Annotated in this window: 50 protein-coding genes (1 of these 50 cut by a window edge); 21 read left to right on the plus strand and 29 right to left on the minus strand. The window is 69.2% G+C overall.

Annotated elements, in window-relative coordinates; all coding sequences use genetic code 11:
* Positions 1 to 92: 92 nt before the first annotated feature.
* On the minus strand, positions 93 to 2,594 hold the full coding sequence (hrpB, locus tag RG19_RS15380; protein ID WP_058836039.1) for an ATP-dependent helicase HrpB: 2,502 nt from the start codon (positions 2,592 to 2,594) through the stop codon (positions 93 to 95).
* 36 nt (positions 2,595 to 2,630) lie between these two features.
* Entirely contained in the window at positions 2,631 to 3,080 is a 450-nt protein-coding gene (locus RG19_RS17725; protein ID WP_157515295.1) for a hypothetical protein, read from the minus strand.
* A gap of 71 nt (positions 3,081 to 3,151) precedes the next feature.
* On the opposite strand from RG19_RS17725, the gene RG19_RS15385 reads away from it, so the two are divergent.
* A complete protein-coding gene (locus tag RG19_RS15385) occupies positions 3,152 to 3,964 on the plus strand; it encodes a TatD family hydrolase (protein ID WP_058836040.1) in 813 nt (270 codons plus the stop codon).
* A 48-nt stretch (positions 3,965 to 4,012) separates the two neighbouring features.
* Here RG19_RS15385 and RG19_RS15390 read toward each other — a convergent pair whose 3' ends face one another.
* The 4 genes from RG19_RS15390 to RG19_RS15405 form a co-directional block, all read right to left on the minus strand.
* On the minus strand, positions 4,013 to 4,351 hold the full coding sequence (locus RG19_RS15390; RefSeq protein WP_058836041.1) for a hypothetical protein: 339 nt from the start codon (positions 4,349 to 4,351) through the stop codon (positions 4,013 to 4,015).
* A 142-nt stretch (positions 4,352 to 4,493) separates the two neighbouring features.
* A complete protein-coding gene (locus RG19_RS15395; RefSeq protein ID WP_157515296.1) occupies positions 4,494 to 4,967 on the minus strand; it encodes a hypothetical protein in 474 nt (157 codons plus the stop codon).
* A gap of 209 nt (positions 4,968 to 5,176) precedes the next feature.
* On the minus strand, positions 5,177 to 5,986 hold the full coding sequence (locus RG19_RS15400; protein ID WP_058836043.1) for an ABC transporter permease: 810 nt from the start codon (positions 5,984 to 5,986) through the stop codon (positions 5,177 to 5,179).
* Entirely contained in the window at positions 5,983 to 6,939 is a 957-nt protein-coding gene (locus RG19_RS15405) for an ABC transporter ATP-binding protein (RefSeq protein WP_058836044.1), read from the minus strand. The genes RG19_RS15400 and RG19_RS15405 overlap by 4 nt, the downstream gene beginning before the upstream one ends.
* Before the next feature lie 127 nt (positions 6,940 to 7,066).
* Here RG19_RS15405 and RG19_RS15410 point away from each other — a divergent pair, with 127 nt between their 5' ends.
* The 4 genes from RG19_RS15410 to RG19_RS15425 all read left to right on the plus strand — a co-directional run bounded on the left by RG19_RS15410 (position 7,067) and on the right by RG19_RS15425 (position 11,760).
* A complete protein-coding gene (locus RG19_RS15410; RefSeq protein ID WP_082672716.1) occupies positions 7,067 to 7,882 on the plus strand; it encodes an FAD-binding oxidoreductase in 816 nt (271 codons plus the stop codon).
* 397 nt (positions 7,883 to 8,279) lie between these two features.
* Positions 8,280 to 9,773 (plus strand): alpha/beta hydrolase, encoded by a 1,494-nt coding sequence (locus RG19_RS15415; protein ID WP_058836046.1) that lies wholly within the window; start codon positions 8,280 to 8,282, stop codon positions 9,771 to 9,773.
* Positions 9,774 to 9,835: 62 nt separating this feature from the next.
* The gene (locus RG19_RS15420) at positions 9,836 to 10,582 is read left to right on the plus strand and encodes an ABC transporter ATP-binding protein (protein ID WP_058836047.1); all 747 of its coding nucleotides are present in this window, start codon (positions 9,836 to 9,838) and stop codon (positions 10,580 to 10,582) included.
* The gene (locus RG19_RS15425; RefSeq protein ID WP_058836048.1) at positions 10,579 to 11,760 is read left to right on the plus strand and encodes an ABC transporter permease; all 1,182 of its coding nucleotides are present in this window, start codon (positions 10,579 to 10,581) and stop codon (positions 11,758 to 11,760) included. The genes RG19_RS15420 and RG19_RS15425 overlap by 4 nt, the downstream gene beginning before the upstream one ends.
* A gap of 103 nt (positions 11,761 to 11,863) precedes the next feature.
* On the opposite strand, the gene RG19_RS15430 is transcribed toward RG19_RS15425, so the two are convergent.
* The 13 genes from RG19_RS15430 to rpmH all read right to left on the minus strand — a co-directional run bounded on the left by RG19_RS15430 (position 11,864) and on the right by rpmH (position 29,535).
* Entirely contained in the window at positions 11,864 to 12,898 is a 1,035-nt protein-coding gene (locus tag RG19_RS15430; RefSeq protein WP_082672855.1) for an energy transducer TonB, read from the minus strand.
* Positions 12,899 to 13,060: 162 nt separating this feature from the next.
* Entirely contained in the window at positions 13,061 to 14,413 is a 1,353-nt protein-coding gene (gene mnmE, locus RG19_RS15435; RefSeq protein ID WP_058836050.1) for a tRNA uridine-5-carboxymethylaminomethyl(34) synthesis GTPase MnmE, read from the minus strand.
* A 137-nt stretch (positions 14,414 to 14,550) separates the two neighbouring features.
* The gene (locus RG19_RS15440; RefSeq protein ID WP_058836669.1) at positions 14,551 to 15,393 is read right to left on the minus strand and encodes an OmpA family protein; all 843 of its coding nucleotides are present in this window, start codon (positions 15,391 to 15,393) and stop codon (positions 14,551 to 14,553) included.
* Positions 15,394 to 15,446: 53 nt separating this feature from the next.
* The gene (locus tag RG19_RS15445; protein WP_058836051.1) at positions 15,447 to 15,641 is read right to left on the minus strand and encodes a hypothetical protein; all 195 of its coding nucleotides are present in this window, start codon (positions 15,639 to 15,641) and stop codon (positions 15,447 to 15,449) included.
* Positions 15,642 to 15,700: 59 nt separating this feature from the next.
* Positions 15,701 to 21,544 carry a YadA-like family protein gene (locus RG19_RS15450; protein WP_058836052.1) on the minus strand — a complete coding sequence of 1,948 codons (5,844 nt, stop codon included), beginning with the start codon at positions 21,542 to 21,544 and terminating at the stop codon, positions 15,701 to 15,703.
* A gap of 479 nt (positions 21,545 to 22,023) precedes the next feature.
* Positions 22,024 to 22,944: a LysR family transcriptional regulator gene (locus RG19_RS15455; RefSeq protein WP_082672717.1), complete on the minus strand. Its 921-nt coding sequence runs from the start codon at positions 22,942 to 22,944 to the stop codon at positions 22,024 to 22,026.
* Positions 22,945 to 22,977: 33 nt separating this feature from the next.
* The gene (locus tag RG19_RS15460; RefSeq protein ID WP_157515297.1) at positions 22,978 to 24,048 is read right to left on the minus strand and encodes a sensor histidine kinase; all 1,071 of its coding nucleotides are present in this window, start codon (positions 24,046 to 24,048) and stop codon (positions 22,978 to 22,980) included.
* Entirely contained in the window at positions 24,045 to 24,557 is a 513-nt protein-coding gene (locus tag RG19_RS15465; RefSeq protein WP_058836055.1) for a Rab family GTPase, read from the minus strand. The genes RG19_RS15460 and RG19_RS15465 overlap by 4 nt, the downstream gene beginning before the upstream one ends.
* A gap of 4 nt (positions 24,558 to 24,561) precedes the next feature.
* Entirely contained in the window at positions 24,562 to 26,244 is a 1,683-nt protein-coding gene (locus RG19_RS15470; RefSeq protein ID WP_058836056.1) for an OmpA family protein, read from the minus strand.
* 8 nt (positions 26,245 to 26,252) lie between these two features.
* On the minus strand, positions 26,253 to 26,831 hold the full coding sequence (locus RG19_RS15475) for a hypothetical protein (protein WP_157515298.1): 579 nt from the start codon (positions 26,829 to 26,831) through the stop codon (positions 26,253 to 26,255).
* A 335-nt stretch (positions 26,832 to 27,166) separates the two neighbouring features.
* Complete coding sequence (gene yidC / locus RG19_RS15480; protein ID WP_058836058.1) at positions 27,167 to 28,894, minus strand: membrane protein insertase YidC; 1,728 nt, start codon at positions 28,892 to 28,894, stop codon at positions 27,167 to 27,169.
* Positions 28,895 to 28,907: 13 nt separating this feature from the next.
* A complete protein-coding gene (gene rnpA, locus RG19_RS15485; protein ID WP_058836670.1) occupies positions 28,908 to 29,336 on the minus strand; it encodes a ribonuclease P protein component in 429 nt (142 codons plus the stop codon).
* Positions 29,337 to 29,394: 58 nt separating this feature from the next.
* A complete protein-coding gene (gene rpmH / locus RG19_RS15490; RefSeq protein ID WP_058836059.1) occupies positions 29,395 to 29,535 on the minus strand; it encodes a 50S ribosomal protein L34 in 141 nt (46 codons plus the stop codon).
* A gap of 223 nt (positions 29,536 to 29,758) precedes the next feature.
* Here rpmH and dnaA point away from each other — a divergent pair, with 223 nt between their 5' ends.
* From dnaA to RG19_RS15540, 10 genes are all read left to right on the plus strand, one after another.
* The gene (gene dnaA / locus RG19_RS15495) at positions 29,759 to 31,093 is read left to right on the plus strand and encodes a chromosomal replication initiator protein DnaA (protein ID WP_058836060.1); all 1,335 of its coding nucleotides are present in this window, start codon (positions 29,759 to 29,761) and stop codon (positions 31,091 to 31,093) included.
* Positions 31,094 to 31,354: 261 nt separating this feature from the next.
* Positions 31,355 to 32,455: a DNA polymerase III subunit beta gene (dnaN, locus tag RG19_RS15500; RefSeq protein WP_058836671.1), complete on the plus strand. Its 1,101-nt coding sequence runs from the start codon at positions 31,355 to 31,357 to the stop codon at positions 32,453 to 32,455.
* A gap of 809 nt (positions 32,456 to 33,264) precedes the next feature.
* Positions 33,265 to 34,404 carry a DNA replication/repair protein RecF gene (gene recF, locus RG19_RS15505; protein ID WP_058836061.1) on the plus strand — a complete coding sequence of 380 codons (1,140 nt, stop codon included), beginning with the start codon at positions 33,265 to 33,267 and terminating at the stop codon, positions 34,402 to 34,404.
* Positions 34,405 to 34,492: 88 nt separating this feature from the next.
* Entirely contained in the window at positions 34,493 to 36,943 is a 2,451-nt protein-coding gene (gyrB, locus tag RG19_RS15510) for a DNA topoisomerase (ATP-hydrolyzing) subunit B (protein WP_058836062.1), read from the plus strand.
* Positions 36,944 to 37,027: 84 nt separating this feature from the next.
* Positions 37,028 to 37,834: a M48 family metallopeptidase gene (locus RG19_RS15515; RefSeq protein ID WP_058836063.1), complete on the plus strand. Its 807-nt coding sequence runs from the start codon at positions 37,028 to 37,030 to the stop codon at positions 37,832 to 37,834.
* An 81-nt stretch (positions 37,835 to 37,915) separates the two neighbouring features.
* Positions 37,916 to 39,136, plus strand: coding sequence for a tetratricopeptide repeat protein (locus tag RG19_RS15520; RefSeq protein WP_058836064.1), 1,221 nt, complete (start codon positions 37,916 to 37,918; stop codon positions 39,134 to 39,136).
* A 157-nt stretch (positions 39,137 to 39,293) separates the two neighbouring features.
* Entirely contained in the window at positions 39,294 to 39,962 is a 669-nt protein-coding gene (locus RG19_RS15525; protein WP_058836065.1) for an energy transducer TonB, read from the plus strand.
* An 82-nt stretch (positions 39,963 to 40,044) separates the two neighbouring features.
* Positions 40,045 to 40,809, plus strand: a complete 765-nt coding sequence (locus RG19_RS15530) for a MotA/TolQ/ExbB proton channel family protein (RefSeq protein WP_058836066.1) — start codon at positions 40,045 to 40,047, stop codon at positions 40,807 to 40,809.
* A 29-nt stretch (positions 40,810 to 40,838) separates the two neighbouring features.
* Positions 40,839 to 41,258 (plus strand): ExbD/TolR family protein, encoded by a 420-nt coding sequence (locus tag RG19_RS15535; RefSeq protein WP_058836067.1) that lies wholly within the window; start codon positions 40,839 to 40,841, stop codon positions 41,256 to 41,258.
* A gap of 15 nt (positions 41,259 to 41,273) precedes the next feature.
* A complete protein-coding gene (locus tag RG19_RS15540; RefSeq protein ID WP_058836068.1) occupies positions 41,274 to 41,687 on the plus strand; it encodes an ExbD/TolR family protein in 414 nt (137 codons plus the stop codon).
* Positions 41,688 to 42,007: 320 nt separating this feature from the next.
* Here the strand turns inward: RG19_RS15540 and RG19_RS15545 are convergent, their stop codons facing one another.
* From RG19_RS15545 to cls, 3 genes are all read right to left on the minus strand, one after another.
* Positions 42,008 to 42,778, minus strand: a complete 771-nt coding sequence (locus RG19_RS15545; RefSeq protein ID WP_058836069.1) for a pyridoxine 5'-phosphate synthase — start codon at positions 42,776 to 42,778, stop codon at positions 42,008 to 42,010.
* Between the two features lie 53 nt (positions 42,779 to 42,831).
* Complete coding sequence (locus RG19_RS15550; RefSeq protein ID WP_058836070.1) at positions 42,832 to 43,116, minus strand: hypothetical protein; 285 nt, start codon at positions 43,114 to 43,116, stop codon at positions 42,832 to 42,834.
* Between the two features lie 116 nt (positions 43,117 to 43,232).
* Entirely contained in the window at positions 43,233 to 44,681 is a 1,449-nt protein-coding gene (gene cls / locus RG19_RS15555) for a cardiolipin synthase (RefSeq protein WP_058836071.1), read from the minus strand.
* A 203-nt stretch (positions 44,682 to 44,884) separates the two neighbouring features.
* On the opposite strand from cls, the gene RG19_RS15560 reads away from it, so the two are divergent.
* The 3 genes from RG19_RS15560 to RG19_RS15570 all read left to right on the plus strand — a co-directional run bounded on the left by RG19_RS15560 (position 44,885) and on the right by RG19_RS15570 (position 47,346).
* Positions 44,885 to 46,000, plus strand: a complete 1,116-nt coding sequence (locus RG19_RS15560; protein WP_058836072.1) for a PA0069 family radical SAM protein — start codon at positions 44,885 to 44,887, stop codon at positions 45,998 to 46,000.
* A gap of 108 nt (positions 46,001 to 46,108) precedes the next feature.
* On the plus strand, positions 46,109 to 46,912 hold the full coding sequence (locus RG19_RS15565) for a sensor histidine kinase (RefSeq protein ID WP_157515300.1): 804 nt from the start codon (positions 46,109 to 46,111) through the stop codon (positions 46,910 to 46,912).
* Positions 46,909 to 47,346 (plus strand): response regulator, encoded by a 438-nt coding sequence (locus RG19_RS15570; RefSeq protein ID WP_058836074.1) that lies wholly within the window; start codon positions 46,909 to 46,911, stop codon positions 47,344 to 47,346. The genes RG19_RS15565 and RG19_RS15570 overlap by 4 nt, the downstream gene beginning before the upstream one ends.
* 124 nt (positions 47,347 to 47,470) lie before the next feature.
* Here RG19_RS15570 and RG19_RS15575 read toward each other — a convergent pair whose 3' ends face one another.
* From RG19_RS15575 to phhA, 7 genes are all read right to left on the minus strand, one after another.
* The gene (locus RG19_RS15575) at positions 47,471 to 48,196 is read right to left on the minus strand and encodes a 2OG-Fe(II) oxygenase (RefSeq protein ID WP_058836075.1); all 726 of its coding nucleotides are present in this window, start codon (positions 48,194 to 48,196) and stop codon (positions 47,471 to 47,473) included.
* A gap of 87 nt (positions 48,197 to 48,283) precedes the next feature.
* Entirely contained in the window at positions 48,284 to 49,327 is a 1,044-nt protein-coding gene (locus RG19_RS15580) for a class 1 fructose-bisphosphatase (RefSeq protein ID WP_058836076.1), read from the minus strand.
* Between the two features lie 119 nt (positions 49,328 to 49,446).
* Complete coding sequence (locus tag RG19_RS15585; RefSeq protein WP_058836077.1) at positions 49,447 to 50,076, minus strand: response regulator transcription factor; 630 nt, start codon at positions 50,074 to 50,076, stop codon at positions 49,447 to 49,449.
* Positions 50,073 to 51,185, minus strand: coding sequence for a sensor histidine kinase (locus RG19_RS15590; RefSeq protein WP_058836672.1), 1,113 nt, complete (start codon positions 51,183 to 51,185; stop codon positions 50,073 to 50,075). Before RG19_RS15590 ends, RG19_RS15585 begins: the two co-directional genes overlap by 4 nt.
* Positions 51,186 to 51,688: 503 nt before the next feature.
* Complete coding sequence (locus tag RG19_RS15595) at positions 51,689 to 52,891, minus strand: amino acid aminotransferase (protein WP_058836078.1); 1,203 nt, start codon at positions 52,889 to 52,891, stop codon at positions 51,689 to 51,691.
* Positions 52,892 to 53,080: 189 nt separating this feature from the next.
* Positions 53,081 to 55,237 carry a TonB-dependent receptor family protein gene (locus RG19_RS15600; protein WP_058836079.1) on the minus strand — a complete coding sequence of 719 codons (2,157 nt, stop codon included), beginning with the start codon at positions 55,235 to 55,237 and terminating at the stop codon, positions 53,081 to 53,083.
* Positions 55,238 to 55,323: 86 nt separating this feature from the next.
* On the minus strand, positions 55,324 to 56,223 hold the full coding sequence (gene phhA, locus RG19_RS15605) for a phenylalanine 4-monooxygenase (protein ID WP_058836080.1): 900 nt from the start codon (positions 56,221 to 56,223) through the stop codon (positions 55,324 to 55,326).
* Between the two features lie 129 nt (positions 56,224 to 56,352).
* Between phhA and RG19_RS15610 the strand changes: the two genes are divergently transcribed.
* The 3 genes from RG19_RS15610 to RG19_RS15620 all read left to right on the plus strand — a co-directional run.
* Positions 56,353 to 56,841 carry an Lrp/AsnC family transcriptional regulator gene (locus RG19_RS15610; RefSeq protein ID WP_058836081.1) on the plus strand — a complete coding sequence of 163 codons (489 nt, stop codon included), beginning with the start codon at positions 56,353 to 56,355 and terminating at the stop codon, positions 56,839 to 56,841.
* Positions 56,842 to 56,918: 77 nt separating this feature from the next.
* A complete protein-coding gene (locus RG19_RS15615; RefSeq protein WP_058836082.1) occupies positions 56,919 to 57,110 on the plus strand; it encodes a YqaE/Pmp3 family membrane protein in 192 nt (63 codons plus the stop codon).
* A gap of 1 nt (position 57,111) precedes the next feature.
* Positions 57,112 to 57,671: the 5' portion of a class I SAM-dependent methyltransferase gene (locus tag RG19_RS15620; protein ID WP_058836083.1), read on the plus strand. The gene runs 220 nt beyond the window's last position; 560 of the gene's 780 nt are visible here — the first part of the coding sequence; it begins with the start codon at positions 57,112 to 57,114; its stop codon lies beyond the right edge, outside the window.

Consider the following 57,671-nt stretch of genomic DNA (forward strand, 5'->3'; position numbering starts at 1 on the left):
ACGGGGGCATGCACGGCGTCCTGCCGCCGGAGCCCGGTATCCGTGCGGACCGCACAGGCCTGCCCACGTCGCATCACGCGCGCCGCCGCGCCTCACGTTCCCCGTGGCTTCGCCCGATGGGTGGCCGTGGCGTTCCATGGATCGTCCGGCCACGGGTGCCGCGGGTACCGGCCTTTCATTTCCTTGCGCACCTCCGGGTAGGTCCGCTCCCAGAACCCGCGCAGATCGCCGGTCACCTGCAGCGGCCGGCCGGCCGGCGAGAGCAGGTGCAGGGTCAGCAGCACCCGACCGTCGGCGATGCGCGGGGTGTCGGCCAGGCCGAACAGCTCCTGCAGCTTCACCGCCAGGACCGGCGGCTCCGGCGCGCCGTCCGCATCGAACGCGTAGTCGATCCGACGCTCCAGTCCCGACGGCACCTGGATCCGGGTCGGCGCCAGCCGGTCGATGCGCTGCCGCAGCGCCCAGTCCACCGGCGTCCTGAGTGCCTCGCCCAGGGCGTCCTCGGCCAGCGCATCCAGGCGGGTCTTGCCGACGAACGCGGGCAGCAACCAGTCGTCGAGCCTGGCGAGCAGGGCCGCATCGCCCAGGTCGGGCAGGCCGAGTTCCGGCATCCAGGTGCGCAGGCAGATCGCACGGGCGCGCCACTGCCGCAGGCCCTCGGTCCACGGCAACGCCTCCAGCCCGATCCCGCGCACCGCGTCGGTCAGCGCGTGCGCGGCCTGGGCCGGGTCGACGCGTCCCGCCGGACGGCTGTCGAGCACGATCCGGTCGAACCGCGATTCCCGCCGGGCGACCAGCGCACGCTTGCCTTCGTCCCAGACCGCACCCTCGTGCTCGACGAAACGCCCGGCGAATGCACGTCGCAGGTGGGCCTCGTCCACCGGCGCGCCACGCAGCAGCATGGCGTCGCCCCGGGGCTGGTGCCGCAGTTCGACGGCGACCAGCCACGGTTCGCCGCGCAGGGTGCTGTCGTCGAACAGGCGCACCGTCCGGCCGTTGGCCAGTTGGTAGCGCAGCGGATCGACGGGATGGCGGGCGCCGATCCGGTCGGGCCAGGCATGGGCGAGCAGATCGCCGAGCGCATGCGCCTCGATCGCCTCCGGTGGCATCACCTGCGCACCGATCCGGCGCCGCCACTGCCGGGACGCGGCGTCGATCGCGGCCAGGGCACCGCGCCCGGCATCGGCGGGTGTCCGGCCGGACCGGGACGCCGCCAGCGCGCGCCAGCGCTCCGCGAGGGCATCGGAACGGCTGCGCAGCGGATCGCGCGCATCCACCAGCGCGGCCAGATCGGCGGCGAGCGCCCGCTCGGCATCGCCATCGGCGGCCAGCAGCATCGCGGCCACGCGCGGATGTGCGCCGAGCGCGAGCATCCGGCGTCCGGCGGCGGTGATCGTACCGGCCTCGGTCAGCGCCCCGAGCCGCACCAGCAATTCGCGGGCGGCGGCCATCGCGCCGGGCGGCGGGGGATCGGGAAACCGCACGACATCGCTGCCCCAGGCCGCCAGCTCCAGGGCCAGGCCGGCCAGTTCGACCTGGGCGATTTCCGCCCGCCGCTGCGGCTCCAGCCGGTGCGATTCGGACCACAGCCGGTACGCCCAGCCTTCGGCCACACGACCGGCGCGACCGGCCCGCTGGTCGGCCGAGGCCTGGGCAATCGTCACCGTCTCCAGCCGCGAGAAGCCGCTGTTGGGATCGTAGCGGGGCTCGCGCGCCAGGCCGGCATCGATCACCACGCGCACCCCGGGCAAGGTCACCGAGGACTCGGCGACGTTGGTCGCCAGCACCACACGCCGGGTGCCGTCGGCGGCCGGCCGCAGCACCCGTGTCTGTTGTTCCACCGGCAGCTCGCCGTGCAGCGCCAGCAGTTCGGCGTCGATCCCCGCCGCATCGAGCGCCGCCTGCGTCCGCGCGATCTCGCGCCGACCCGGCAGGAACACCAACACGTCGCCGGGATGCGCGGCCAGCGCCTGGGTGACCGCGCGTCGCACCTGTGCTTCCAGCGCCTCGTCGCGCCGCGGCGGCAGATGCGCCACGGCGACGGGGAAGCTTCGCCCCGCGCTCGACAAGCGCGGCGCATCGAGCCACTGCGCCAGCCGTTCGCCGTCGAGCGTGGCCGACATCACCACGACGCGCAGGTCCTCGCGCAACTGCGCCTGCACGTCGAGCGCCAGCGCGAGGCCGAGGTCGCCGGCCAGGTGGCGCTCGTGGAACTCGTCGAACAGCAATGCGCCGACGCCTTCCAGCATCGGGTCGTCCTGCAGCATGCGGGTCAGGATGCCTTCGGTGACGACCTCGATGCGGGTGCGCGCGGATACCCGGCGCTCGAAGCGGATGCGATAGCCGACGGTCTCGCCGACGTCCTCGCCCAGAGCCGTCGCCATGAACGTCGCCGCGCTGCGCGCGGCGACCCGACGCGGTTCGAGCATCACGATCCGCCCGCCGTCCAGCCAGTCCGCGTCCAGCAGTGCGAGCGGCACGCGCGTGGTCTTGCCGGCGCCCGGCGGCGCCTCCAGCACCAGCCGCGGATGCGTGGCGAGGCTGGCCTGGATGTCGGGCAACAGCGCATCGATGGGGAATGACGACTCGGTCATCGCGTCATTGTAGAAAATGCCGGATGCATCGCATCGCTATCGCGTGCGTCGGTGCGCGCCCCCACGACAGTCCCGCAACGCACCTTCCACATCAGGCATCGACCGGTACAGATGCAAGCGGGCAAATGCGCTGCCGTGATCACCGAGGTCGCAGGTACCCGCCCTGTTCTCAGAGGGACAATCAGCAACGGGATGTTCGCCCTGCGGACAGTTCATGCTGGCGACATCGATATCGAGGGCCCGGCGGTCTTTCTCCAGATCCGTGTTTTCGGCATCGGCCACCAGATACGCTTCGGTGCAACGTCCCTGCGAAGGCGCGTGACAGGCGAACACGAGCACGGCGCGTTCCGGCCGTTCCGTGGCAGTCCCCACATCGTGTCCTGCCAATGTCGGCGTGCAGGCCAGGCAGACGAAGAACGCGGCAGCGGAGGAAATGCGAGCCAAGGCGAAAGCCTTCTTCAGAACGAGGCCTATCGGAGTATGCATCAGATTTCCACGAGGCAGCCGCGGTCGACGCCCTTACAATGCGTACTGTCCCTTGCGATCCCATACGACAGATGCAGCTCGTCGACATCGGCGCCAACCTGACCCACGACAGTTTCGACCGCGATCGCGACGCGGTGCTCGCCCGCGCACGCGACGCCGGGGTGTCGCAACTGGTGATCACCGGCGCCAGCCGCGAGCACTCGCCCAAGGCGCTCGCCCTGGCGCAGGCGCATCCGGGCCTGCTGTACGCGACGGCGGGCGTGCACCCGCATCATGCGGTCGAGTACACCGAGGAATGCGATGCCGAAATGCGCGCGCTGCATGCGCACCCGGAGGTGGTGGCGGTGGGCGAATGCGGGCTCGACTACTTCCGCGATTTCTCCCCGCGTCCGGCCCAGCACAAGGCGTTCGAGCGCCAGCTGCAGCTCGCTGCCGACCTGGCCACGGCGGGTACCCCGAAGCCGCTGTTCCTGCACCAGCGCGATGCGCACGACGACTTCATGGCGATCATGCGCGGCTTCGAGGGCCGGATCGGCCCTGCGGTGGTGCATTGCTTCACCGGCACCCGGGCGGAACTGTTCGATTACCTCGACCGCGACTGGTACGTCGGCATCACCGGCTGGCTGTGCGACGAGCGCCGCGGCAAGCACCTGCGCGAGCTGGTGCCGCACATCCCGGCCGAGCGCCTGATGGTCGAGACCGACGCACCCTATCTGCTGCCGCGCTCGCTGACGCCGATGCCGAAGGACCGCCGCAACGAGCCGGCGTTCCTGCCGCACATCGTCGCCGAGCTCGCGCGCGATCGCGGCGAACCTGTCGACACGACAGCGGCCGCCACCACGCATGCGGCGCGCGCGTTCTTCGGATTGCCCTCACCGGCCTGACGCCCCGCCTCGCACCTGCTTTCGCGTGGCGGCGGCGGTGACCCTCGGTCAACGCGCCGGCATCTGCTCCAGCTGCCGGCAAGCATCGGCACGGTCCTGCGCGGACAGGGCTGCGAGCTTCGCACGAGCGTCCATGTACGCCGCCTCGAACACCTGCTCGAACCGCGCTTCGGACAAGCCCATCTGTACCGCGAGGCCGCGCTGCTGCGTCTTCGACTCGGCGAGCTGGGCCTCGGTGTAGTCGCTGTCGCAGGTCTCGGCGGCCGCCTGCATGGCGCCGCCGGCCTGTACCAGCTGTTGCGCGGCAGGATTGGCGACCGCTCCGAACGCGGTGGCGCCGACCAGCAGCAGGCAGGTGATCAGCAGTCGTCGGGTCCGGGTCGTCATGGGTCTCTCCTGGTGACATCGAGAACACGCAGCGGCATCGGCGCGGCATTGCGCCTGCCGGATGCCGGCGGTCGGGTCGCACGGGCCGGACCGCCTAGCCGGACGCGCGCGCGTCCGTCTGTTCGAATCGTCTGCGGACGCGTCAGCCCGCCTGCGTTTCCATCTGCTCGGCCATCTGCCTGAGGGCTTCCATTTCCTCGCAGCCGCGGGCGAGATCGTCGGCCGACATCGCCGCCACGTCGCGCCGGGCCTCGGCGTAGGCGTCCCGGTAGGTGACCTGGAAGGCATCCGGATCGATGCCCTGCGCTTCGAATTCGCGACGCTGTTGCGCGTTGAACTCGATCGGCTCGCCTTCGATGCCTTCGCAGCGCTCCATCAGCGCCTGCATGCCCGCGCCCATGCGCGCGCCCATCAGGGCCGGATCGTCGACCTCGGGACCGGCCCCGGTGCCGGCGGGCGCGTCGGCTGCCCGGTCGGCCGCATCTTCGGCGTCCGTGGTCTGCGGTGCAGGCGCGTCGGTATCGGTGTTGCCGCCGCAGGCGGCCAAGGCGATGGCGAACAACGGGGCGAGCCAGACGGCCGGATGGCGCAGCGCGCGGGACGGAACACGAGACATGGACATCTCCAGAAAGGACAAAAGGGAACGACGGCGCTTGCGGCCATACAAGGCGACCCGCTTGCGGACCGCGCTCACGGACGTGCCGGCATCGCCCGGCACGTGCGGAGGCGACGACCGCCGGCCTGGGCGCGGATGTCGCGCCTCATGATCGCCCGCTCCGGAGCCCGCATCGCACAGGACCGTAGCACAGGGCCTGCGACGCGTGTTCAGCTGCGCAGGCCGATGCCCCGCCGCAACAAGGTCAGCGCCACTGCCGACAGGGTCACCACGAACCCGAGCATCAACGCGTAGGCGATCCACAGCGGCACGTCCGAATCGCCGAGCAGGCCGTAGCGGAACGCGTTGACCATGTAGAAGATCGGATTGCCGTAGGTCATCGCCTGCGCCCACCCCGGCAGCAGGGTGACCGAATAGAACACGCCGCCCAGATAGGTCAGCGGGGTCAGGATGAAGGTCGGCACGATCGCGACGTCGTCGAACTTCTTCGCGTACACGGCGTTGATGAAGCCGGCCAGCGAGAAGATCGTCGCGCCCAGCAGCACCGTGGTGAAGGTCACCAGCGGATGCGGGATGCGCACGTGGGTGAACAGCATCGCGATGCCGAGCACGATCACGCCCACGGCCATGCCGCGCGCCACGGCGCCGGCGACGTAGCCCCACAGCACCACCCAGTTCGGCATCGGGCTGACCAGCAGCTCTTCCACGTGGCGGCCGAACTTGGCGCCGAAGAAGCTCGACGAGATGTTGCCGTAACTGTTCTGGATGACGCTCATCATCACCAGGCCGGGGACGATGAAATCCATGTAGGACACGCCGCCCATCTCGCCGATGCGCGAGCCGATCAGACCGCCGAAGATCAGGAAATACAGCGTCATCGTGATCGCCGGCGGCACCAGGGTCTGGCCCCAGATGCGCAGGATGCGGGTGACCTCGCGGCGCACGATGGTGCCCAGCGCGACCCAGTGCGCGCGCCACGGCGACGGCGAAGACGACGGCTCCGGAGACACGGCGCTCATGCGGTGCGCTCGGCGTGGTGGGCGGTCAGGCGCACGAAGAGTTCCTCCAGCCGGTTGCTCTGGGTGCGCATCGAGCGCACCCGGATGCCGGCGGTGTCGAGCTGCGCGAACACGCGGTTGAGATCCATCGAACGCGGCATTTCCAGGTCCAGGGTGTGATCGTCGCGGGCGAGCAGTTTCACGCCCTCCAGGGCCGGCAGCGCGGCCGGCAGCGCGCCGTCGATGTCGAGCACGAAACCTTCGACGTCGAGCTGGGCCAGCAGGGTGCGGATCGCGCCCTGCTCGACGATGCGGCCGTGGTCGATGATCGCCATGTTGCGGCACAGCGCCTCGGCTTCCTCGAGGTAATGCGTGGTCAGGATGATGGTGGTGCCGGCGGCGTTGATCTCGCGCAGCGCCTGCCACATACCGCGGCGGATCTCGATGTCGACGCCCGCGGTGGGTTCGTCGAGGATCAGCAGCTTCGGCCGGGTCATCATCGCCCGGGCGATCATCAACCGCCGCTTCATCCCGCCCGACAACGTGCGCGACATCACCTGCGCCTTGTTCCACAGATGCGCGGCGCGCAGTTCCTCCTCCGCGCGCGCCTGGGCCTCGCCCCGCGGAACCCCGTAGAAGCCCGCGTAGTTGACCAGAATGTCGAAGGGCTTTTCGAACAGGTTGAAATTGATTTCCTGCGGCACCAGCCCGATCAGGCGCATCGCCTCGCCACGGCGGGCGGTCAGGTCGGTGCCGAACACCTCGACCGTGCCCGAGGTCTTGTTGACCAGCGAGGACACGATGCCGATCAGGGTGCTCTTGCCCGCCCCGTTGGGGCCGAGCAGCGCGTAGAAATCGCCAGGGGCGACCTCGAGCGACACGCCCTTGAGCGCCTCGACGCCGCCGGCGTAGGTCTTGCGCAGATCGCGCAGGGAAAGTGCGGAGGCGGGCGCCGCCGCGTCGGATGGCTGCATGTGAACGTCCCGGCCGCAGGCCGCGCGGCGATCCCGCTAGTATAGGCGGCTGCCCGGGGATGGCCGTGCGATGCAGTGTTGCGCGCCGGCCCGATGTGCCGGGCCACGTCCGGCCCCACATCGGCCGATGTCTCTTCTACCCCGCGGTGACGCCACCGCGCACGACGACGGTTCCGCCTTGGCCATCCAGCATTTTCCCCTCACCCTCACCGGCCGCCGCATGCTGGCGCCGAGCGTGGCCCATCTCACGTTCGAGCACGGCGACGGCCAGCCGGTCGCGTTCCTGCCCGGGCAGTTCGTGCAGATCCACTTCCAGTACGCCGACGGCACCGCCACCAAACGCAGTTATTCGCTGGCGACCATCCATGCACCCGATGCGCCGCCCGGCACCGCGGTCGAGGTCGCGGTGAGCTACGTGCCCGGCGGCGCGGCGACCGCGCTGTTCGAAGGCCTGGCGATCGGCGACCGGGTGGACGCCAGCGGCCCGTTCGGGCGCTTCTGCCTGATGCCGCAGGACAGCAACCGCCGTTACCTGCTGATCGGCACCGGTACCGGTGTCACACCCTACCGCGCGATGCTGCCGCTGCTGGAACGGCAGATCGCCGAGCGCGGGATCGAGGTGGTGCTGCTGTTCGGTGCGCGCACGCCGGATGAACTGCTCTACGGCGACGAGTTCCGCGCGTTCGCGGAAGCGCATCCCGCGTTCCGCTTCGTGCCCTGCTTCTCGCGCGAGCTGCCCGCACCCGGCTCCGCGCACGACCACCCGGATGTCCGCCACGGCTATGTGCAGCAGTTCCTGGCGGAGTTCGCACCGCAGGCCGAGGGCGACATCGCCTATCTGTGCGGCAATCCCAACATGGTCGATGCCTGCTTCGAGGCGCTGAAGGACCACGGTCTGCCGGTACCGCAGATCCGCCGCGAGAAGTACGTCAGCTCCAAGTAGGCCGGCGCGCCGCCGGGCGCGGCTGATCGCCGCGCGGCGCGCGCATCGCGAGGGCGGTGCCATGTTCCAGGATCGCCTGGACCGGCTCGACGCACGGCTGGCGGAAGGACTTCAGCCGGGCGCGACGCCTCCAACGGATCGAATCTGAGCGAAAAGCGTTGTCGCAACGTGCGAACGCGCGCCTCATCATGCGGTACCGTCCCCGCAGGGGCACGCCGGTCTGTCGGACAGCCGCGCGAGGCGGTCACAGACGGCTCACGGCGCGCGTCTGGATGTGTCGGACCAGGGGGTGCGGGCGATCGGGAGGCCGCGACGACGCCGGCTCGCGGCCGGTCTTCCGGAGCGCCCGATTTTTCGACGCCGCCATCGAATCGATTTTTCTGTACGAGGACCCGTGATGAACACCAGATCGCTGTGGGTGGCCCTGTGCACCGCCGCCCTGCTGGCCGGCTGCGGCGGCGAGCGCGAACCGAATGCCGGAGCGCGGTTCGGCGCCCTTGCGCTGGCGCCGTGTTCCGCCGGCGAGGGCGCCATGCGGGTGGAAGCGATGTGCGGTCGGCTCGACGTGCCCGAGGATCGCGACGCACCCGACGCGCGGACCCTCGCGCTCAACATCGCCGTGCTGCCGGCGCGCAACCAGGCCGGGCTGGAGCCGGTGTTCTTCCTCGCCGGCGGCCCGGGCCAGGCCGCCACCGCGTATGCGGGACACATCGACGCCGCACTGCGCGAGGTGCGGCGTTCGCGTGACATCGTGCTGGTGGATCAGCGCGGCACCGGCGATTCCAATCCGCTGGACTGTGTGGATGCCGACGGCGCGCCGCTGCCGTCCGACCCCGAACAGATGCAGGACGTCGCCGCGATCGAAGCCTATGCCGCCGCTTGCCTGGCCGGCCTTCGGGATCGCGCGGATCCGCGCCACTACACCACCGCCGCCGCCGTGGCCGATCTCGACGCGGTCCGCGCCGCACTCGGCGTCGACACCGTGAACCTGATCGGCGCCTCGTACGGCACCCGGGTCGCGCAGCAGTACGCGATGCGGCATCCCGACCGCACGCGCACCGTGGTGCTCGACGGCGTCGCCCCGAACGACCTGATCGTCGGCGCGGAGTTCGCCCGGACCTTCGAGGACGCGCTCGGCCTGCAGGCCGCCCAGTGCGCGCGCAGCGCGCCGTGTGCGGCGCGCTTTCCGGTCGATGCGCCGACCCGGCTGCGCGAGGTCATGACGCGACTCGACAGCGACCCGGTGGAGGTCGAGTACCGCGATGCCAGCAGCGGCGCGAGCGCGCGCGGCACGGTGACCGCCGATACGGTCACCAGCCTGGCGTTCCTGTTCTCCTACGCGCCGGAAACCGCATCGCTGCTGCCGCTGATGCTCGACGAGGCCGGCCAGGGTCGCTACGGCGCGTTGATGGCACTGACCCAGATGACCAGTCAGCAGGTGGCGGGCGGCATGACCCGCGGCATGCAGTGGTCGGTGCTGTGTACGGAAGACGCGCCCCGCTACCGGCCCGACCAGGCCGAGGCGGACACCACCATCCTCACCGGAGAAGTCGCGCGCATGTTCTTCGCCGCCTGCGCGGTGTGGCCGCGCGGCGACGCCGACGCGAATGCGACCGATGCGTTCGCCGGCACCCAGCCGGTGCTGCTGCTGTCGGGCGAACTCGATCCGGTGACTCCGCCGGCCTACGGCGAGCGCGTGGCCGAGCAACTGCCCAACGGCCGACATCTGGTACTGCGTGGCCAGGGCCACGGCACCCTGCCGGTGGGCTGCATGCCGAAACTGCTGGCGCGCTTCGTCGAAACCGCCGACGTCGACGCGCTGGACACCGGCTGCCTGGACGCGCTGCGCGAGGTCCCGCCGTTCACCAGTTTCAACGGCTGGGACCCCTGACCGGTGCGCCGGCATTCGATCTCCCGCCACGCGCGCCCTCTTTCCGCGACCGGACTCACCCCATGATCATCGCCAGACAACTGCACAAGGCGTTCAAGACCCGCACCGGCACCGTGCAGGCGGTCGACGGCGTCGATTTCGTCGCCGAGGACGGCCGCATCACCGGCCTGCTCGGACCCAACGGCGCCGGCAAGACCACCACGCTGCGCATGCTCTACACGCTGATGCGCCCGGACCGCGGCGAGATCGAGGTCGACGGCATCCAGGCCGCGGAGGATCCCGCCGGTGTGCGCCGCATCCTCGGCGTGTTGCCCGACGCACGCGGCGTCTACAAGCGCCTGACCGCCCGCGAGAACATCGCCTACTTCGGCGAACTGCACGGCCTGTCGCGCGCGCAGATCGGCGAACGCACCGCACAGCTGTCGGCGGCGCTGGACATGGACGACATCCTCGACCGCCGTACCGAAGGCTTCAGCCAGGGTCAACGCACCAAGACCGCGATCGCGCGCGCGCTGGTGCACGATCCCCGCAACGTGATCCTGGACGAGCCCACCAACGGGCTCGACGTGATGACCACCCGCGCGATGCGCGAGTTCCTGTTCCGTCTGCGCGACGAGGGTCGCTGCGTGGTGTTCTCCAGCCACATCATGCAGGAGGTGGCCGCGCTGTGCGATCGCATCGTGATCGTCGCCCAGGGCCGCGTGGTCGCCGACGGAACGCCCGACGAACTGCGCGCGCGCTTCGGCGAGGACAACCTGGAAGATGCCTTCGTCCGTGCGATCGGCTCCGAGGAGGGACTGCTGGCATGAAGACCCTGTCGTCCGTGTTCGCGGTGATGCGCAAGGAACTGCGCGACATCTCGCGCGACCGCCGCACGCTGGCCATCGCGCTGCTGCTGGGGCCGCTGCTGTATCCGATGTTCATGTTCGGCATGTCGGCGCTGGCCGAGCAGCGGGTGCGCACCGAGATGGACCGCACCCTGGAGATTCCGGTCATCGGCGCCGAACGTGCACCCAGCCTGATGGCGTTCCTGGCCAGCCACGGCATCGAAGCGGTGGCGCCGCCCGACGATCTGGAGGCGGAGATCGCCGCCCAGCGCATCGACGTCGCGCTGGAGATCGCGCCCGATTTCGACCGCGCCTGGCGCGCCGGTCATGCGGCCGGCGTGGATATCGTCAGCGACAGCACCCGGCGCAATGCCGAGGTGCCGACGATGCGGCTGCGCACCGCGCTCGATGCCTACGGGCAGCAGGTCGGCGCGCTGCGCCTGGTCGCGCGCGGAATCGATCCCGGCGTGGTGCGCCCACTCGGGGTGGGCACGCGCGATCTCGCCAGCGAGGAGGCCAAGCGCAGCCTGGTCCTGTCGTTCGTGCTGCCGTATCTGCTGATCCTGTCGGCATTTCTGGGCGGCGTGTATCTGATCATCGACGCCACCGCCGGCGAGCGCGAGCGGCAGTCGCTGGAACCGTTGCTGGCCACGCCGGCCTCGCGTGGCGCCATCGTCAGCGGCAAGATGGCCGCGGCCTGCGTGCTGGGACTGGTCTCGCTGCTGCTGATCCTGCTCGCGTTCAAGGCCAGCGCGCAGCTTGCCGGCGACACCGCACGCATGCTCGACGTGCGCTGGGCGGCCATCGGCAAGCTGTTGCTGATCCTGCTGCCGATGCTGGTCATCGGCACCGGCCTGTTCACCGTGCTCGCCGCTGCCGCCAAGAGCGTCAAGGAAGCGCAGAGCCACATGACCTGGCTGATGCTGCTGCCGATGGTGCCGACGTTCGTGCTGATGGTGAATCCAGTCAAGACCGAGCTGTGGCAGTTCGCGGTGCCGTTCCTGGCCCAGAACCAGTTGATCCTGAAGGTCATCCGCGCCGAGATCATCGCCCCCGACATCTGGGCGGTCTATCTGCTCGCATCGCTGGCGCTGGCCGCGCTGCTGTGGGGGGTGGCGGTGCGACGGTACGGCCAGGAGCGCCTGGCGATCTCGGGCTGACCGTCAGTCACGCCGCGCCACGCGCGGTGTTGGCCTCGCCGAGAACGGAAAAGGCCCGGCATCCGCCGGGCCTTTTCTTCGCCTCCGCACCGCTCCCGGGTCATCACCCGCCGGGCGTGAACCCGATGGTCCGGCGCGTGGTGATCGGCGCGTCGACCGGCTCGAACCGCCAGCGCCTGACCGCGAGAATCGCCTCGCGATCGAACACCCGGGGCGGATCGGCTCGTACCACGCGGACGTTGTCCACCGATCCGTCCAGGGCGACGGTGAACTCCACCATGACCTCGCCGGACTGGCCGCTGCGCAACGCGTCCTGCGGGTAACGCGGCGCAGGCGTGCTGATCGGGCGCAGGTCAGCGGCACTGGGGGCGACGAAGGCCGGTGTCGACGGCTGCGCCGCGCGGGCCGCCGCCTCGCGTTGTTCCGCCGCCTGCCGATCGGCCGCCTGACGTTCCGCGGCGGCGCGCGCCTCGCTCTCGCGCGCCGCCTGCGCCTGGGCATCGCGCTCGGCCTGGGCCTGTTGCGCGGCCAGATCGCGCGCGGCCTGCTCCTGTTGCTCCTGCTGCTGGCGCGCGCGATCGGCCTCGAGCTGGCGGCGGCGTTCGGCCTCCTGTTCCGCGCTCAGGGCCTGCTGCTCCACGCGCGTCTCGCTGGCCTGCTGCGCGGTCTCGATGCTCGTGGCCAGACGACCGACCGCCGGGTGGTTCGGATCGGTGCGCTGGATCAGCGCCTGCAGGCGACGCGCCTCCTCGAAGTCGTCGCGATCGCGTGCCTGCTCGGTGGCGATGACCGTCATCGGCAACAGGTCGGTCAGCGCACTCGATGCGCCCGCATCACCGGGCACCTTCTCGCGCAACGCGAGGTAATACTCCAGTGCGTTGTCGCCGGGCGGCGCGTACAGCCGGCTTTCCTGGTACGCCCGCGATGCCGCGGCGCGCAGTTCGTCGGCACTCAGCGTCGCCACCGCGTCCGATGCCGGCGCGTCCGTCGTCGCGGGTGCCCCCGCATCCTGTCCGGCCGGCGACTGCGCATCGCCTGCCGGTGTCGGATCGTTCGAACACGCCGCCAACGCGCAGGCCATCCCCATGGCCCACAGCGCCCGACCCCATCTCATGTTCCCCTTGGACATCGCCACCATCGTCATCCCCCTGAAGTGCGAGCGCACCGCCGCGTAAGTCCGCGTCAGCGGGCGCGATTTGTCAACCGTCGCGACACGGGGCTCGCCAATCTGAATGCGCGCCTCGCCGTCCACGGGCACGGATTGTGATGCGGATCGAGACGCAACGCCAACGCCGGCGCGTCACTTGCCGATGCAGAAGGTGGAGAAGATGCGCCCGAGCAGATCGTCCGGGGTGATCCGCCCGGTGATCTCGCCCAGCGCGTCGTGGGCGTGACGCAAGGCTTCGGCGGCCAGCTCGAGGCGCTCGTGCGCGAGTTCGGCGGTCGCCTGCTCGAGGGCACGCCGCGCCTCGTCGAGCGCGTCGACATGCCGCGCGCGCGCAGTGAACGCACTCTCCCCGGATGCCGGTGCGGCGCCGAGCACGGTCTCGAGATGCGCACGCAGCGCAGCGAGTCCCGCGCCCGTGCGCGCGGAGACGCGCAACGGTTCGCGCACATCGGTCGAACGGTCGTCCTCGACGCCGGACGCCAGCAGATCGCACTTGTTGTGCAGCACCAGCCGTTGCGGCACCGCGGCCACCGCATCCGCCACTGCGGCGAGACCGTGTTCGGGATCGCGGGCGTCCACCACCACCAGCGCGAGATCGGCCCGGGTCAGCTCGTCTCGGGCCCGGCGCATGCCTTCGCGCTCGATGGTGTCGCCGCTCGCGCGCAGGCCTGCGGTGTCGACCAGGGTGATCTCGATGCCGCCGACCACGACCGCTTCGCGCAACAGGTCGCGGGTGGTGCCGGCCACATCGGTGACGATGGCGCGCTCCTCGCCGGCGAGCGCATTGAGCAGCGAGCTCTTGCCCGCGTTCGGCGGCCCCGCGATCACCACGTGCCAGCCGTCGCGCAGCTTCCGGCCGCGCGCCGCCGCCGCCAGCAGTGTCTCCAAGGCATCGCGGGCCGCGGCGAGATCGGCGGTCAGCCGGGCGCCACCCAGGGTTTCGATGGGTTCGTCGGCGAAATCGATCGCGGCTTCGACCTGGACGCGGATCGCGAGCAACGCGGCCGCCAACGCCTCGACCCGGGTCGAGAACACGCCGTCGAGCGATCGCCGGGCCGCCCGCGCAGCACGCAGATCCGCCGCGGCGATCAGATCGGCAACCGCCTCGGCCTGGGTCAGATCGAGGCGGCCGTTCAGAAAGGCACGCTCGGAAAATTCGCCGGGCCGCGCACGGCGCGCACCCAGCGCCACGACGCGATCGACCAGCGCGCGCAGCACCGGCGGACTGCCGTGGGCCTGCAACTCGACGACGTCTTCGCCGGTATAGCTGGCCGGCGCACGGAACCAGAGCGCCAGCCCGTCGTCGACGGTGTCGCCGGCCGTATCGGCGAAACGCACATGGTGGGCATGGCGAGGCCGCAGTTCACGTCCGCACACCGCCTCGGCGATGCGGCGGGCGCGCGGCCCGGACAGTCTCACCACGCCGATGCCGCCTGCCCCGGATGCGGTGGCGATGGCGGCGATGGTGTCGTCTTCGGAATGCATCGGCCGAAGTGTCGCAGAAGTGCCGGCGGCGGCCCACTCCCCGGCCCTGCCCGACACGAACGCATTCGACCCGCGCAGCGTCGCGGCGGGCGGGGCCACGCCGCCGCGCAGACCCGCACCCGGCCGGACGTGCGTCCTCAGCCGGTTTCTTCGCCCGTCACCAGGATCTCGACGCGACGGTCGGGCTTCAGACATTCGATCAGCGCCGCACGCGCCATGCCGTCGGCGCAGTCGCGGGTGACGGGCTGGGACTTGCCGCGCCCTTCGGAGGCGATGCTCGCCGCAGGTACGCCGTGCTCCACGAGCACGGTACGGACCGTGGCCGCCCGGCGCTCCGAGAGCCGCTGATTGGCCTGCTCGCCGCCGATCCTGTCGGTATGTCCGACCACCCGCACGTTCGCACGGCGCGCGGCCGCCAGGCGAGCGCCCAGTGCCGCCAGCTCGGCTTCGCCGTGCGGGAGGATGTCGCCACGACCGTAACGGGCGAAGGCGAACAGCGTATCGGTCTGCACATCGAAACGGGACGCGCCCGGCGCCATCGCGGCGGCCGCGGGCGGGGTGCGGGCGGCGACCAGATCCGCGCACGACGCCGGTGCCCAGTGGAAGCTCTGGCCTCGCTGTTCGTCGTCGAAGATCACCTTGTACTGGCAGGTGGTCGTGCCGGTGTCGGTCCGGACATGGAACAGGTAATCCCACTCCCGCACGCCGAACAGGCCTTCGCGAAAATGCGGGCGTCCCAGCGCCTGGTAGAGCTGATCCTTGGTGACGCCCGGACCGATCGCCCGCAGGTCTTCGAGGTTCGGAAACGTGCCGCCCTTCAGCACGATCCGGTCGGGATCCGGGAACACGACCGCCCCGGCGCGGCCCTCCGGCGTGATGTCCTTGCTGACATGGCGCGTGCCGCAGGCGGTCAAGAGCAGGGCACTGACGATGCACAGACCGTAGGCGGTCCGGCGGGCGATGGCGGTAGCGGTGTTCATGGTCGGTGGTTCCTTGAATTGGTGGTGGCCGTGGAAAACCATGCGGATTCCATTCAATCGGCGTCGTGCTCCGGATTCGGCAGCAGCAGGTGACGCAGGGTGCGTTCGAGCGATGATTTCGCCAGGATGTGCAGGACCCGCATCTCGGCCCGGCTGTCCGCCTCGATCGTCAGCGTGATGTCGCCGTAGATCGTGGCCACCGTGCGTTGGGTGCGGAGGGTGCCGTCCCCCGTCGGGATCTCTTCCATGGATCTGCTCCGTCGCGAATCGGACGCGGAGCGCCCGCAGGCGCTCCGCGTCCAGCCGGTCACCACTGGATCCCCGCGCCCACCGAGAAGCCCCAGTCGCGTGCGGTGTTGCCGCTGGCCTGCGCGCGGTAGACGTAGCGGCCGTTGTCGGTGATGCCCGACAGGCCCACGGCCATGCCGTACTCGCTCTGGTAGCCGCCGACGCCCACTGCCAGCATGCTCTTGCCCGGCAGGTAGGCCTGCGGCAGGCCGGCCATCGCCATCGCCGAAGCGGTCGCCCCGCGGTAACCGCGCTCCATCGTCCACATGTCTTCCTGGATCTGCCCGATACGCGAGTCGGTGTACAGGTTCGATTGGGTGATGGCGTGGTCGACACCGGCGTTGAGCTGGTTGACGTTGACCGCATCGGTGCCGGCCCGGCCCGGCGCCACACCGCTGATGGTGCGACCGCCGACGTTGACCTCGCCGGTGGAGCTGCTGTTGCCGACGTACGCACCTTCGTAGCTGGCCTGTGCGCCCACCGTGGTGGCCGAGCCCTGTCCCAGTGCCACGCTGTTGGCATGGCTCGCGGTGGCGCCCTGTCCGATCGCGGTGCTGTTGTCGCCGCTGGCCACCGCCTGGTTGCCGATCGCCGTGCTGTTGTCGCCGCTGGCCCGTGCGCCATTGCCGCCGGCCGATGCGTTGCTGCCGGTCGGCGTCGGTGCGACGTAGGTTTCGCCCTGCTTGACCTGGAACGCGCCGGAGGCGCCGTTCTCGATATCGGTGACCCGGCCGTCGAACTCGTCGATGGTGACCGTGATGTTCTCGACCGTTCCTTCGATGTCCGTCACCCGGCCGTCGATGCTGGTGATGTCGCCGCGGATGTCGGTGATGTCGCCTTCGATGTTGGTCACCCGGCCGTCGATCTCGTCGATCCGGGTGTTGACCTGACCGATCTGCGAGTCGGTGTACGCGTTGGACGTCTCCACCGCGTTCTGCACACCCGCCTGGAGCTGGCTGACGTTCACCGCATCGGTGTCGGCGGAGCCGGCCGCCACGCCAGTGATCTGGCGTCCGCCGACGTTGACCTCGCCGGTCGAGCTGCTGGTGCCGACGAACGCGCCGTCGTAGCCCGTCTGCGCACCCACGGTGGTCGCCGATCCCGCGCCCAGCGCGATGCTGTTGGCGTGGCTGGCGACGGCGCCGGCCCCGATCGCCATGCTGTTGAGCGCCGCCGCCTGGGCATCCGCACCGACCGCCACGGCGCCTTCGTCGGAGGCGATCGCACCGCGGCCCAGCGCGATGGCGTCGTCGCCCTCGGCTTCGGCATCCTTGCCCGCGGCGATCGCGTCCTCGCCCGTCGCACCGTCGTTGTCGAAGTTGCCGCCGCCGGTGGAGTTGACGCTGTAGTAGCGCGTGCGGTTGGCGTCGATGGCGTCGGTCACCTGGCCGACGGTGGCCGCATCCGAGTCGGCCTGGCCATCCGCGACGTTGGTGATGCGATTGCCACCGGCATCGATCCCGCCGACGGTGATGCTCGGCCCGCCGACGATGGTCAGGCCGTCGTTGGTAATCGACGTGGCGCCGATGGCCACACTCCCGTCGGCGCCGAGATCGATGTCCTTGTTGAGCTTGATCTCCAGGGTGTCGTCGCCGTTGGCGACCACGCCGATGTTGCCGTCCGTCAGCGCGGCCTCGTCGGTCGCGCCACCCACCAGGTTCACCGTCTGGCCCAGCTGACGCTCCACGTTCGTGCCCGCGTCGCCGGCGAAGGTCAGGGGCGTGTCGGCGAGCTCGCCGATCGAATCGTCGACGTAGTTCTTGTTGACGATATGGGTGCCGTCGGTGATCGGCCCGTCGTAGCGCGCGCCGCCGGCATCGACGGTGAAGCTGTCGCCGAGCTGGGTGGTGCCGGTGGTGGTCAGGTTGGTCGTGGTCACGCTGTCGCCGTCGATCACCGTGTCGCCGACGGTGATGCTGCCGGCGACGTTCAGATCGTCGGCCAGATCGAAGGTCACGTCGTTGCTGTCGTCGGCCTTGGTGACCACGATGTTGCCGTCGGCGTTGTTGAGATCGACGTCGTTGCCGGTCGCGCTGTTGACGCCGACATTGGTGCCGTTCGCGCCTTGCGCGCTCACGTTCCAGCCGGCGTTGGCGATGTCGCTCACGTCGTTGAGCTGGTTCATGTTGGCCGCGTCGGTACCGGCGACGCCGGGTGCGACGTTGCCGATCACCAGCCCGCCCGCGTCGATGCCGGCGTTGGTGATGCTGGGGCCACCGACGATGGTCAGGCCGTCGTTGGTGATCGACGTGTCGCCGACGTTGACGCTGCCGGCGACGTTCAGATCGTCGGCCAGGTCGAAGGTCACGTCGTTGCTGTCGCCGGCCTTGCTGACCACGATGTTGCCGTCGGCGTTGTTGAGGTCGACATCGTTGCCGGTCGCGCTGTTGACGCCGACGTTGGTGCCGTTCGCGCCCTGCGCGCTCACGTTCCAGCCGGCGTTGGCGATGTCGGCCACGTCGTTGAGCTGGTTCATGTTGGCCGCGTCGGTACCGGCGACGCCCGGTGCGACGTTGCTGATCACCAGCCCGCCCGCGTCGATGCCGGCGTTGGTGATGCTGGGGCCACCGACGATGGTCAGGCCGTCGTTGCTGATCGACGTGTCGCCGATGGCGAGACTGCCGTCGTCGCCGAGGTCGATGTCCTTGTTGAGCTTGATCTCCAGGGTGTCGGTGCCGTTGGCGACCACGCCGATGTTGCCGTCCGTCAGCGCGGCCTCGTCGGTCGCGCCACCCACCAGGTTCACCGTCTGGCCCAGCTGACGCTCCACGTTCGTGCCCGCGTCGCCGGCGAAGGTCAGGGGCGTGTCGGCGAGCTCGCCGATCGAATCGTCGACGTAGTTCTTGTTGACGATATGGGTGCCGTCGGTGATCGGCCCGTCGTAGCGCGCGCCGCCGGCATCGACGGTGAAGCTGTCGCCGAGCTGGGTGGTGCCGGTGGTGGTCAGGTTGGTCGTGGTCACGCTGTCGCCGTCGATCACCGTGTCGCCGACGGTGATGCTGCCGGCGACGTTCAGATCGTCGGCCAGATCGAAGGTCACGTCGTTGCTGTCGTCGGCCTTGGTGACCACGATGTTGCCGTCGGCGTTGTTGAGATCGACGTCGTTGCCGGTCGCGCTGTTGACGCCGACATTGGTGCCGTTCGCGCCTTGCGCGCTCACGTTCCAGCCGGCGTTGGCGATGTCGCTCACGTCGTTGAGCTGGTTCATGTTGGCCGCGTCGGTACCGGCGACGCCGGGTGCGACGTTGCCGATCACCAGCCCGCCCGCGTCGATGCCGGCGTTGGTGATGCTGGGGCCACCGACGATGGTCAGGCCGTCGTTGGTGATCGACGTGTCGCCGACGTTGACGCTGCCGGCGACGTTCAGATCGTCGGCCAGGTCGAAGGTCACGTCGTTGCTGTCGCCGGCCTTGCTGACCACGATGTTGCCGTCGGCGTTGTTGAGGTCGACATCGTTGCCGGTCGCGCTGTTGACGCCGACGTTGGTGCCGTTCGCGCCCTGCGCGCTCACGTTCCAGCCGGCGTTGGCGATGTCGGCCACGTCGTTGAGCTGGTTCATGTTGGCCGCGTCGGTACCGGCGACGCCCGGTGCGACGTTGCTGATCACCAGCCCGCCCGCGTCGATGCCGGCGTTGGTGATGCTGGGGCCACCGACGATGGTCAGGCCGTCGTTGCTGATCGACGTGTCGCCGATGGCGAGACTGCCGTCGTCGCCGAGGTCGATGTCCTTGTTGAGCTTGATCTCCAGGGTGTCGGTGCCGTTGGCGACCACGCCGATGTTGCCGTCCGTCAGCGCGGTCTCGTCGGCGGCACCGCCCACCAGGTTCACCGTCTCGCCCAGCTGGCGGTCGACATTGGTGCCGGCATCGCCGGCGAACGTCAGCGGCGTATCCGCCAGGGCGGTCACCGAATCGTCGACGTAGGACTTGTTGACGATGTGGGTGGCGTCGGTGATCGGCCCGTCGTAGCGCGCGCCGCCGGCATCGACGGTGAAGCTGTCGCCGAGCTGGGTGGTGCCGGTGGTGGTCAGGTTGGTCGTGGTCACGCTGTCGCCGTCGATCACCGTGTCGCCGACGGTGATGCTGCCGGCGACGTTAAGATCGTCGGCCAGGTCGAAGGTGACGTCGTTGCTGTCGTCGGCCTTGCTGACCACGATGTTGCCGTCGGCGTTGTTGAGATCGACATCGTTGCCGGTCGCGCTGTTGACGCCGACATTGGTGCCGTTCGCGCCCTGCGCGCTCACGTTCCAGCCCGCGTTGGCATCCCCGTTGAGCTGATCCAGCGCGCTCTGCACGCTGGTGTGGCCGGTGCCGTTCACGGTCAGGCCCGTGGTCACGGCGCCCGTGCCCGGGTCATAGCTCGACGTGCCTCCGAACCCGTTGGCGACGCTCACGCCCAGTGCGTTCACGTCCTGCGCCACCCCGTCGACCGCCTGGTTGGTGGCGTGCAACTGCGATCCGTTGATGGCATCGGTGCTGGTCGCGTTGATGCGGCCGGCGCCGACGTTGGTGATCGTGCGCGTCAGGCTGGCATTGCCGACGCTGACCGTCGCCGTCGGGGTCGCACCCGCGAACGTGTAGGTGGTTCCGGCGATCACGGTGTTCGGCGTCGCGACGACCGCGGCGGTCTGCGAACCGGCGCCGAGGGCGACGGCCGACTGGTGCGAGACGATCGCCGACGTGCCGATTGCGGTGCCCGAGGTCGCCGCGGCGGCGACGTTCGACTGGCTGCCGAACGCCACCGATCCGGTGCTGAGCGCACTGGCGCTGTTACCCAGCGCCGTCGCCGAATCCAGCAATGCACGGGCGTTGCGACCCATCGCGATCGTGTTCGCGGCACTCGCCCTGGCACCGCCGCCGATGGCGATGGCATCGGCGGCCGTCGACTGCGCGCCGCTTAAGGCATTCGCACCGATCGCCACCGAACCGATGCCGGTCGAGCGCACGGCATCGGCTGCGGCCAAGGGCGTCGTAGCGTTCTGCATGGCCCCACCGAGGGCGACCGCATTCTGGCCGAGCGCGGCCGCCTGCTCGCCCATCGCGACCGCGCCGGCGGCCGTCGCCTGGGCCGAGGAGCCGATCGCGGTCGTGCTCACGCCGGTGGCGGTGGTCTGCGCACCCAGCGCCAGCGCGTTGGCGCCGGTGGCCTGGGTTCCCCGGGTGGCGCCGCCGCCGATGGCGATGGCGTCGCTGCCGTCTGCACGGGTCTGTTGGGCGATCAAGGTGCTGTTCCATGTCGACGAGCGTGTGCCGATCGCGACCGCGCGGGTGCCCTGCGCATGCGCGCCAGCGCCCATCGCGATGCTCGACCCGCCTTGCGCGTACGAGCCCGAGCCGATACCGATCGCTTCGGTGCCGGTCGCCGCGCTCTGGCGGCCGAGGGCGATCGCGCGGGTGCCGGTCGCGGTCGCATGCGCGCCCACGGCGACACCTGCATTGGCGGCATTGGCGTTCGCGCCCAGCGCGGTCGATCCGAAGACACCGGTGCTGGTCGCCCGGGCGTTGGCGCCGATGGCGGTTCCGCCGTTTCCGGCGCCGTTGCCGTTGCCGGAAAATGCGTTGAACCCGACGGCGACGGCACAGCTCGTATCGTTGTCGTTGTAGTTCGGAATGCCCGGATTGTTCTGGTTGGCCCACGCGCCCTGGCAGGCTTCGGCCACGGCGCCGGTGCCGGCCTGGTACGACACCGCCTGGACGGGCGAAACGGCCAGCATCGCGAGTCCCAGTACGCCCAGCGCCGGGCCGCCGCGATGGACACGGGTGACAGCACCGGGGCCGGCGCCGCGGTCGCCTGATGCGAACTCCGATGCGACGACCAGCTGCCTGAGGGTCCGGTTCCAGACTTTCTTGAAAATCCTGTTCATGGCGAGGTCCTTGTGATGATGTTGGATCGCAGCGAGCGAGCGCGGAATGTGTGGGCGATGGCGAACGGATCGACATCGCCGTCATGGCCGGTCGGCCGGGTCGCTTCGGGGGGGGAGCGACGCCGGCCCGGAGAAAGGCCACCTCTCCGCCGGACCGCGGCCATCGGGCGATGCGGTTCCGTTACCAGGCCCCAGCATCGGCAACCGGACATTTCGACGGCAGGGGGCGACCGCGAACCCAGCGTTCGCGTTACACGAACGGGTCGACGTCCGGGCAGGCGCGAAGGCGACGGCCGTCGGGTTCGACGGCATCGACGTTCGCGAGCGTGGTCCGCGTGAGAAGACGCGGTCCCCGCGACACGGTTGCCGGCGCCATGCGATGCGTCGCGGCGGTCTCCTGGGCGGCCGCCTCGGCCGCGCCCCGACCTCGCCGCGGGGGGAGACGGTCCGCTGTCGCGGACCGGACCGTTATGCCGGCATCACGCCGACCGGAACTCCGACGAGAGAAGACCGATGCGTTCCTGCAGAAAGGTCAGCAGGGCCCGCACTTTCTTCGAGTTGCGACGGCTCGGCGTATACAACGCGGCCAACGTGCGCTGCGCACCACCGTGCCCGACCAGGACCGGCGTCAGGCGTCCGGCCGCGATCGCGTCGGTCACCAGGCAGTCGGGCTGCAGGGTGATGCCGAGTCCTGCTTCGGCCGCTTGGATCAGCCGGTCGGCGCTGGTGCTGCGCAAGCGTTCGCGGACGCGGAAGAAGTGGCTCTGGCCGTCCACCGACAACTCCCAGCCGCCTCGCGTGTCCCGCCAGGCATCCAGCAGACCGTCGTGATCGGCGAGCATGCGCAGCGATGTCGGTGCACCGTACGTGGCGAGATAATCCGGGGAGGCGCAGAGGATTTCCTGGCATTCGCGCAGCGGGAGGCACACCCAGCCTTCCTCGTCGCCCTGGAGGAGGCGGATGGCGACATCGGGATCGGAGCCGTCCTCCGCGGAGGGGCTGGCGACCACGATGTCGAGCACGATCTGCGGATACGCCGCGGCGAACGCATGCAAGAAGGGCGCGAGCCGACGCGCCAGCACGTCGTTGCCCAGCTTCACGCGCAGTCGCCCGCGAATCAGGTTGTGGAAGCTGGCGACGAAATCGCTGGCCGCGTCCACGGATTCGAGAATCCGCACGCATTTGGCGTAGTAGACCGCGCCCACCTCGGTGGTGCGGATGCCGCGGGCGACGCGCTCGAGCAGCACCGCACCCAGCCGCTGTTCGAGCACGCTCACCCTGCGGCTGAGCACCGACTTGGTGGTGCCCAGGCGGCGGGCGGCCTCGGTGAATCCACCGGATTCGACCACGATGGCGAAGGCCTGGAGATCGGCGAGCTCGATGTCCACCTTCATCCGCATGTCGCTCCGACGTGGCGGATCGTCCGCATCCGATCAGGAAGCGCCGGCGATCGGAACGGATGCACCGAACGGCAACCGGAACCAGATCTCGAAGCCGCCGTCCTGGCGCTCGACCAGTTCCAGCCGGCCGTGCATCTGCATCAGGACCGCGCGGCTGATCGCCAGCCCGAGGTGCGCGCCGGGCGTCGCGGCGGTGATCAATTCGCCGAAGCAGTCCTCGTCGAAGCCGCCGGGCTCGCATCCGATTTCGATATCCAGATGACGCCGGACGGCGTCCGGCGACAACGTCACCACCAGGGTGCCTGACGACAGGCCCTCCAGCGCGCGCACGATCAGGTTGATCAGCACCAGCCGGAGCGCGATGTCGTCGAGCGTCACCCGCACCGGCGGCGCCGGCGCGCGGACGTCGAGCACGACGCCCTGCATCCTCGCCTGGAGCTGAAACGTGTCCTGGATGAAGGCCGCGATGGACTGGGTATCGAAGATGTCCGAACGCACCGTGCTGGGATCGCCGAACGCGATCAGGCCGTTCATGCACATGGCATCGAGCCGGATCGCCGCATGCCGGATCGCCGCGATCGAATGCAGCAGGGTCTCGTCCGACCCGACCCCGCTCTCGAGCACGCGCGCCTGGCCCAGCACCTCCACCAGCGGACCGCGCATGTCCCCGATCACGGCGGCCAGCGCGCTCATGCCCTGATAGCGCGGCATCGTCGCCGCGGACATCTGGTGCGTCGCGGGTAGCCGACGGCGCGTGCGATCGCGTTCCAGCGCCACGTCGTAGCCCACCTGCTGACGGTGACGCAGGGTCCGCATCAGGTCGCTGGCGTCGAGCAGCACGAAATGGCGGGTCTCGTCCTCGGCGACGATGTGGATATCGACGAAGCGGTTCTCCGCGATCTCCAGCGCCGGGACGATATCGGGCGGATCACCGTCGCCGACCAGGAGATCGAGCAGCCGCTGGATCGTCTGCGCCTGACCGCCGGCCTCGTCGCAGAAGCGTTCCAGGTCGCCCACGATGTCGAGGACCTCGCCGTGTGCATCCACGGTCACGACGACCGGTGCGCCCAGGCCGACATCGGGGCGGGAACGCCTGTCCTTCACCACACCGCCTTGCCCAACGCCACCAGCGCGTCCTCGATGCCGTGGCCGGTCTTGGCGCTCGAACTGAAGACCTGGTGCTGCAACGTCAGCGCCTCCATCCGGGCCGGCGGAATTTCCCAGCGAGCGGCGAGATCGCATTTGTTGAGCAGCAGCATCGTCGGAAGTTCACGATCCAGCAGGCGGCAGGCCTGATCCCGCAAGGCGAGTGCGGTATCGAGAGTATCGTTACGGGTCCCATCCGCGACGAGCAACAGCCCGTGCGATCCCGTCAGATAGCTTGCCCGGACTTGATCGATGGCGCCAGCCCCCGCGATGTCCCACAGCACCATCCGCATCGTGCGCCCGGGCTCGGGCTCGAAGGTCTTGCTGTCGACGCGCACGCCGATGGTGGTCAGATAGCCTTCGGAAAAGGTGTTGCGGACCGCACGGGTGACGATGCTGGTCTTTCCGACGGCGAACTCGCCGAGCGTGCAGATCTTGCGGGTGGTCACATTCGCGTTCGCTTTCATGCGCCTACGGCTCCACGGGAAAAGGGGAAATCAGCAGGGCCGCCGAGCGCGATCGCCCGCGATAGGGCAACGTGCCCAGTCGCTGGCGATCGACGACGACCACCGATGGCGCGTGGAGGTCGGCCATGACCTCCGTCGCCAACCATTCCGCACGTCGTTCGCGCAGATGGCGGTTCAACGCATATCCCCCCAACTCGTCCGTGTATCCCACGGCTTCCATCCGGAAACCGATTCTTTGTGGTGTTGCGATCGCCTGGAGCTCCTGCAGCCGCGACACCAGCTGCTCCAGACGGTCTTCCATACCGGTCGCCGGTACGACCGTGCCGCTGTCAAACCCGATGCCGAGTGCTTCGACGCCGGCAATGCCGGCTTCGATGTCGTCCTGCCGCGGATAACGCGTTCCGGACAGATCCAGTGCCGTGACCCCCGGCGGCGGTGCCGCAGTCTGCAGGCGGTGCCGGGTCGCGAACGTGATGTCGCCGCGCAGCGGCAGCCTGCCTTCGGCGTCGGGCGTGCCGACGACCTCCAGCGGCAGCGCCAGCATCCGCGCCGCCCGACGCCGGACCACGTCCGGATCGAGCGACAGATAGGGCGACAGGACCCACCGTGCCTCGACGTCCGGAAACGTCCGGGTCACGAGTCTGCGCGGATCCGGTGCGTCCGGATCCAGCAATCCGCGGACATCGACGGCGTTGCGCGCCCGGCGGTCGAAGGCCACGACCTGCAGGCCCGGAACCGACGCCAGCGCCTCGCGCATCGCCTCGGCCCGCATCGACCAGCGGACCCCGGTGGCGACGTAGGCGGCCAGCGCCGCGAACACGACACCGATCAGCAGCCACGCGGCCCAGCGCCGTCGGCCGGCAGCCGGACCGACACGCGCGGCGGCGCCGTTGAGTCGGGCGAGATGGTCCGGTTCGAGAGTCCGGACCGGGCGGTCCACATCGGCGAGTGCGCGGCCATGCTGCGCGTGCAGGGCCTCGTTGACTTCATCCAGGCGCGCGCCGAAGTCTCCCGTCGGAACCCCACGGACGAAGGCCACCATCCAGGCCGTCGGACCGTGACTGACCACCAGCCGGTAATCGCCGACCTGGGCATGTCCGATGCCGGGCCGCGCACCGCCGACGGCCACCGACTCGCGGACGAACTGGTTGATCGCCGCGAACATGCCGGCGACCGCGTCCGCGTCGAGTTCGGGCAAGTCGTCCGCGGTCACATGTCCCAGCAGCAGGCCGGAGTCGGGACAAATCAGGAACAGATGCTCGACCTGGTAGCGCGTGGTGTGGCGCAGCGCGACCTGGGCATACGGCACGCCCAGGCGCCACGCGTCCCAGCGCCAGCGCAGCGCGCGCAGGGAGAACGCCGAACGCATGGTGCCGTCGAGATCGTCGGCCAGTTGCTGGAACGTCTCGGCCAGCGAGCGTCTGATCGCGGCACCGATCACCGGATACACCGCGCCGATCACCGCCTGCGGTCGCCGTGCGACCGCCTGCTCGAACGAGTCGACCATCAAGTCCGCGAGCGATCGGGCCAGGCGCGAATCCGGCGCGTCGCGGATGTCCGCGGCCAGTCGGTCGGGCACCCGATCCAGTGCCTGGTCCAGGCGCTGGATCTCCAGATCGACGCCGCGCAGGCGCGTCTGTTCGGGCGCGCTCAACAGCTCGCGAAGGCGGTCGTAGTCGCCGCGCACGGCGCGCCTCAATCGTCCCGTACGGCCGTCTCTCCGATCCGCAGACGGAGCGACAGTTCGGCCAGGAGATCGGCGAAATCCTCGCGGGCGAGCTTCTCGTCGCCCAACTCCCGACGGGCGCCGGACAATGCCTGGCGGATGCTGTCCTGGCCTGCCTGCATCTCGGCGGCCAATTGCGCGCCGACGTCGCGCAGGCGCGCTTCGGTCGCGGCGAGCTCGGCCTCCAGCCGCTGCTGGCGCGACAGGGCGTCGTCACGCTGGGTGCGCAGCGCCAGGGACAGCCGGTTTTCGGCGTCGTCCAAGGCGGCGATCCGCGCCTGCCCCTCATCGTGAAGCTGGGTCGCCAGTCCGTCCAGCTTGGCCATGACACGGCCTTCGAGCGCGGTGACCCGTCGCTCCATGTCCGCCGCGATGCGCTGGATCGCCTCGTCGAGGCGTGCGGCGGTGTCGCGATGACGACGCTCCAGGTCGCGGACCGCGCCCCCGAACATCAGTTCGCGGACCTGCGCCATCTTGTCGTCGGCAGAATCCGGCACCGGTGCCTGCCCGTTCGTCGATGCTTGTTCCTTGGGTTCTTCCCTAGCCATCCCGGCATGCTCCTTCGCGTGCCCCCCACTCGAAAGACCTCAGACGGCCCCACCTGCACGATCCGGCAGACCCGACCTCAGCTTCCATCGTTTCGCACTCGCGGAATGCGCTGAATCGGCAGGCGAATCACGCGCGGAGCGACGAAACTCGATAGGCATGGACAGTCCACCTGTCCGTGACATACCTATCATTTTCTAACATTCCTACCACCGCCACCATCCCACGATGTCGCTAGCGGAAGACCGCGGTTCATCCACAGCGTTCCGCCCGACCAAGTGAAAACGCCCCTGCGATCGGCGGATCGCAGGGGCGTTCTTCGTGGCGGCTCGACCGATCAGGCCTTGGCGGGCTTGGCCGGCTGATCCGCGTACTTGCGGATCAGCCACCACTGCTGCAGCAGACCCAGCGCGCCGTTGGTCACCCAGTACAGCACCAGGCCGGCGGGGAAGAAGACCATGATCACGCCGAACACCAGCGGCATGAACATCATGATCCGCTGCTGCATCGGATCCATGCCGGTCATCGGGCTGAGCTTCTGCGTGGCCCACATCACCGCCATGTTGACCACCGGCAGGATGAAGAAGGGATCGCGCGCGGTCAGGTCCTGGATCCACAGCATCCACGGTGCGTGGCGCAGCTCCACCGACTCCAGCAGCACCCAGTACAGGGCGAAGAAGATCGGCATCTGCAGCAGGATCGGCAGGCAGCCGCCGACCGGGTTGATCTTCTCCTTCTTGTAGAGCTCCATCATCGCCATCTGGAACTTCTGGCGGTCGTCGCCGTAGCGCTCCTTGAGCTGCTGGATGCGCGGCTGGAACTTGCGCATCTTCGCCATCGACTTGTACTGCGCCTGCGACAGCGGGAACAGGGCGATCTTGACCACGACCACCAGGCCGACGATCGCCCAGCCCCAGTTGTTGAACAGGCCGTGCATCAGATCGAGCAGGCGGAACAGCCATTCGCCCAGCACCGCCATGATGGTGAAGCGGGAGTAATCCACCGCGCGATCGAGCCCGCGCACATCTTCGGCCCGGATCAGACTGACCAGCTTCGGACCGACCCAGAGGCGCGCCGTGGTCACCGCGGTTTCGCCGGGCGCGACGTTCACGCCGGGACCGAGTTCGCGGATCAGATGCGGGCTGCGCGCGCCGGCGCCGTCGACGTGCAGCGAGACCGTGGTCTCGGCGTCGCCTTCGGGGATCCACGCGGTGAAGAAGTGGTGCTGGAGCAAGGCGATCCAGCCGCCGGTACCGCGCTGGTTGACGCCACCGTCGTCGGTGAAGTCGGCGAACTTGCGTCGACCGAAGCCGTCCTGGGTGGTGTGCCAGACGCCGCCGTTGAGGCTGAACGACTCCGGATCGGGATTCATCCAGTTGCCGGCGGTGATCGGCGGCACCTTGGTCAGCTGGCGATACACGAAGCCCTGCCACGCCTGCGCACCCTGGTTGACCACCTCGTCGCGCACCTCGAGCGCATAGCTGCCGCGGCGCATGGTGTAGGTGCGACGCACGGTCACGCCGTCGGGTCCGGTCCACACGAACGGGACGGCGACGCTGTCGCCGGCCTGGTCGAGCACGAACTCGCTCTGCCCGCTCTCGGGAACGAACGTGGCTTCATGGGTCGGGGCGGTGCTGGTGCCGCTGACCCAGCCGACCTGGGCGGCGTAGAACGACGCGGGATCCTGGTTGAACAGGGTGACCGGCGGACTGCCTTCGTCGCGCGTCTGCGGATAGGCGAGCAGGTCGGCCGCGACGACGTTGCCGCGCTCCAGGGTCAGGCGCAGCACATCACTGGTGATGGTCACCGGCGTGCCGCCGGCGGCCGTAGCGCTGGCCGACGGGGCGGCGCCGGGCGCGGGCGGCGCCTCGGGCACCGTGTTCGGGGCCGCCGGTGTCGTCGCGGACGGGGCCTCGGGAACGGCGCCGGCCGGCACGTCGGGCGCGGTCTGCGCCGTGGGCGTCGCGGTGGCGGCGGGCGCGGTGCTCTCCCGGCTCCATTCCATCCACAGCAGCGTCGCCACCATCAACCAGGCGAGGATCAGGAAGGTACGGGTCTGGTTCATCGGGCAGGCACGCTCATCCGCCGGTGGAGACCGGCGCGGTCGAAGAAGGGGGGGACGGGGTTGGTTCGGCGGGCATTGTGCCGCCCACCCCGCGGAGGGGCAACGCACGGGCCCGCTGCAGCAGCTGTTCGAAGCCGCTGCGCAGCGCGTCGTTGTCGGCCTGGCGCGCGGCGACGCGCGCGACGATCACATACGCGCCCGGCGGCAGTTCGCCACGCAACCGCCGGAACTGATCGCGCAGCACACGCTTGATGCGGTTGCGGCCGACCGCATGCGGGTCGACTTTCCTGGACACGGCCAGCCCCAGCCGCCCGGCGTCGCCGTCGGCGAACCAGTGCAGGGCCATCAGGGGAGACGCGACGCGGCGACCGTGCTTGAACACACGATCGAACTCTGCGCGCGCGCGAACACGCGCCTGCTTCGGAAAGCCGGCGGACGTCATCGACGAACGGAGTCGCAGCGGGTCGCATGCCATGCCGGCACGCGACCACAGCCTGCGATCAGGCGCAGAGGCGCTTGCGGCCCTTGGCGCGGCGACGGGCGAGGATCTTGCGGCCGTCAGCGGTCTTCATGCGGGCACGGAAACCGTGGTCGCGCTTGCGCTTCAGGTTGCTGGGTTGGTAGGTGCGCTTGGTGGCCATGGGGATGCTCGTTGCATGGACGCGACGGAAAGAACCGGCGATTCTAGCCAGCCTGCGGGGGGTGCGTCAACGGCGCATGAAACAGCGCCGTCTGCCGCCGGGCGTGTCGCGGGCAGACCGCTGCCGTGGCGGGGGTGCGATGATAGTCTGCCGCCCCACCCTGCGCCCGCGCGCCGTGACATCGCCGTCGCGGGGCCGCCGGCCGATTGCAGAACGACCCCGAATGGATGTCTGGCCCCGCTGTCTCGAACGTCTCGAAGCCGAATTCCCGGCCGAGGACGTGCACACCTGGTTGAAGCCGCTGCAGGCCACGCAGCGCGACGACACCACCGTGCTCTACGCTCCCAACGCCTTCGTCCGCGACGAAGTCCGCGCACGCTATCTCGCCCGTATCCGCGAACTGCTGCAGCATTTCGCCGGCAACGGCGACGTCGCGCTCGAAATCGGCTCGATGCCGCGCGCCACGGCGCCCGTCACACCGACCTTCGCCGACGCTGCGCCGGCCGCGGCCCTGGCGGTACCGTCGGAACCGTTCGTCGGCAATCTGGACAGCCACTACACCTTCGAGAACTTCGTCGAGGGCCGCAGCAACCAGCTCGGTCGCGCCGCGGCGTTGCAGGCCGCGCAGAAGCCCGGCGATCGCGCGCACAACCCATTGTTGCTGTACGGCAGCACCGGCCTGGGCAAGACCCACCTGATGTTCGCTGCGGGCAATGCGATGCGCACCGCGAACCCGGCCATGCGCGTGCTCTACCTGCGCTCCGAGCAATTCTTCAGCGCGATGATGAAGGCGCTGCAGGAACGCGCCATGGATGCGTTCAAACGCCAGTTCCAGAGCGTGGACGCGTTGCTGATCGACGACATCCAGTTCTTCGCCGGCAAGGAGCGCACCCAGGAAGAGTTCTTCCACACCTTCAACGCGCTGTTCGACGGCCGCCAGCAGATCATCATGACCTGCGACCGGTTTCCGCGCGAAGTCGAAGGGCTGGAGCCGCGCCTGAAGTCGCGTCTCGCCTGGGGCCTGTCGGTCGCGATCGATCCGCCCGACTTCGAGACCCGTGCGCAGATCGTGCTGTCCAAGGCGCGCGAGCGCGGTGCGCAGATCCCCGAAGACGTGGCGTTCCTGATCGCGAAGAAGATGCGCTCGAACGTCCGCGACCTCGAGGGAGCGCTCAATACGCTCGCAGCGCGCGCGAACTTCACCGGCCGCGCCATCACCCAGGAGTTCGCCCAGGAGACCCTGCGCGACCTGTTGCGCGCGCAGATGCACAGTGTCGGCATCCCTAACATCCAGAAGACCGTGGCAGACTACTACGGCCTGCAGATCAAGGACTTGCTGTCGAAGCGACGCACCCGTTCGCTGGCCCGCCCCCGACAGGTGGCGATGGCCCTGGCGAAGGAGCTGACCGAACACAGCCTGCCCGAGATCGGGGACGCCTTCGCGGGGCGCGACCACACCACCGTGCTTCATGCCTGCCGCCAGATTCGCAGCCTGCAGGAGACCGATGGCAAGCTCCGCGAGGACTGGGACAAGCTGATCCGCAAACTCAGTGAGTAACCCGTCCACAACCGGCCTCTCGGCGACCCCGTGCAGAACTGCGGGAGAACCTGTGGACAAGTCGGAGACCGGACGCGGCGACCGAAGTTGTCCACAGGTTGTCTCCAAGCCGGCTCAAGTTGTCCACCTGCTTTCGATGTCTGTTTTTTGTTTTTGATTCAACGACTTAGGATGCTAGTCCACGGATTTTCCGGACTCCATCACCACCGCTTTTTAGATTTATCCAATATTTGATACATGGGCATGGGGGATATCGCGAACATGCGTTTCAGTCTTCAACGTGAAGTCTTCCTGCGGCCCCTGGCCCAGGTGGTCAATGTCGTCGAGCGGCGTCAGACACTGCCCGTACTCGCCAATCTGCTGGTCCAGGTCAGCGACGGTCAGCTGTCGTTGACCGGTACCGATCTCGAAGTGGAGATGGTCGCGCGCACGGCGGTCGACGACGCCCAGGATGGCGAGACGACCATCCCCGCACGCAAGCTGTTCGAGATCGTTCGGGCGCTGCCGGATGGGAGCAAGGTCACCATCAGTCAGTCCGGCGACAAGATCTCGGTGCAGGCCGGGCGCAGCCGGTTCAGCCTGGCCAGCCTGCCGGCGAACGACTTCCCGTCGATCGACGATGTCGAGACCACCGAGCGCGTCCAGGTCGCCGAAGCGGCGCTGAAGGAATTGATCGAGCGCACCGCGTTCGCCATGGCCCAGCAGGACGTCCGTTATTACCTCAATGGCCTGTTGTTCGATCTGGCCGAGCAGCGCCTGCGTTGCGTGGCGACCGACGGCCACCGCCTCGCCTTGTGCGAAGCGGATCTGGATGCGCAGGTCGCGACGAAGCGGCAGATCATCGTCCCGCGCAAGGGCGTGCAGGAACTGCAGCGGTTGCTGGAAGGCGGCGACCGCGTGCTGGAACTGGAGATGGACCGCAGCCATTTGCGGGTCAAGCGCGACGATGTCACGTTCACCTCGAAGCTCATCGACGGCAAGTTCCCCGATTACGAAGCGGTGATTCCGATCGGTGCGGACCGCGAAGTCGCGGTGGATCGCGAAGTGCTGCGTGCGGCGCTGCAGCGTGCGGCGATCCTGTCGAATGAGAAGTACCGTGGCGTGCGGGTCGAGGTTTCGCCCGGTCAGCTCAAGATCAGCGCGCACAACCCGGAGCAGGAAGAGGCGCAGGAAGAGGTCGAGGCCGATACCAAGGTCGAGGATCTCGCGATCGGCTTCAACGTGAATTACCTCATGGATGCGCTGGGCGCATTGCGCGGCGAGGAAATCGTGCTGCAGCTGCGCGACGCCAACTCCTCCGCGCTCGTGCGCGAGTCGGCGAATGCCAAGTCGCGTCACGTGGTGATGCCGCTGCGCCTCTGAGCGATGTTTCACGTGGAACACGCGAAAGACCCGGCTTCGGCCGGGTTTTTCTTTGGTCGGCTCGGAGGCCCCGGTCCGTCTGCCGGAATTGTCGTGCCGGTTCCCCATGATGGTCGCGGTCGGGCCCGATGGCGGTCTGGTATGGGCCGCAGCCGCCGGCGGTCCCTGCTCTCCGAGACTTGAACGTGGGCCACGGTGAGACGTGTCCGCGACCGGGCTGTGGGTGGCTCAGCGCGTACCCGATCCGCCGGGTCGTCCCATCGGGGCGGAGGCGAGCTCTGGCTGCGGAGCGCGGGTGCGTCGTGTCGGGCGCAGGCTGGGGCCGGAAGACGCGTGGCGCAGCGGCCCATCCGGAGCGCAGCAATCAGGGCGCGGCGGTTCACATCGGCCGGTGGCTGCTCTGGGAAGTGAGCCGACGCACGGGCTGACCCGCGAGGCACGGCGGGCTGAAGGGCGCACGGGAGAGTGCGTGGCCTGCCGCAGGTGGCGTGTCTCCGAATTGCGGGCCGGACGACCGGGGTGGGCTCCTGATGATCGTCGGGCGACGCATCTGCTTGTCGTCGCGGGGTTGGGGAACGCCTTCGCCGGCGTGGGCCCTGACGTGTGTTGGCGCCGCGTGGGCTGGAGGTCGGGTTCCTCAGGAGGCTCCACCGCATCAGGGCGGGATGCGCCGGACGCCCGAAGCTGCGATCGTCCCCTGCTCGATCGCGCCACGCCGCCTCGTGACCGGGGCCGGGCAGCTACACTGTCGCGCCGCCGTCTCCCGCTCGCGACCTTCCCTTCCTGGCCCTGCTCCGCCCTTCACTGCCGTGCCCATTTCTCGCCTGCATATCCGTAACGTTCGACGTCTGGTCGAGGTCGAGCTTCATCCGGGACCCGGTGTGAACTTGTTGGTGGGGCCCAACGGAGCGGGAAAGACCAGCGTGCTGGAGGCGTTGCACCTGATGGCCTACGGGCGGAGTTTCCGTGGACGGGTGCGCGACGGCCTGATCCGGACCGGCGCCGATGCCCTGGAAGTCTTCGTGGCCTGGGATGCCGCCGATGGCCGCGGCCCGCGCCGGGCCGGCCTGCGCCATGCAGGCGATCGCTGGGATGGTCGGGTGGACGGCGAGCCGGTGGACCAGCTGGGTACGCTCTGCGCTGCGTTGGCCGTGGTGAGCTTCGAGCCCGGTAGTCACGCGCTGGTCTCGGGCGGAGGCGAACCCCGACGCCGTTTCCTCGATTGGGGTTTGTTCCACGTGGAACATGATTTCGTGCCCGCCTGGCGGCGTTATGCGCGTGCGCTCCGTCAGCGTAATGCCCTGCTCAAGGCGGGCCGCCCCGATACGGAGCTCGAACCGTGGGAGCGCGAAATGGCGCACGCGGGCGAATCCATGACGCATGCACGTGCGGTCTACCTGGATCATCTCCAGGACGCACTGATGGACCTGCTGCCCCAGCTCGCACCCTCCCTGGGGCGTGTTGCGTTGGAGTTCCAGCCGGGCTGGAAGCGGCAGGAGCTTTCGCTGGGCGATGCCCTGCTGGTCGCACGCGGCCGCGATCGTCTGGTCGGCCATTCCACGGTCGGTCCCCATCGCAGCGACTGGCGCGTTTCCGTGGGCGCGGCCCCCTCGGGAGAGGCGCTCTCGCGTGGGCAGGCCAAACTCGTGGCCTTGTCGTGTCTCCTCGCCCAGGCCCGGCACCTGGCCGCCACCCTGGGCGCCTGGCCCGTCGTCGTGCTGGACGACCTGGCCTCCGAACTCGACAGCGACCATCGGACGCGTGTGTTGCAGCTGCTGGACGCGACCGGCGCGCAGGTCTTCGTCAGCGGGACCGATCGCGACCTTCTGCCGTTGCCGGGTCGCCGCCCCACCACGATGTTCCACGTGGAACAGGGCCGCGTCGAGCCGGAACCGGCGCCATCTCGAGCCGTCGGGTCATCCGGGGCGTCAGGGCCCGCGGTGGTATAATTCGTATCCCTGTCTCGCCTGCTCCACGCGCCTTCGGCATCCTGCCGCCCGGCCCGTCCGCAGGCCGTGTCCGGACCGACGAGAGCGCATGACCGACGAGCAGATTCCCGAGCCGACCGCCGCTGGCGGTACCACGTACGACTCTAGCAAGATCACCGTGCTTCGCGGCCTGGAAGCGGTCCGCAAGCGGCCGGGCATGTACATCGGCGATGTCCACGACGGCACCGGCTTGCACCACATGGTGTTCGAGGTGGTGGACAACTCGGTCGACGAGGCGCTGGCCGGCCATGCCGACGACATCGTGGTGACCATCCACCTGGATGGCTCGGTGTCGGTCTCGGACAACGGCCGCGGCGTGCCGGTCGACATCCACAAGGAAGAAGGCGTGTCCGCGGCCGAGGTCATCCTCACCGTGCTGCACGCCGGCGGCAAGTTCGACGACAACAGCTACAAGGTCTCCGGCGGCCTGCACGGCGTGGGCGTGTCCGTGGTCAATGCGCTGTCCGAGCACCTGTGGCTGGAGATCTGGCGCGACGGCTTCCACCACCGCCAGGAATACGCGCTCGGCGAGCCGCTGTATCCGCTCGAACGCCTGGAGGCGTCCGAGCGCCGCGGCACCACGCTGCGCTTCAAGCCCTCGGTGGAAATCTTCTCCGACGTCGAGTTCCACTACGACATCCTGGCCCGCCGCCTGCGCGAACTGTCGTTCCTGAACTCGGGGGTGCGCATCACCCTCGTGGACGAGCGGGGCGAGGGGCGCCGCGACACCTTCGAGTACGAGGGCGGGATCAAGTCCTTCGTGGAACATCTGGCGCAGCTCAAGACGCCGTTGCACCACAGCGTGATCGCGGTATCCGGCGAGCACAACGGGATCAGCGTCGAGGTCGCCCTGCAGTGGACCGACGCCTACCAGGAAACGATGTTCTGTTTCACCAACAACATCCCGCAGAAGGACGGCGGTACCCATCTGCAAGGGTTCCGTGCGGCGCTGACCCGCACGCTCAGCCAATACATCGAACAGAACGGCATCGCCAAGCAGGCCAAGGTGGCGCTGTCGGGCGACGACATGCGCGAAGGCATGATCGCCGTGCTGTCGGTGAAGGTGCCGGATCCGAGCTTTTCCTCGCAGACCAAGGAGAAGCTCGTCTCATCCGACGTGAGACCGGCTGTTGAGAGCTCGTTCGGCGCACGTTTGGAGGAGTTCCTGCAGGAGAACCCCAACGAAGCCCGTGCCATCGCCGGCAAGATCGTCGATGCCGCGCGCGCGCGCGAGGCGGCCCGCAAGGCCCGCGACCTCACCCGCCGCAAGGGCGCGCTGGATATCGCCGGCCTGCCGGGCAAGCTGGCCGACTGCCAGGAAAAGGATCCGGCGCTCTCCGAGCTGTTCATCGTCGAGGGCGACTCCGCAGGCGGTTCGGCCAAGCAGGGACGCAACCGCAAGACCCAGGCGATCCTGCCGCTGAAGGGCAAGATCCTCAACGTCGAGCGCGCGCGCTTCGACCGCATGTTGTCCAGCGCCGAGGTCGGCACGCTGATCACCGCGCTGGGCACCGGTATCGGCAAGGACGAGTACAACCCGGACAAGTTGCGCTACCACCGCATCATCCTGATGACCGATGCTGACGTCGACGGCAGCCACATCCGCACCCTGCTGCTGACGTTCTTCTACCGGCAGATGCCGGAACTGATCGAGCGCGGGCACATCTACATCGGCCTGCCGCCGCTGTACAAGATCAAGCAGGGACGCACCGAACTCTATCTCAAGGACGATGCCGCGCTCGACGCCTATCTGGCCGGGAATGCCGTCGAAGGCGCCGCGCTGGTGCCGGCCGAAGGCGAGCCCGGGATCGAGGGCGCGCAGCTGGAGAAGCTGTTGCTGGCCTATGCCCGCGCACGCGAGGCGATCGCCCGCAACGCGCACCGCTACGAGCCGGCATTGCTGGAAGCGCTGATCGACTTCACGCCACTGGATCCGGAACGCCTGAAGGCCAACATCGACGAGCGTGCCGAACTCGATGCGCTGGAAGGCCGCCTCAACCGGGGCGGGCTGGGTCGGCCGGTCTATCGCCTCGGAATCCAGACCGACGCCGAAGGCCGTCCCACCGCACTGCTGGCCACCCGCCGACACATGGGCATGGAACAGCAGCAGGTGCTGCCGCTGGCCGCGCTGGAAAGCGGCGAGCTGCGGGCCGTGCGCGAGGCCGCCGAACTGCTGCACGGCCTGGTCCGCGAAGGCGGGCAGATCGTGCGCGGCAACCGCACCCAGGCGGTGTCGAGCTTCGCCGAAGCCCAGACCTGGCTGTTCGACGAGGCCAAGAAGGGTCGCCAGATCCAGCGCTTCAAGGGCCTGGGCGAAATGAACCCGGAACAGTTGTGGGAAACCACGGTCAATCCGGACACCCGCCGCCTGCTGCAGGTGCGGATCGAGGATGCGGTGGCCGCGGATCAGATCTTCAGCACATTGATGGGCGACGTGGTGGAACCGCGCCGCGAGTTCATCGAGGACAACGCGCTGCGCGTGGCCAATCTCGACGTCTGAGGCCGGCGCCCGGCGACTGTGCTTGACGAGCCGTTAATCCTTGCCTGATTACAAGATCTGATCCTGCCTGCGGATACTCCAGCCATGAAGCCGATTCTCGCCGCGCTGGCCGCGGCGGTGCTCGCCACCGCCTGCGCCACCACGACCTCCCCGACCGGTCGCACCCAGTACGTCGGTGCCGTCTCCCAGGATCAGCTCAACCAGCTGGGTGAAAAAGCCTTCGCGGAGATGAAGGCGCAGGAGCGGGTGTCCAACGACACGCGCCAGAACGCCTACGTGAGCTGCGTGGTCAACGCGATCGTGCAGCAGCTGCCCGCGGCCGATCAGCGGATCCGCTGGGAATCGGCCGTCTTCGTCAACGACGAACCCAATGCCTTCGCCCTGCCCGGCGGCAAGGTCGGCATCAACACCGGCCTGTTCAAGGTCGCGCAGAACCAGGACCAGCTGGCGGCCGTGGTCGCTCACGAAATCGGCCACGTCATCGCCCGGCACCACGACGAACGCATCACCCGGCAGAGCGGCGCCAGCGGCGCGCTCAACGTGCTCGGCGCCGTACTCGGCTCGCGTTACGGCGAGGGGATTGGCAATGCAGCCGTCCAAGGTGGCAGTATTGCGGCGCAGGCAGGGTTCCTGCTGCCCGGTTCGCGGGCGCAGGAGAGCGAGGCCGATGTCGTCGGGCAACAGTGGATGGCAGCGGCAGGGTTCGATCCGCGGGCAGCGGTCAACCTGTGGCAGAACATGATCGCCGCCGGCGGCAATCGTCCGCCGCAGTGGCTGTCGACCCACCCCGATCCGCAGAGCCGCATCGGCGAGCTGCGGTCGCGCGCGGACGGATTGCTTCCCACGTGGGAGCAGGCACGCGCGGCGGGGCGTCGACCCCAGTGTGGCTGACAGGACGTTGGCAGAACCAACCCCCACCCGATGCACCGCGGCCCGGTGCCTCACATCGTCAGAACAGCTACAGGTGATTGCATGAACGCCACTCTCCATGCTCCGGCCCTGATCGCGCTCGCGGTCGCTGCCGTCCTCGGAACGGGTTCCGTCGCGGAGGTGCGCGCCGCCGTCCCCGCCCCGTCCAACCAGGTGTCCAGTCAGGACGCGCAGTGCCAGTCCCGTGAGCGCGGGTCGCGCGGTGGCAATCGTGCCGAGGAACTTTATCCCCAGGCCACCCGCCAGGCGCCCTCGGAGCGTGCCTCGTCGCGCATGGGCTCGCGCCTGTCCCGTCTCGGTGCCGCGTTCGACAAGGACGACAATGCCGGTGTGCGGCAGATGGCCGACGAAATCATCGCCGAGGAGCGCGCCAACAATTACGACCGCGCCTACGCGGCGCAGCTGGCCGCGAATGCCGCCTACAACGACGACGATCTCGTGGCGGCCAAGGCGTACCTGACCCGGACGGTCGAGCTCGACGCGCTCGACAACAACGGTCACTTCCAGTCGCTGATGATGCTGGCCCAGCTGCAGGCCCAGGACGACGAGCTCGACCAGGCGCTGGCCACGCTCGACCGCTACTTCGAAGGCAGCGGCAGCCAGCGTCCGGAAGACCTCGCACTCAAGGGTCAGATCCTGGCGCAGGCCGAGCGCGGCGCGGAGGCGATCCCGCTGCTGCAGCAGGCCATCGAGGCCTCGGAGAACCCGCAGGCGGGCTGGACCCAGGCGCTGATGGCGGCGTACCTGGAAACCGACAACACCGCCGAGGCGACCCGCCTGGCCGAACAGATCGCGTCGAACGCACCCGACGACAAGCGTTCCCAGCTCAACCTGGCGTCGATGTACATCCAGGCCGACGACACCGACCGCGCGATCGAGGTCATGGAGCGCCTGCGTTCGAGCGGGCAGCTCACCGAGGATCGCGAGTATCGCAACCTGTTCGCGCTGTATCTCAGCACGGACGGCGGCGAGGCGCGCGCGATCGAAGTGATCAACGACGGTCTCGCCAAGGGCGTGCTGGAAGAGAACCACCAGACCTACCTGGCGCTGGGTCAGGCCTATTACTTCTCGGACCAGCCCGGCCCGGCGATCGAGGCCTACCAGAAGGCCGCACCGTTGTCGTCGGATGGCGAAACCTATCTCAACCTAGCCAAGATCCTGGTCGGCGAGGATCGTGTGCCCGAGGCCAAGCAGGCTGCGCAGCAGGCGCTGGACAAGGGCGTTCGGAATCCTGAGGAAGCGCGACGGCTGATCGCGCTCTGACGCCATTGGTACCGCTCCCGGCCGCCGTGCCGGGGGTTGGTCCCAGGATGCGTTTTTGTTATAGACTTGGGGATTCGCGTCGTCGATTCAATAGAGACGCGGTTCCGAACCATCGACAGGGCACCTCGGTGTCCGGCCAGACTTGAGTTCCCCCCGCATGACGCAACGCTTGCAGAATCACAGATCGCGCGAAGACGAAGGTCTCAATTGGGCGCGTATCGCCGGTTTCACGATGGTCATTGCCATCCATGCGGCCGCCATCCTGTTGCTGATGGCTCCGGTGAATCCGCCTGGCGCCGGTCCCGACGAGGAAGAGGTCACCCAGGTGGTGATCATCGAGCCGCCGCCGCCGCCGCCCCCCCCGCCGCCGCCGCCGCCGGAACCGCCGGAGCCTGAGCCCGTCCAGGAGCTCTCGCCGCCGACGCCGACCCCGGTGCCGCCGCCGCCCGAACAGCCGCCGGTCGTGTTCGACACGCCGTCGCCGGTCGATACCCCGGCCCCGCCGCCCGCCCCGCCCGCGCCGCCTGCGCCGGTCACGGCGATGGAGGCCTCGGTCGACATCTCCTCGCGCAACATGAATCCGCCGCGCTACCCGCCGGCTGCCATGCGCGCGGGCATCGAAGGCACCGTCATCCTGATCGTCGAGATCGACGCCCAGGGCAACGTGCTCAACGTCAGCGTCGAAACCTCGAGCCGCAACCGCGATCTCGATCGTGCGGCGATGCAGGCCGCGCGCGGCTGGCGCTTCAATCCCGGTCGCGGCACCGACGGCCAGGCGGCCGGCGGTCGCGTCCGTGTGCCGGTCGACTTCAACCTCGGTGGCTGACGACAGTCGGTTACGAGTTTCAACCGCTCCATCTTCGCTCCACCCATAAGTCCAATCTTTTCAACATTCAAAGGTAAGCGTCATGCTGCAGGAATCTACCAACGCCCCTGTGTCCGGAGCCACCGACAACGCCGCGGCGATGACCCAGATGGGCTTCGCAGACATGCTTCAGCACATGGACATCGTCAACTGGACGGTCCTGTGCGTCCTGGTTGCCATGTCGGCGATGTCGATCTACTGGATCATCTTCAACTTCATCAAGAACACGCGCCTGAAGTCGTCTTCGGACCGCGTCATCAACACGTTCTGGGAAACCCCGAACGCCCAGGACGCGATCCGCTTCATGGAAGAGCAGCCGGCCAGCGAGCCGTTCTCCAAGGTCGCCCTCGACGCCGCCCAGGCCGCTGCGCACCATCAGCGTCATGAAGGTTCGCGTCTGGTCGAGTCGCTCAACCGCTCGGAGTTCGTGGACCGCGCCCTGCGCCAGGCCGTGACCCGCGAGTCGCTGCGTCTCGAGACCGGTCTGACCCTGCTCGCCACCGTCGGTTCGACCGCTCCGTTCGTCGGTCTGCTCGGCACCGTGTGGGGCATCTACCGCGCCCTGATCCGCATCGGCGCCAGCGGCCAGGCCGACATGGGCTCGGTGGCCGGTCCGGTGGGTGAGGCGCTGATCATGACCGCGATCGGTCTGGGTGTTGCGATCCCGGCGGTGCTGGGCTTCAACTTCTTCACCCGCTCCAACCGCATCACCAACAACAAGCTCGACACCTTCGCCCACGACCTGCACGACTTCTTCGCCACCGGTTCGCGCGTCGGCGAGGCAGCGCAGCCCCAGGCGCAGCGTTGATCACGTCGAAGTTCTGACGGAGTCCGGATATGGCTTTCAGCTCTAACGATGGTGGCGGCAAGCCGATGGCGGCGATCAACGTCGTCCCGTTGGTCGACGTGATGCTGGTGCTGCTCATCATCTTCATGGTCACCGCACCGTTGATGACGCATCGCGTCCAGGTCGAGCTTCCCGAAGCCACGCTGGATGAAGTGCCCGAAGGTGGTGCGGCTCCGCCCATCACCATCGCGGTCACGGAGCAGGGCAACGTGTACGTCAACGACGAACAGGTCAGCCTCGCGCAGTTGGAAAGTGTGCTGTCGGTGGAAGCTCAGAAGACACCGCAGCCGCCCATCAACATCCGTGGCGACCGGGCGACGCGTTATCGCGCCATCGACGAAGTGGTGACCATCGCGCAGGCCCAGGGCATGCGCAAGGTCGGCTTCGTCTCCACTGCCGAACCAAACTGAAGGAGGGCGGCAACCATGGCATTCAGTACAGGTGACGGCGACGGCCCAATGGCCGATATCAACATCATCCCGCTCGCGGACGTGATGTTGGTGCTGCTGATCATCTTCATGGTCACGGCCCTCAAGCCGGAAAAGCCGATCGATATCGATCTGCCGCAACGCTCGGTCGATCCGCCGGACAGCCCGGTGGATCCGCCGGAGCCGATCCGTCTGCGCATCGACGGCGCGAACCAGATCTACTGGAACGACAGCCCGGTGCCGGTTTCGGCATTGCGCAACATGATGGAATCCGAGGTCCAGCGCGATCCGACCAACCAGCCCACGCTGGAGATCGACGCCAGCCAGGATTCCGACTACGGCGTATTGGCCAAGGTCCTGGCCGAGGCGAAGAACGCCCAGATGCTCAAGATCGGCTTCATCAAGAGCTGACGTCGCAAGAAACCGGTCGGCGGCGCCGCAGCACGCCGTCGACCGAGATGCTTACCTACCTTTGAAACGCCGCCTCCGGGCGGCGTTTTTTTTGCTTCCGGAGTGCGGTCACGGCGCGGAGGCTGCCGCCGCTGGACGAGACCGGTCCGGTGTCGTGCCCGTGCGTTTCGAGCGTCGTCAGCGGTCGTCGTCCGGCGGGGCGGCCTGTTGCGTGTCGTGGCCGGCAAGAGCCTCCACGCCTCGAGCGTGCATCCGACGTATTCGGCGTTCCTCGATCCGCGTCAGGTGCGTCGCCGTCCCCGGACGGCGCGTCGAGACGGTCAGCGTCGTGCGGTCTCGAGGATCCGCAGGTAGCGGCCGACGGTCGGGGCGAGACCGTCGTAGAGCGCTTCGCCCACCAGTGCATGACCGATCGACACTTCCAGCACGTCCGGCACGGCCTCGACGAAGGCCCCCAGGTTGGCCTGGTTGAAGTCGTGGCCGGCATTCACGCCGAGGCCTGCGGCCTGGGCGCGGCGGGCGGTCCGCCCGGCTGCCGCCAGGATCGATGCGGCTTCGCCACGGGCGTGGGCGTCCGCATAAGGGCCGGTATAGAGCTCGATGCGATCGGCACCCAGCGCGGCCGCATGTTCCACCGCGGCATCGAGATCGGCGAACAGGCTGACCCGGCACCCGAGCGTCCGCAGCGCCTCGATCGGCGCGCGCAGGCGCTCGCCGTCCCGGACGAAATCGAAGCCGTGATCGGACGTGAGTTGCGTATCCGCGTCCGGCACCAGGGTCGCCTGTGCGGGACGAGCCTGCTCGCACAGGGCCAGGAAGCCCGGATAACCCGGGCGGGCGTCCGCGAAGGGATTGCCTTCGAGGTTGAACTCGACCCCACGTCGCCGGCACAGCGCGGCCAACGCGATCACATCGTCGGCGCGGGCGTGGCGAGCGTCGGGCCGGGGATGGACGGTGATGCCGTACGCGCCGGCATCCAGACAGGTTTCGGCCGCGCGCAGCAGATCGGGCTCGCCACCGCCGCGCGCGTTGCGCATCAACGCGATCTTGTTGAGATTCACGCTCAGGCGTGTCGGGCGGCGATCGGTCATCGAGGCGAGTGATTGCGGGGCGGCGAACGGAATCGCAGGCGCGGGGCGTCGGATCAGGGCGTCAGGCGTTCGTTGTCGTGCGCGGACGGGTGGCCACCTTCCGCGGTCGATGCCCGTCGGGCCTCGGCCGCCTCGCGCAGACGCCGGAGTTCCTGAGGATCGATCATCATCGTATCGTCGCGGCTCTGGTTGCCCACGCGCTGCGCCAGCAACGCCAGCACCCAGATCACCAGGAACACCAGTGCGGCCAGAATGCACACCACGGCCAGCGCGACCGAACCGGTCGTCATCGAGATCGCGAACGCGGCGATCGCCAACAGCAGGAACAACCATGGCATGAGGCGCTCTCCTTGGGCCCGGGACCGGTGCAGTCTACCGCCTGTGCGGGGACGTACCCGCCGCCCGGCCCCATCGACGCGCCGTCCGTCGTCGAGCGGAGCGCGCCGACGGCGCCTTACAGCAGCGGCGACAGCAGGCGCGCGAGGGCCTCGGGCAGCCGCTCGCGCAACAGCGGCCGGTCCGTCGCCGGCGTCACCGTCTGGGCATGCTGCAGCTCCGCCTCCAGGTGCCGTGCCAGGCGGGTCGCCAGCGTCCGATCGTCGAACATCACCGACACTTCGAAGTTCAGGCTGAAACTGCGGTGGTCGAAGTTGGCGCTCCCCAGCACCACGATCGCATCGTCGATCAGCAACGCCTTGGTGTGGAGCATGCGCGGACCGTACTCGAACACCTTGACCCCGGCGGCGAGCAGTTCGTCGAAGTAGGAGCGCGCCGCCAGCGTGACCAGCAGCGAATCGCTGCGCTTGGGCACCAGCAGGCGGACATCGAGCCCCGCCAGCGCCGCCGACGTCAGCGCCATGCGGGCCGCCTCGCCCGGCACGAAGTACGGCGTGGTCAGCCAGACCCGGGTATGGGCGGCGTGGATCGCGCTCACGTGCACACGGTGGATCGCCTCCCATCGCGAGTCAGGCCCGGAGGCGATCACCTGCGTCGGGATCTCGCCGGGCGGCTCGGCGGGTGGGGTCTGTGCGCCGATCTCCTGCAGGCAGGCGCGATCGCCGCTGGCGTACACCCAGTCCTCGGCGAACACCCGCTGCAACGGCCGCACCACGTCGCCCTCCAGCCGGACGTGCAGGTCGCGATAGGCGTCGTCGCGGTGGCGTTCGTCCTGGTCGGCGGTGATGTTGATGCCGCCGGTGTAGGCGACACGGCCGTCGATGATCACGATCTTGCGGTGGGTGCGCAGATTCACCCAGGGCCGTCGCCAGATCCGGCCGAATCGCGCCGGATGGAACCAGGCGATCTCGCCGCCGGCGGCCAGCAGCGGCGCGAACATCCGCCGTGCCCGGGCGCTGCCGATCGCATCCACCAGCAGGCGCACCCGCACGCCGGCCCGGGCCCGCTCCACCAGGGCGTCGCGCAGGGCCTCGCCGACGTGGTCGCGGCCGTAGATGTAGTACTCCAGATGCACGTGCCGCTGCGCCGCGCGCACGTCGGCGAGCAAGGCTTCGTACTTTTCGCCGCCGTCGACCAACAGGCGCACGGTATGGGACGACGACGGCGACAGGCCGCTGGCCGCCTGCCCGAGGCGGGCCAGCTCGCGGGCCCCGGCGTGGGTGCTGAACGCGTCGTGGCGCGCATCGATATGGCTGCGGTTGCGGGCGCGACGCAGCCGCTGGCGCTCGATCCGCTGGGGGCCGAACACGTGATAGATCAGAAAGCCGATGTAGGGCAGCGCCGCCAGGCCGAGCAGCCAGCTCAGGGTCGCCACCGGCTCGCGCTTCTGCAACACGATCCAGCCGCCGAGCCAGAGCAGGTAGACCAGCCAGACCAGGGCCAGCAATGCGCCCAGATACGGCAGGTCGACGAGGGCGTGCCACAGGCGCGTGATCTGGTCTTGCATCGTGAAGCGTCCGATGGCGACGGCAGGAGGGCGATCCCGCCAAGATAGCCCGGCGGCGGCGTCGCGGATACGCGGGTGGTCGCGGCGACCCGGTTGCGCGGGGGCGCGGGCGCGATGTCCGACGTCCGCAGCAGGCCGCGTGAGCGCGCCATCGCCGCCGCCCCGTCGCACGGGCTGCGACCGTCGCCGGGCACACTGCCCCGATGACGCATCGCGGACCGTTCGGAAAACAGCGCCCGCCCGGCGCGGCCCCGATCAAGGGGCGCGGCGCCGGTGGCTGGACCCCGGGGCGCTTCGAACGTCGGGAAACCGTGCTCGAGGACGATGGCTGGGACGTGCTGCGCGACGACGATCCCGACGTCCAGCCGACTCCGCTCAAGACGCACGTCGTCGAGGAACGCGCGCGCAGCATCATCAGCACCAACACCTCACCCGATATCGGTTTCAGCCAGTCGGTGAATCCCTACCGCGGCTGCGAGCACGGATGCGTCTACTGCTTCGCGCGTCCGTCGCATGCCTACCTCGATCTCTCGCCGGGGCTCGATTTCGAAACCCGGCTGTTCGCCAAGTCGAACGCCGCCGAACGCCTGCGCCTCGAGCTCGGCAAACCCGGTTACGTCTGCACGCCGATCGCGCTGGGCATCAACACCGACGGCTACCAGCCGATCGAACGGGAGTGCCGCATCACCCGGGCCTGCCTCGAGGTCTGCGCCGAGGTCGGCCAGCCGGTCAGCATCGTCACCAAGAGCGCACTGGTCCTGCGCGATCTGGACCTGCTCGGGCCGATGGCGGCGCGCGGATTGGTCACGGTGCATCTGTCGATCACCACGCTCGACAACCGCCTGTCGGCGCGCATGGAGCCGCGGGCGGCCGCGCCGCATGCGCGGCTGAAAACGCTGGCGGCGCTGGCCGACGCGGGCGTACCGACGGGCGTGCTGGTGGCGCCGGTGATCCCGATGCTCACCGATCGCGATCTCGAGGCCATCCTCGAGGCCGCCCGGGGCGCCGGCGCGCAGGCGGCCGGCTATGTCCTGCTGCGCCTGCCGCACGAACTGAAGGACATCTGGCGGGACTGGCTGGCACAGCACTACCCGGACCGGGCCACGCACATCGCCAGCCTGATCCGGCAGATGCGCGGTGGCCGCGACTACGACAGCACGTACGGCCGCAGAATGCGCGGCGAGGGGCCGTTCGCCGACCTGATCGCCGCTCGCTTCGCACGAGCGCGGCGGACGCTCGGCTATCCGGGTCTGTCGCCGTTGCGCACCGATCTGTTCGTGGCGCCGCGCGCGCCGTCGCCCCAAGGCGAGCTGTTCTGAGCCGAACCGGGCGGGCGCGGTGAATCCCGGCTGACTCGGGGCGACGTCCACACGCAGGCCACCTCGCCCTCGGTACACTCGGGCGTTCTTCATCTGATCCGCGTGTCGATGACCGTTCCCAGTTCCAGCGATCCGCTGCCGCCGCTGCCGGACGACCTCGCCGGACGTCTCACCCAGGCCGAAGCGGCCCTCGAACGCGTGCACCATCGCGAGGAGCTGCTGGCCTACGGACTGTCCCACGATCTGCGCGCCCCGCTTCGCGCGATCAACGGCTACGCACAGTTGCTGATGGGGCAGCACGCCGAAGGGCTGGATCCGCAGGGGCGCGAATACCTGGGCCGCATCCGCGATGCGGCCGGTCGGATGGAAGGCCTGATCGAGAAGCTGCTGCAACTCTCCTACGTATCCCGTGCGCAGCTGCGCATGGCGCAGGTCGATCTCGGCATGCTGGTCGAATGGAGCGTCGCCGAGCTCGAGGATCTCGAACCGGGGCTCAAGCCCCAGCTCGAGGTCCAGCCCGACCTGCACGTGCAAGGCGACGAGCGTCAGCTCAAGCAGCTGTTCGAGCGGCTCCTGCACAACGCCTGGAAGTTCTCGCGCGCCAGCGGCCAGGTCCGGATCCAGGTGCACGGACAGGCCACGGGAGACCGCCTCACCGTCACCATCGCCGACGCCGGGTGCGGCTTCGACATGCGGTACGCAGACCGCATGTTCGAACCGTTCCAGCGTCTGCACGGGCCCGATCAGGGCGGCGGCGATGGCCTCGGTCTGGCCATTGCCCGGGCCATCGTGGAACGGCACGATGGTCGCATCTGGGCCGAATCCTCGGACGACGGCGCCCGCGTCCACCTGGAACTTCCCACGGGGACCGGTTCGGGTTCGGTGCGTACCCAACAGGACCTGGCTGCATGAGCGAAAAACCCATCCTGCTCGTCGAAGACAATCCCGACGACGTCGAGTTGACCCGACTGGCCTTCATCGACGCCAAGATCGCGAATCCGCTGGTGGTCACGCGCGACGGTGTCGAGGCACTGGATTACCTGTTCGCGCGCGGCGAGCACGCCGACCGCGATCCGCAGCTCATGCCGTCGATCGTCCTGCTCGACCTGAATCTTCCGCGCTTGGACGGGCGCGAAGTGCTGCAGGCGATCCGGGCCGACCCCCGCACGCGCGCACTGCCCGTGGTGGTGCTGACCACCAGCAACGAACCGTTCGACATCGAGGCTGCCTACGCCCTGGGCGTGAACAGCTACATCCGCAAGCCGGTGGATTTCCAGCAATTCGTCGGTGCGGTCCGCCAGGTCGGGCTGTACTGGCTGGTGCTCAACCAGCCGCAGACGTCCTGAGCCGGCCGGCGTCCGCCGTCTCCACACGTCCCCCGCCGCACCTCGACCTAGACCTCCTCGATGTCGCGACTCGTGCGCTACACGGGCCGGATCGCCTCGAACGCCGCCGCACGCGAGGGGCCGCTCAGGCGCCCCCGTACAACCGCTCGGCGCGCTGGAACAGGATCCAGCTGGTGGCGATGAACTTGTCCGCCCCGCGCGGCCGGTTGCCGCGATGGGTGTGGGTGAAGGCGGTCGGCGCGATCAGCAGATCGCCGACACGCGGTGCGATCTTGCGGCGCTGGAACAGGAACTCGGTCTCGCCGGCATCGAAGCCGTCGTTGAGATACACGGTCCACAGCAGGTGGCGGTGCAGGGTCTCGCACTGCGGGTCGCGCGGAAACAGCTCGCAGTGCCAATAGGGATACCCACCCTCGCCGTCCCGGTACCACTGCAGGTTGATCGTGCCCGGGCGCAGGCACGTGCGCGCCAGTTCGCCCAGGCCCGCGTCGTCCATCGCGGCGACATCGTCGGCGTCCAGCCGCCGGGTGCCGCCGCCGGGCTCCGGTCGCTGCAGCATCAGGGGCGCGATCAATGCCTGCGGATAGCGCCGCAGATAGCCGAGCAGACCCGCATACACGGCCACATTGAGCGCCTGCTCGACATCCTTCCACTCGGCACGCCCCGACAGGGTGAGGTCCTGGCTGCGCTTGAGCTCCGGAAACAAGCCGCCGCCGACCTGGCCCGGGACCAACCCGTCGCTGTCGCGCATGCGCGCGACGATCTGCGCGCAGACGGATGCGTCGACCGCGCCGGGGAAGACCTCGATGAAATCGGCTGCGATGGAATCAGCCTCGGTGGAGTCGCCCATGCCGTTCGATCCGCGCCATTCGATCCGTTCGGATGCCGAGCATGGCCGAGCGACCGCGGCCGCGCAATGCGTGCGACCGCCCGACGCTCAGCGGCCGGATTCTCGACCGGCGGCGTCGTGCCGCAGGTGATACGCGGTCGCGGTGTCGACTTCCTCGCGCGAGCCCAGGAAGACCGGCACGCGCTGGTGCAGCAGCTCCGGTGCGATGTCGAGGATCCGCCGCCGCCCGTCGGTCGCCGCGCCGCCGGCCTGCTCGACCAGCATCGCCATCGGGTTGGCTTCGTACATCAGTCGCAGTTTGCCGGGCTTGTCCGGATCCTTGCGGTCCCATGGGTAGATGAAGATGCCGCCGCGGGTCAGGATGCGATGCACGTCGGCGACCATGCTGGCGATCCAGCGCATGTTGAAATCCTTGCCGCGCGGCCCTTCCCGGCCGGCGAGCAGATCGTCGACATAGCCCTGCATCGCCGGTTCCCAGTGGCGCTGGTTGGACATGTTGATCGCGAACTCCTGCGTCGCCTCCGGAATCCGCATGTCGCGGCGGGTCAGCACGAACGAGCCCTGCTCGCGATCGAGGGTGAACGCATGGGTGCCGTGGCCGACGGTCAGCACCAGCATCGTGCTCGGGCCGTAGATGCAGTAGCCGGCAGCGACCTGGTCGTTGCCCGACCGCAGGAAGTGCGCATCCTCGGCCGGCACGCCGTCGCGTGCGCGCAGGACCGAGAAGATCGTCCCGACCGAGACGTTGACGTCGATGTTGCTACTGCCGTCGAGCGGATCGAACACCAGCAGGTAGTGCCCGCGCGGGTACGCGTCGGGAATCGGCTGGCAGTGCGGCATCTCTTCCGAGGCGCAGGCCGCCAGGTGCCCGCCCCAGGCGTTGGCGTCGATCAGGATGTCGTTGGACAGCACGTCGAGCTTCTTCTGCGCCTCGCCCTGCACGTTGATGCTGTCGCCGCCGCTGTCGCCGACCGCATCGCCGAGCACTCCGCCCAGCGCGCCCTTGCCCACGGCCACCGAGATCCGCTTGCAGGCGCGGGCGACCACTTCGATCAGCAGCCGCAGTTCCGCGTTGAGCTGGCCGGCGCGCTGCGCCTCGATCAGGAACCGGGTCAGGGAGGTTTCGGACATGGGGCACCTGCGGCGACGTGGGTCGCCCATTATCGCCGCGTCACATGGCGTTGTCCGGACAGGTCGCATCCGACACGCGATCCCGGCCGCGGAGCGCAGCCTCTGGTCGTGGTCGCCGGTCAGATCACCCGCAGCGTGATCGCCTTGAGCACCGCACGGGTGCGATCGCGGGTGCCGAGCTTGTCGAGGATCACCGACACGTAGTTCTTCACCGTGCCCTCGGCCAGGAACAGCGAGCGCGCGATTTCGCGGTTCGAATAGCCGCCGGCGAGCAGACGCAGGATCGCGACCTCGCGCGGGTTGAAGGTATCCAGCGGCTCGCGGTCGTCGTGGAAGCGGTAGCGCGCGCGCACGGGGTCGGTCGCCACCGGCTGCAGCAATGTCTCGCCGTCCGCGAGGCGCGCGATGGCGTCGCGCAGGTCGTCCGGTGCGGCATCCTTGAGCAGGAACCCCTGCGCGCCGGCGTCTGCGGCCTGCAGCAACAGGTCGGGTTCGTCGAAGGTGGTCAGCAGCAGCACCGGCGTCGCGTCGCCGCGCGCGCGCAGGCGGCGCAGGGCCTCCAGACCGTCCAGCCCGGGCATGCGGATGTCGGTGAGCACCACATCCACGGTCGTCGTGCCCAGCGCCTCCAGCAGCGCCTCGCCGCTGTCGGCTTCGAACGCGACCTGGATGTCCTCGCGTTCCAGCAGGGCGCGCAGGCCTGCGCGCACCAGGGCCTGGTCGTCGGCGAGGGCGACCCGCAGGGTCATGCCGGCAGGCTCGCATCGATGCGCAGCGCCCCGCGCGTACCGGTCGACAGGCGCAGCTCGCCGCCGGCATTCGCGATGCGTTCGCGCATGCCGGCCAACCCGTTGCCCTCCTGCAGCGGGCCCGGCAGGCGGCCGTCGTCCTCGATCGCGATCTGCAGGGCATCGGCGTCGCGGTCTATCGCCAGGCGGACCTGCACGGTGCGTGCGTTCGCGTGGCGCGCGCTGTTGGTCAGGGCTTCCTGCACCATGCGCAGGATCGCCTCGGCGACGCCGGGGTCGGCCACCCGCACGTCGTCGTCGATCTCGAGCACGAGCCGTGGGCGCGGAAACGGCGCGGCCAGTGCACGCAAGGCGGTGGCCAGATCGAACCCCCGCGCGTCGCGGATGGCCTGCACGACGTCGCGGATATCGCCCAGCAGTTCGGACGACAGGCGCTGCGAAAGCATCAGCTCGGGTCGCGCGGCAAGCCCGGGAACGGCCGCCAATGCGCGCAGGTTGAGGGTCAGCGCCGTGAGTTTGTGGCCGGCGATGTCGTGAAGCTCGCGCGCCACGCGCAGGCGTTCGCCGTCGCGTGCGCTGTCGGCCAGCAGGGCGCGGGTGGCGAGGAGATCGGCGTTCACGCGGGCCAGCGCATCACGTGCGTCTTCGGCGGTACGCAGGTAATGGGCGGTGAGCGCGGCGAAGCCCTGGAACCCCAGATACAGCAGGGTCACCGTCAGCGGCGCGGCATGCCCCGCGGCCACCAGGATCGCCAGCTGCGCCGCATTGACCGCCAGCAGCGCCGGAAGCACCCGTGGCCACGACCAGAACGAGGCGACCAGTCCGGCCCAGATCACCAGCAAGACCTGGGGCGTGCCGATCCGCGGATGCAACCACACCAGGGCCAGCGCCAGGATCGGCATCGCCGCCAGGACGAGGCGCGAGACGCGTGGCGCGCGTACCCGGATCGGTTCGAAGACGAACATCGCGATGGCGAACGCGAACAGCAGCAGCCAACCTGCGATCGCGTGTTCGCCGGGGAGCCAGCGCAACGACAGGCCCACTGCGGCGAGCGCGCACAACGCGGCCAGGTGCATCGGGTGCAGCAGGGTACGCAAGGCGTGAGGCATGCCGCCATGCTGCGACGCCGATGCCGACCAGGGCAATGCCGTCGGCGTCGAAAGTGACTTTCGGCAGGGCGCCGTGCTGACGTCCGGCCGCAGTCGGTGCGGCAGCGGATCGCCATGCTGGTGCCCGACGCCGCCATTCGACGACACGCCCATGCCCCACCGCCCGCCTGAAAGACCGGACTGTCGGTCCTCCCGGTCCGATCCGGACCCTGGCGACGCCCCGCGCCGCATTGCCGATGGAGGGACTCCCCACGGGCGCGATGTCGAAGGAGGCGCTGCGATCCGCCGGCGTCCTGGGGGCCGGGCGCGATCGCGTTGCAGCTCGTGCGGCGATGTCTCGCACGTCGGCGTGTCGCCGAGCGCGCGGGACTTGCGGACGGATCGTCTTCCGGCTGATCCGGCTGCGGTCGAGACGACAGGACGAAACACGTCGCGGGCCTCCGACACACCGCGAATGGGGCGTCGGCAGACCATGCGGGCGCATCCGGCCCGCGCCTGGTGACTCAGCCGGCGGAGACCGTGGACACGGCGTCGGCCACGTAATCCAGGTTGCGGGTGTTGAGGGCGGCCACGCAGATGCGACCGGTGCCCACCGCGTAGATCGCGAACTCCTCGCGCAGGCGATCCACCTGCGCGCGGGTCAGGCCCGAATAGGAGAACATGCCGGCCTGGGCGTTGATGAAGGCGAAATCGCCGGCACCCCTTGCCTCCAGGCGCGACACCAGTCCTTCCCGCAGGGTATGGATGCGCGTGCGCATCTCGCCCAGTTCCTGCTCCCACATCGTCCGCAGTTCGGGCTCGTTGAGCACGCCCGAGACCAGCAGCGCACCGTGCGCGGGCGGGCTCGAGTAATTGGCGCGGATCAGGCGCTTGATCTGCGACTGCACGCGCCGCGCCTCGTCGGCATCGGCCGACACCACCGACAGCGCGCCGGTGCGCTCGCCGTACAGCGAGAACGACTTCGAGTAGGAACTGGCGACGATGAAGTTCGAGATGCCGGACTCGGCCAGCAGGCGGATCGCCGCGGCGTCGTCCTCGATGCCCTTGTCGAAGCCCTGGTAGGCGATGTCGATGAACGGCACCAGGCCGCGCTCGGCCAGCACGGCGATCACCTGCCGCCACTGGTCCACGCTCAGATCGGCGCCGGTCGGGTTGTGGCAGCACGCATGCAGCAGCACCACGGTGCCGGCCTCGAAGCGCCGCAGATCGGCCAGCATGCCGTCGAAGTCGAGGCCGTGGCGCTGTGCGTCGAAGTAGGTGTAGTCCAGCACTTCGAAGCCCGCCGCGCCGAACACCGCGCGGTGGTTCTCCCAACTGGGGTTGCTGATCGCGATCCGTGCCGTCGGCAGCGCATGCTTCAGCAGCTCCGCGCCCACCCGCAGCGCGCCGCTGCCGCCCACCGTCTGCGCGGTGCCCACGCGGCCGGCGGCGAGCAGGGCGGAGTCCGCGCCGAACAGCAACTGCTGGGTGGCGCGGGTGTAGGCCGGCAGGCCGTCGATGGGCAGGTAGCCGCGGGCGGTGCCTTCGTCGGCGAGGCGACGTTCGACCGCCTGCACCGCGCGCAGCAGCGGGATGCGGCCGTCCTCGTCGTAATAGATGCCCACGCCAAGGTTCACCTTGTGGGGACGGGCGTCGGCGTTGTACGCCTCGGTCAGGCTCAGGATCGGATCGCCCGGAACCTGTTCAACATGTGCGAAAACGGACACGGCGGGACTCGCTGGCTGGAAGACGAGACCGCCGCCTGCGCGGCGGCGGGGCCGGCCATGATAACGCGCGCATGCCCTCGCCCCGCCGCGGCGTCACGTGAGCGCCCGCCTCATCGTCCCGGCGGCGGGCCCTGCGCGATCCGCCGCTGTGACGACGGCTGGGGTCGCCCGGCCCGGCCGGTGCCGCGATCACCCGGCCGGCGCCGGCGCCCGCGACCAATCCCATTGCAGTCCGACGGTGTAGCGTCGCTCGGCACCGGGCTCGTAGAAGCGCCCGTTGCCTTCGTTGACGATCACCGAGCCGATATGGCGCGTGTCGAACACGTTGTCGACGCGCGCGAAGGCGCGCAGCCTGCCGTGGCGGGTGCGCCAGTCGCGACTGCCGGCCAGGTGCAGCAGGGCGTGGCCGGCGGCGCGCTCGCTGTCGAGATCGTTGACCGCCACATCGCCCAGCGCCTCGCCTTCCAGCGACGCCGACCAGTCCGCGTGCCGCCAGCGCAGGCGGGCATGCAGTTGCTGCTCGGCGACGCCGGGAATGCGCGTCCCGGCCGGCACCACGGTGTCGGGCACGGTGCACCCGGCGGCCTGGCAGATACCGTATTCGCTGCGGAAAGTGGCATCCAGCCAGGTCCACGCCAGCTGCAGGTCCCAGCCCTCGCCCAGCGGCGTGGCGAATGCGGCTTCCGCGCCCTGGCGCCGGGCCTGGCCCACGTTGCGGAAGCTGCTGCGCCCGCCCACGTTGCGCGCGACCGCCAGCTCGTCGTCGGTGTCGGCGCGGAACAGCGCCGCCTCCAGCGACCAGCCCGCCGCGCCGCGCCATTTGAGGCCGATCTCCAGGTTGTCGCTGGTCGCCGGCTGCAGGTCGAACGCCAGCCCGGCGCCGCCATCGGTGCGATAGGACAATTCGTTGAAGGTCGGGGTCTCGAAGCCACGCCCCATCGACGCGTACACGCGTACCGCCTCGTCGGGAGCGAACGTCAACCCGGCCACCGGCGCGGTCTGCCGGTAGCGCACGCGTCCGCTGTCGTCGGGGTTGGCGCCGGTGACGTAGAAGTCGTCCGACTCGAACGTCACCTCGCTGTGGCGCACGCCGGCCAGCAGCGACCAGCGCGGCGCGAACTGCCACCACGCCTGCGCGTAGCCGTCGGCGTTCTCCAACGTGTTGCGCTCGTCGCGACGCAGCGCACCGCGCACGCCCAGCCGCTCGCCGACGAAGTTCTCCCAGCCGCGCCGGGTCTGCCGCTGCCGGTCGAGATTGGTGCCCAGGGTGATCTCGAACGGCCGCGCGGCCAGCGCGCCCTCCCAGGTCCAGCGCGCGTCCACGCCGTCGTAGCGGTTGTCGAGGTCGATCACGCCGCCGGCGTGCAGCGGGCCGGCCTGTGGCGCCGGTGGGATCGGCAGGAACTGCACCACGTCGCGACCGCCGCCGTATGCGCGCAGTTGCACGGTCTGCGCGTCGCCGAGACCGTGCTCGTAGACCGCGCCGATCTGCTGCTGGCGGATGGTCTTGCGGGTGTCGTACTGGTGCGCGACCGCCACCGCCTGGCGTGGATCGGTGCGTGCCTGGTCGGCGGTCAGGCCGAGCGGGTCCTGCGCGTCGACGTCGATCCAGTTGGCGACCAGATCCAGCCGGCGCCGTGCGCCCAGGTCCGCGTGGAACTTGAGATTGGCGATGTCGCGCCGCGCCGCGCTGTGGTCGCGCCAGCCGTCGGTGTCGTAGCGCGACAGCGCGAGGTTGTAGCCGGTGCGCTGCGTGCCGCCGAGCAGTTGCGTGGCCAGCAGCTGGCTGTCGTGGCTGCCGGTGCTGGCGCGGACCCGCCAGGGATCGCCGGCGCGGCCATCGGCACTCCACATTTCGACCACGCCCCCGGAGGAATTGCCGTGCAGCGCCGAGAACGGCCCGCGGATCACGTCGATCCGGTCGCCGCCGGTCAGGCTGAAGTGCGACAGCTGGCCCTGCCCGTCGGGCATCGACGCCGGGATGCCGTCCACGTACAGGCGGACGCCGCGGACACCGAAGGTCGCACGCGAACCGAAGCCGCGGATCGACAGCTGGGTGTCCTGGGCCAGATTGTGGCGGTCGCGCGCGAGCAGGCCGGGCACGCCGCCCAACGCATCGGAGACATCCGCACCGACCCGGGCCGGATCGGCGGCGAGATCCACCGTCGCGGTGGAGGCCGGCGTGTCGAACGCGCCGACGCCGCGCAGGCGGGTGCCTTGCACGGTCACCCGATCGAGGGTCCGCGCGGTGCTGGCAGGCGTGGTCGGGGCGGCGTCGGCCGGGCGTTCGATGGGCGCAGTGGCCCCGGCCTGCGCGATCGCGCAGGCCAGGCAGGTCATGAGCATGGTGTTCCGTGGGACAGCGACGTGGAACCCACAGTGTGCCTGCAGCGGCTTCTACGTACGATCAAGCCGTGCGTGCGGCATCGCGCTCACACGTCGCCATCGGTCGCCCACCCTTCGCCGGTGCCGCGCTGGAACACGCGATCGTCGTCGCGCACGCCGCCGGCCGGCAGCGAATCCTGCGCCGCCAGACGCGCATAGATCGGCGTGAAGTCGGGCCGCGTAGCCTCCATCAGCTGCTCGAAGCCCTCGATGACGAAGTACGTCTTCTGGAAGGTGTCGATGCGGTAGCGCGTGCGCATGATCCGCTCCAGGTCGAAGCCGATCCGGTTGGGCGCGGCGCTGTCGAGGGCATGGATGCTCTCGCCCTTCGACGACACGATCCCGGCGCCGTAGATGCGCAGCCCGTCCGGCGTGTCGATCAGGCCGAACTCCACCGTGTACCAGTACAGCCGGGTCAGGTATTGCAGCGCCTCGGGGTCGATGCCGTGCGCCTTCACCCCGCCCTGCCCGTACGCCTGCATGTAATCGGCGAAGACCGGGTTCATGAGCAGCGGCACGTGGCCGAACAGGTCGTGGAAGAGATCGGGTTCCTCGATGTAGTCGATCTGGTCCGGGCGGCGGATCCACCAAGTCACCGGAAAACGCCGGTTCGCCAGATGGTCGAAGAAGTCGAGCTCGGGCAGCAGGCCCTCCACGCCGATCAGTGTCCAGCCGGTGGCCGCTTGCAGTTCGACGTTGAGGTCGGCGAATTTCGGGATCCGGTCGGGGGTCATGCCCATCGCGTCCTGCGCCTGCAGGAATTCGTCGCAGGCACGGCCGACCAGCAGTTCGCGCTGGCGTGCGTACAGCGTGGCCCAGGTCGCATGGTCGTCGGCGCTGTAGCCGTCCCACGGCTGCTCGACGATGCCGGTGGCATAGACCGGCACCTTGCCCTTGTCGGTGTGCAGGTTCTCGACGCGGCGTGGCGTGGTCTCGACGGCATTCATGGCGCGCTCCCGGGCGGCGATGTGGATTTCCAGCCTAGCGCTGAAACCGCGCAATCTGCTTGCGTTGTTGCTCGACATCCCGGAATTGGCGCAACATATCGACCATCTGCAACGATATGACGCAATAAAATGTCGTCGACCGTGTTCGATCGCCTCGACCTCCTGCTGCTGGCGGAACTCCAGCGCGGAGGCCGGCTCACCAATGCCGAGCTCGCCGAACGCGTCCACCTGTCGCCGTCGGCCACCCTGCGCCGGGTGCAGCGGCTGGAACGGGACGGCGTGATCGCCGGTTACCGGGCCGAGGTCGATCCGGAGCGCATCGGCCTCGGGCTTCAGGCGTTCGTGCGTGTGCAGCTGGAGCGCCATGGGACGGTCACGGTGGAGCGCTTCGCCGCGGCCGTCGACGCCTGGGATGAAGTGGTGGCCTGCCACGCGCTGACCGGGGACATGGATTACCTGCTCCACGTCATCGTGCAGGATCTCGATCACTTCTCGCGGTTCCTGCTCGACCGCCTGCTCAACGAGAGCGGCGTGGCGGACGTGAATTCCAGCTTCGTGCTGCGCACCGTCAAGCGGTTCGGCGGCCTGCCGTTGCCGCGCGAGGCCGCGGAACGCTGACGCTACACTGTGCCGGCTCGCCGCGGCCACCGGCGGCGCCCGTCCAGGGGGAACGTGGCCGACAAGGAGTCCGGACCGTGCGCCTTCTGCTCGCCCTGCTACTGCCCTGGCTGCAGTTCTTCACCATCGGCCGCCCGTTCGCGGGCCTGATCTGCCTGGTGCTGCAGATCACCCTGATCGGCTGGATCCCGGCCGCGATCTGGTCCGTCTATGCGCTCAGCCAGTACAAGACCGACCGGAAGATCGCCCGCGCGCTCGCGTCGCGCTGAAATGGATGTGATCGCCTACAACCGCAACGCCTGGAACCGGGAGGCGGAGGGCGGCAGCGCGTGGTCGATTCCGGTCGACGCCGACACGATCGCGGCGGCCCGCACCGGCGACTGGTCGGTGGTGCTGACGCCGCTGCGGGCGGTGCCGCGCGACTGGTTCGGCGACGTCGCAGGCCGCGACGTGCTCTGCCTGGCCTCGGGCGGCGGACAGCAGGCGCCGGTGCTGGCGGCGGCCGGCGCCACGGTGACCAGCTTCGACCTCTCCGACGCGCAGCTCGATCGCGACCGCACCCTGGCGCAGGCCCACGGCCTGCCGCTGTGCTGCGTACAGGGCGACATGCGCGATCTGTCCGCGTTCGGCGACGGCTGTTTCGATCTCGTCTTCCATCCGGTGTCGAACGTGTTCGTACCCGAGATACGGCCGGTGTGGGACGCGTGCCACCGTGTGTTGCGGCCGGGCGGCGTGTTGCTGGTCGGCTTCATGAACCCGGCGCTGTTCCTGTTCGATTTCGACGAATCGACCGACAGCGGGCAGCTGGTGGCGAAGTACCCGGCACCGTA

The sequence above is a fragment of the Luteimonas abyssi genome, from assembly GCF_001482195.1.
GTDB classification, from domain to species: domain Bacteria; phylum Pseudomonadota; class Gammaproteobacteria; order Xanthomonadales; family Xanthomonadaceae; genus Luteimonas; species Luteimonas abyssi.

Coding starts and splice junctions, on each gene's coding strand:
- RG19_RS15610 (WP_058836081.1), top strand. CDS start 56,353: ATGTCGTCGACCGTGTTCGATCGCCTCGACCTCCTGCTGCTGGCGGAA.
- RG19_RS15410 (WP_082672716.1), top strand. CDS start 7,067: ATGTCTCTTCTACCCCGCGGTGACGCCACCGCGCACGACGACGGTTCC.
- RG19_RS15550 (WP_058836070.1), bottom strand. CDS start 43,116: ATGCCATGGTTGTTCCTGCTGTTGGCGATCGCCGCGTTCGCGATCTCG.
- RG19_RS15475 (WP_157515298.1), bottom strand. CDS start 26,831: ATGGCTAGGGAAGAACCCAAGGAACAAGCATCGACGAACGGGCAGGCA.
- RG19_RS15600 (WP_058836079.1), bottom strand. CDS start 55,237: ATGCTCATGACCTGCCTGGCCTGCGCGATCGCGCAGGCCGGGGCCACT.
- RG19_RS15395 (WP_157515296.1), bottom strand. CDS start 4,967: ATGTCTCGTGTTCCGTCCCGCGCGCTGCGCCATCCGGCCGTCTGGCTC.
- RG19_RS15405 (WP_058836044.1), bottom strand. CDS start 6,939: ATGCAGCCATCCGACGCGGCGGCGCCCGCCTCCGCACTTTCCCTGCGC.
- RG19_RS15545 (WP_058836069.1), bottom strand. CDS start 42,778: ATGACCGATCGCCGCCCGACACGCCTGAGCGTGAATCTCAACAAGATC.
- dnaA (WP_058836060.1), top strand. CDS start 29,759: ATGGATGTCTGGCCCCGCTGTCTCGAACGTCTCGAAGCCGAATTCCCG.
- gyrB (WP_058836062.1), top strand. CDS start 34,493: ATGACCGACGAGCAGATTCCCGAGCCGACCGCCGCTGGCGGTACCACG.
- RG19_RS15465 (WP_058836055.1), bottom strand. CDS start 24,557: ATGAAAGCGAACGCGAATGTGACCACCCGCAAGATCTGCACGCTCGGC.
- RG19_RS15390 (WP_058836041.1), bottom strand. CDS start 4,351: ATGACGACCCGGACCCGACGACTGCTGATCACCTGCCTGCTGCTGGTC.
- RG19_RS15420 (WP_058836047.1), top strand. CDS start 9,836: ATGATCATCGCCAGACAACTGCACAAGGCGTTCAAGACCCGCACCGGC.
- cls (WP_058836071.1), bottom strand. CDS start 44,681: ATGCAAGACCAGATCACGCGCCTGTGGCACGCCCTCGTCGACCTGCCG.
- RG19_RS15425 (WP_058836048.1), top strand. CDS start 10,579: ATGAAGACCCTGTCGTCCGTGTTCGCGGTGATGCGCAAGGAACTGCGC.
- RG19_RS15535 (WP_058836067.1), top strand. CDS start 40,839: ATGGCTTTCAGCTCTAACGATGGTGGCGGCAAGCCGATGGCGGCGATC.
- RG19_RS15445 (WP_058836051.1), bottom strand. CDS start 15,641: ATGGAAGAGATCCCGACGGGGGACGGCACCCTCCGCACCCAACGCACG.
- RG19_RS15525 (WP_058836065.1), top strand. CDS start 39,294: ATGACGCAACGCTTGCAGAATCACAGATCGCGCGAAGACGAAGGTCTC.
- RG19_RS15590 (WP_058836672.1), bottom strand. CDS start 51,185: ATGCCTCACGCCTTGCGTACCCTGCTGCACCCGATGCACCTGGCCGCG.
- RG19_RS15520 (WP_058836064.1), top strand. CDS start 37,916: ATGAACGCCACTCTCCATGCTCCGGCCCTGATCGCGCTCGCGGTCGCT.
- RG19_RS15570 (WP_058836074.1), top strand. CDS start 46,909: ATGAGCGAAAAACCCATCCTGCTCGTCGAAGACAATCCCGACGACGTC.
- RG19_RS15515 (WP_058836063.1), top strand. CDS start 37,028: ATGAAGCCGATTCTCGCCGCGCTGGCCGCGGCGGTGCTCGCCACCGCC.
- rpmH (WP_058836059.1), bottom strand. CDS start 29,535: ATGGCCACCAAGCGCACCTACCAACCCAGCAACCTGAAGCGCAAGCGC.
- RG19_RS15540 (WP_058836068.1), top strand. CDS start 41,274: ATGGCATTCAGTACAGGTGACGGCGACGGCCCAATGGCCGATATCAAC.
- RG19_RS15415 (WP_058836046.1), top strand. CDS start 8,280: ATGAACACCAGATCGCTGTGGGTGGCCCTGTGCACCGCCGCCCTGCTG.
- phhA (WP_058836080.1), bottom strand. CDS start 56,223: ATGAATGCCGTCGAGACCACGCCACGCCGCGTCGAGAACCTGCACACC.
- RG19_RS15565 (WP_157515300.1), top strand. CDS start 46,109: ATGACCGTTCCCAGTTCCAGCGATCCGCTGCCGCCGCTGCCGGACGAC.
- RG19_RS15385 (WP_058836040.1), top strand. CDS start 3,152: ATGCAGCTCGTCGACATCGGCGCCAACCTGACCCACGACAGTTTCGAC.
- rnpA (WP_058836670.1), bottom strand. CDS start 29,336: ATGACGTCCGCCGGCTTTCCGAAGCAGGCGCGTGTTCGCGCGCGCGCA.
- RG19_RS15450 (WP_058836052.1), bottom strand. CDS start 21,544: ATGAACAGGATTTTCAAGAAAGTCTGGAACCGGACCCTCAGGCAGCTG.
- RG19_RS15585 (WP_058836077.1), bottom strand. CDS start 50,076: ATGACCCTGCGGGTCGCCCTCGCCGACGACCAGGCCCTGGTGCGCGCA.
- RG19_RS15560 (WP_058836072.1), top strand. CDS start 44,885: ATGACGCATCGCGGACCGTTCGGAAAACAGCGCCCGCCCGGCGCGGCC.
- yidC (WP_058836058.1), bottom strand. CDS start 28,894: ATGAACCAGACCCGTACCTTCCTGATCCTCGCCTGGTTGATGGTGGCG.
- RG19_RS17725 (WP_157515295.1), bottom strand. CDS start 3,080: ATGCATACTCCGATAGGCCTCGTTCTGAAGAAGGCTTTCGCCTTGGCT.
- RG19_RS15575 (WP_058836075.1), bottom strand. CDS start 48,196: ATGGGCGACTCCACCGAGGCTGATTCCATCGCAGCCGATTTCATCGAG.
- RG19_RS15440 (WP_058836669.1), bottom strand. CDS start 15,393: ATGAACACCGCTACCGCCATCGCCCGCCGGACCGCCTACGGTCTGTGC.
- hrpB (WP_058836039.1), bottom strand. CDS start 2,594: ATGACCGAGTCGTCATTCCCCATCGATGCGCTGTTGCCCGACATCCAG.
- dnaN (WP_058836671.1), top strand. CDS start 31,355: ATGCGTTTCAGTCTTCAACGTGAAGTCTTCCTGCGGCCCCTGGCCCAG.
- RG19_RS15530 (WP_058836066.1), top strand. CDS start 40,045: ATGCTGCAGGAATCTACCAACGCCCCTGTGTCCGGAGCCACCGACAAC.
- RG19_RS15430 (WP_082672855.1), bottom strand. CDS start 12,898: ATGGTGGCGATGTCCAAGGGGAACATGAGATGGGGTCGGGCGCTGTGG.
- mnmE (WP_058836050.1), bottom strand. CDS start 14,413: ATGCATTCCGAAGACGACACCATCGCCGCCATCGCCACCGCATCCGGG.
- RG19_RS15580 (WP_058836076.1), bottom strand. CDS start 49,327: ATGTCCGAAACCTCCCTGACCCGGTTCCTGATCGAGGCGCAGCGCGCC.
- RG19_RS15455 (WP_082672717.1), bottom strand. CDS start 22,944: ATGCGGATGAAGGTGGACATCGAGCTCGCCGATCTCCAGGCCTTCGCC.
- RG19_RS15400 (WP_058836043.1), bottom strand. CDS start 5,986: ATGAGCGCCGTGTCTCCGGAGCCGTCGTCTTCGCCGTCGCCGTGGCGC.